This is a genomic window from Photobacterium atrarenae, from assembly GCF_024380015.1.
Taxonomy (GTDB): Bacteria; Pseudomonadota; Gammaproteobacteria; order Enterobacterales; family Vibrionaceae; genus Photobacterium; species Photobacterium atrarenae.
Genome location: NZ_CP101508.1, coordinates 1,746,959 through 1,801,958 on the forward strand (window position 1 = coordinate 1,746,959; position 55,000 = coordinate 1,801,958).

Annotated in this window: 66 protein-coding genes (1 of these 66 only partly in view); 20 read left to right on the forward strand and 46 right to left on the reverse strand. The window is 49.8% G+C overall.

The features are described from left to right. The 31 genes from NNL38_RS08270 to NNL38_RS08420 form a co-directional block, all read right to left on the reverse strand. A protein-coding gene (locus tag NNL38_RS08270) for a phage tail tape measure protein (RefSeq protein ID WP_255387588.1) crosses the window boundary here: on the reverse strand, positions 1-1,884 show its 5' portion. It extends 324 nt beyond the left edge of the window; the window shows 1,884 of its 2,208 coding nt (coding positions 1-1,884); its start codon is at positions 1,882-1,884; its stop codon lies beyond the left edge, outside the window. A gap of 106 nt (positions 1,885-1,990) precedes the next feature. Beyond that, the gene (locus NNL38_RS08275; protein ID WP_255387589.1) at positions 1,991-2,323 is read right to left on the reverse strand and encodes a phage tail assembly protein; all 333 of its coding nucleotides are present in this window, start codon (positions 2,321-2,323) and stop codon (positions 1,991-1,993) included. Between the two features lie 75 nt (positions 2,324-2,398). Further along, a complete protein-coding gene (locus tag NNL38_RS08280) occupies positions 2,399-2,914 on the reverse strand; it encodes a phage major tail tube protein (protein ID WP_255387590.1) in 516 nt (171 codons plus the stop codon). Continuing rightward, entirely contained in the window at positions 2,914-4,380 is a 1,467-nt protein-coding gene (locus tag NNL38_RS08285; protein WP_255387591.1) for a phage tail sheath C-terminal domain-containing protein, read from the reverse strand. The genes NNL38_RS08280 and NNL38_RS08285 overlap by 1 nt, the downstream gene beginning before the upstream one ends. Positions 4,381-4,449: 69 nt before the next feature. Continuing rightward, positions 4,450-7,320 (reverse strand): phage tail-collar fiber domain-containing protein, encoded by a 2,871-nt coding sequence (locus NNL38_RS08290; RefSeq protein ID WP_255387592.1) that lies wholly within the window; start codon positions 7,318-7,320, stop codon positions 4,450-4,452. A gap of 4 nt (positions 7,321-7,324) precedes the next feature. Further along, a complete protein-coding gene (locus NNL38_RS08295) occupies positions 7,325-7,957 on the reverse strand; it encodes a phage tail protein I (protein ID WP_255387593.1) in 633 nt (210 codons plus the stop codon). Next, complete coding sequence (locus NNL38_RS08300) at positions 7,954-8,847, reverse strand: baseplate assembly protein (RefSeq protein ID WP_255387594.1); 894 nt, start codon at positions 8,845-8,847, stop codon at positions 7,954-7,956. Before NNL38_RS08300 ends, NNL38_RS08295 begins: the two co-directional genes overlap by 4 nt. Continuing rightward, complete coding sequence (locus tag NNL38_RS08305; RefSeq protein ID WP_255387595.1) at positions 8,847-9,185, reverse strand: GPW/gp25 family protein; 339 nt, start codon at positions 9,183-9,185, stop codon at positions 8,847-8,849. The genes NNL38_RS08300 and NNL38_RS08305 overlap by 1 nt, the downstream gene beginning before the upstream one ends. 11 nt (positions 9,186-9,196) lie before the next feature. Next, on the reverse strand, positions 9,197-9,394 hold the full coding sequence (locus NNL38_RS08310; RefSeq protein ID WP_255387596.1) for a hypothetical protein: 198 nt from the start codon (positions 9,392-9,394) through the stop codon (positions 9,197-9,199). Further along, positions 9,395-10,036, reverse strand: coding sequence for a phage baseplate assembly protein V (locus NNL38_RS08315; RefSeq protein ID WP_255387597.1), 642 nt, complete (start codon positions 10,034-10,036; stop codon positions 9,395-9,397). After that, a complete protein-coding gene (locus NNL38_RS08320) occupies positions 10,029-10,559 on the reverse strand; it encodes a hypothetical protein (protein WP_255387598.1) in 531 nt (176 codons plus the stop codon). Before NNL38_RS08320 ends, NNL38_RS08315 begins: the two co-directional genes overlap by 8 nt. Next, positions 10,552-11,172 carry a phage tail protein gene (locus tag NNL38_RS08325; protein ID WP_255387599.1) on the reverse strand — a complete coding sequence of 207 codons (621 nt, stop codon included), beginning with the start codon at positions 11,170-11,172 and terminating at the stop codon, positions 10,552-10,554. Before NNL38_RS08325 ends, NNL38_RS08320 begins: the two co-directional genes overlap by 8 nt. Next, positions 11,132-11,488: a head-tail joining protein gene (locus tag NNL38_RS08330; RefSeq protein WP_255387600.1), complete on the reverse strand. Its 357-nt coding sequence runs from the start codon at positions 11,486-11,488 to the stop codon at positions 11,132-11,134. Before NNL38_RS08330 ends, NNL38_RS08325 begins: the two co-directional genes overlap by 41 nt. 78 nt (positions 11,489-11,566) lie before the next feature. Continuing rightward, positions 11,567-12,553 carry a major capsid protein gene (locus NNL38_RS08335; RefSeq protein ID WP_255387601.1) on the reverse strand — a complete coding sequence of 329 codons (987 nt, stop codon included), beginning with the start codon at positions 12,551-12,553 and terminating at the stop codon, positions 11,567-11,569. A gap of 8 nt (positions 12,554-12,561) precedes the next feature. Next, positions 12,562-12,894 carry a hypothetical protein gene (locus tag NNL38_RS08340; protein WP_255387602.1) on the reverse strand — a complete coding sequence of 111 codons (333 nt, stop codon included), beginning with the start codon at positions 12,892-12,894 and terminating at the stop codon, positions 12,562-12,564. Further along, a complete protein-coding gene (locus tag NNL38_RS08345; RefSeq protein WP_255387603.1) occupies positions 12,894-14,003 on the reverse strand; it encodes a S49 family peptidase in 1,110 nt (369 codons plus the stop codon). Before NNL38_RS08345 ends, NNL38_RS08340 begins: the two co-directional genes overlap by 1 nt. After that, entirely contained in the window at positions 13,951-15,306 is a 1,356-nt protein-coding gene (locus NNL38_RS08350) for a phage portal protein (protein WP_255387604.1), read from the reverse strand. Before NNL38_RS08350 ends, NNL38_RS08345 begins: the two co-directional genes overlap by 53 nt. Continuing rightward, positions 15,303-15,536, reverse strand: a complete 234-nt coding sequence (locus tag NNL38_RS08355) for a hypothetical protein (protein ID WP_255387605.1) — start codon at positions 15,534-15,536, stop codon at positions 15,303-15,305. The genes NNL38_RS08350 and NNL38_RS08355 overlap by 4 nt, the downstream gene beginning before the upstream one ends. Then, on the reverse strand, positions 15,536-17,458 hold the full coding sequence (locus NNL38_RS08360; RefSeq protein WP_369414506.1) for a terminase gpA endonuclease subunit: 1,923 nt from the start codon (positions 17,456-17,458) through the stop codon (positions 15,536-15,538). The genes NNL38_RS08355 and NNL38_RS08360 overlap by 1 nt, the downstream gene beginning before the upstream one ends. After that, entirely contained in the window at positions 17,358-17,942 is a 585-nt protein-coding gene (locus tag NNL38_RS08365; RefSeq protein WP_255387606.1) for a terminase small subunit, read from the reverse strand. The genes NNL38_RS08360 and NNL38_RS08365 overlap by 101 nt, the downstream gene beginning before the upstream one ends. Before the next feature lie 324 nt (positions 17,943-18,266). After that, positions 18,267-19,547 (reverse strand): tyrosine-type recombinase/integrase, encoded by a 1,281-nt coding sequence (locus tag NNL38_RS08370; RefSeq protein WP_255387607.1) that lies wholly within the window; start codon positions 19,545-19,547, stop codon positions 18,267-18,269. Positions 19,548-19,839: 292 nt separating this feature from the next. Then, positions 19,840-20,148 (reverse strand): Rz1-like lysis system protein LysC, encoded by a 309-nt coding sequence (gene lysC, locus NNL38_RS08375; RefSeq protein WP_255387608.1) that lies wholly within the window; start codon positions 20,146-20,148, stop codon positions 19,840-19,842. Next, positions 20,087-20,446, reverse strand: a complete 360-nt coding sequence (locus NNL38_RS08380) for a DUF2570 family protein (protein WP_255387609.1) — start codon at positions 20,444-20,446, stop codon at positions 20,087-20,089. Before NNL38_RS08380 ends, lysC begins: the two co-directional genes overlap by 62 nt. Next, complete coding sequence (locus NNL38_RS08385; protein WP_304414179.1) at positions 20,430-20,942, reverse strand: lysozyme; 513 nt, start codon at positions 20,940-20,942, stop codon at positions 20,430-20,432. The genes NNL38_RS08380 and NNL38_RS08385 overlap by 17 nt, the downstream gene beginning before the upstream one ends. Beyond that, positions 20,923-21,135, reverse strand: coding sequence for an HP1 family phage holin (locus NNL38_RS08390; protein ID WP_217393070.1), 213 nt, complete (start codon positions 21,133-21,135; stop codon positions 20,923-20,925). Before NNL38_RS08390 ends, NNL38_RS08385 begins: the two co-directional genes overlap by 20 nt. A 105-nt stretch (positions 21,136-21,240) precedes the next feature. Continuing rightward, a complete protein-coding gene (gene ltrA / locus NNL38_RS08395) occupies positions 21,241-22,533 on the reverse strand; it encodes a group II intron reverse transcriptase/maturase (protein ID WP_369414611.1) in 1,293 nt (430 codons plus the stop codon). A 710-nt stretch (positions 22,534-23,243) separates the two neighbouring features. After that, positions 23,244-24,811 (reverse strand): IS3 family transposase gene (locus NNL38_RS08400; RefSeq protein WP_255387610.1). Its coding sequence is split into 2 segments (ribosomal slippage): positions 23,244-24,358 and positions 24,358-24,811, totalling 1,569 coding nucleotides; the frame shifts between segments, so codons are not numbered across the junction. Between the two features lie 57 nt (positions 24,812-24,868). Beyond that, the gene (locus NNL38_RS08405; RefSeq protein WP_255387611.1) at positions 24,869-25,798 is read right to left on the reverse strand and encodes a DUF4435 domain-containing protein; all 930 of its coding nucleotides are present in this window, start codon (positions 25,796-25,798) and stop codon (positions 24,869-24,871) included. A gap of 3 nt (positions 25,799-25,801) precedes the next feature. Beyond that, the gene (locus tag NNL38_RS08410) at positions 25,802-26,899 is read right to left on the reverse strand and encodes an AAA family ATPase (RefSeq protein ID WP_255387612.1); all 1,098 of its coding nucleotides are present in this window, start codon (positions 26,897-26,899) and stop codon (positions 25,802-25,804) included. A 257-nt stretch (positions 26,900-27,156) separates the two neighbouring features. Beyond that, positions 27,157-28,413, reverse strand: coding sequence for a Y-family DNA polymerase (locus NNL38_RS08415; protein WP_255387613.1), 1,257 nt, complete (start codon positions 28,411-28,413; stop codon positions 27,157-27,159). 2 nt (positions 28,414-28,415) lie between these two features. After that, positions 28,416-28,823: a S24 family peptidase gene (locus NNL38_RS08420; RefSeq protein ID WP_255387614.1), complete on the reverse strand. Its 408-nt coding sequence runs from the start codon at positions 28,821-28,823 to the stop codon at positions 28,416-28,418. A gap of 453 nt (positions 28,824-29,276) precedes the next feature. On the opposite strand from NNL38_RS08420, the gene NNL38_RS08425 reads away from it, so the two are divergent. The 3 genes from NNL38_RS08425 (at position 29,277) to NNL38_RS08435 (ending at position 32,000) form a co-directional block, all read left to right on the forward strand. Then, positions 29,277-30,128, forward strand: a complete 852-nt coding sequence (locus tag NNL38_RS08425) for a DUF6602 domain-containing protein (RefSeq protein ID WP_255387615.1) — start codon at positions 29,277-29,279, stop codon at positions 30,126-30,128. 158 nt (positions 30,129-30,286) lie between these two features. Further along, complete coding sequence (locus NNL38_RS08430; protein WP_255387616.1) at positions 30,287-31,135, forward strand: TIR domain-containing protein; 849 nt, start codon at positions 30,287-30,289, stop codon at positions 31,133-31,135. A 94-nt stretch (positions 31,136-31,229) separates the two neighbouring features. Next, positions 31,230-32,000, forward strand: a complete 771-nt coding sequence (locus NNL38_RS08435) for a hypothetical protein (RefSeq protein WP_255387617.1) — start codon at positions 31,230-31,232, stop codon at positions 31,998-32,000. A gap of 90 nt (positions 32,001-32,090) precedes the next feature. Here NNL38_RS08435 and NNL38_RS08440 read toward each other — a convergent pair whose 3' ends face one another. From NNL38_RS08440 to NNL38_RS08475, 8 genes are all read right to left on the reverse strand, one after another. Then, positions 32,091-32,717, reverse strand: coding sequence for a Shedu anti-phage system protein SduA domain-containing protein (locus NNL38_RS08440; protein ID WP_255387618.1), 627 nt, complete (start codon positions 32,715-32,717; stop codon positions 32,091-32,093). Next, a complete protein-coding gene (locus NNL38_RS08445; protein WP_255387619.1) occupies positions 32,714-32,983 on the reverse strand; it encodes a hypothetical protein in 270 nt (89 codons plus the stop codon). Before NNL38_RS08445 ends, NNL38_RS08440 begins: the two co-directional genes overlap by 4 nt. 51 nt (positions 32,984-33,034) lie before the next feature. Continuing rightward, entirely contained in the window at positions 33,035-33,622 is a 588-nt protein-coding gene (locus NNL38_RS08450) for a hypothetical protein (RefSeq protein ID WP_255387620.1), read from the reverse strand. After that, a complete protein-coding gene (locus NNL38_RS08455; RefSeq protein ID WP_255387621.1) occupies positions 33,619-34,233 on the reverse strand; it encodes a DNA N-6-adenine-methyltransferase in 615 nt (204 codons plus the stop codon). Before NNL38_RS08455 ends, NNL38_RS08450 begins: the two co-directional genes overlap by 4 nt. A 42-nt stretch (positions 34,234-34,275) precedes the next feature. After that, complete coding sequence (locus NNL38_RS08460; RefSeq protein WP_255387622.1) at positions 34,276-34,995, reverse strand: ATP-binding protein; 720 nt, start codon at positions 34,993-34,995, stop codon at positions 34,276-34,278. After that, positions 34,992-35,747 (reverse strand): helix-turn-helix domain-containing protein, encoded by a 756-nt coding sequence (locus NNL38_RS08465; protein ID WP_255387623.1) that lies wholly within the window; start codon positions 35,745-35,747, stop codon positions 34,992-34,994. Before NNL38_RS08465 ends, NNL38_RS08460 begins: the two co-directional genes overlap by 4 nt. Positions 35,748-35,824: 77 nt before the next feature. Beyond that, complete coding sequence (locus tag NNL38_RS08470) at positions 35,825-36,367, reverse strand: toxin YdaT family protein (protein WP_255387624.1); 543 nt, start codon at positions 36,365-36,367, stop codon at positions 35,825-35,827. A 67-nt stretch (positions 36,368-36,434) separates the two neighbouring features. Beyond that, positions 36,435-36,659, reverse strand: coding sequence for a hypothetical protein (locus NNL38_RS08475; RefSeq protein WP_255387625.1), 225 nt, complete (start codon positions 36,657-36,659; stop codon positions 36,435-36,437). 111 nt (positions 36,660-36,770) lie between these two features. Between NNL38_RS08475 and NNL38_RS08480 the strand changes: the two genes are divergently transcribed. The 8 genes from NNL38_RS08480 (at position 36,771) to NNL38_RS08515 (ending at position 40,655) form a co-directional block, all read left to right on the forward strand. Beyond that, positions 36,771-37,439 carry a helix-turn-helix domain-containing protein gene (locus NNL38_RS08480; protein WP_255387626.1) on the forward strand — a complete coding sequence of 223 codons (669 nt, stop codon included), beginning with the start codon at positions 36,771-36,773 and terminating at the stop codon, positions 37,437-37,439. 201 nt (positions 37,440-37,640) lie between these two features. Beyond that, positions 37,641-38,330: a hypothetical protein gene (locus NNL38_RS08485; protein WP_255387627.1), complete on the forward strand. Its 690-nt coding sequence runs from the start codon at positions 37,641-37,643 to the stop codon at positions 38,328-38,330. A gap of 63 nt (positions 38,331-38,393) precedes the next feature. Continuing rightward, complete coding sequence (locus NNL38_RS08490) at positions 38,394-38,747, forward strand: hypothetical protein (protein ID WP_255387628.1); 354 nt, start codon at positions 38,394-38,396, stop codon at positions 38,745-38,747. A gap of 162 nt (positions 38,748-38,909) precedes the next feature. Next, positions 38,910-39,230, forward strand: coding sequence for a hypothetical protein (locus NNL38_RS08495; RefSeq protein WP_255387629.1), 321 nt, complete (start codon positions 38,910-38,912; stop codon positions 39,228-39,230). A 193-nt stretch (positions 39,231-39,423) separates the two neighbouring features. Beyond that, positions 39,424-39,813, forward strand: a complete 390-nt coding sequence (locus NNL38_RS08500; RefSeq protein WP_255387630.1) for a hypothetical protein — start codon at positions 39,424-39,426, stop codon at positions 39,811-39,813. 14 nt (positions 39,814-39,827) lie between these two features. Continuing rightward, positions 39,828-40,091: a hypothetical protein gene (locus NNL38_RS08505; protein WP_255387631.1), complete on the forward strand. Its 264-nt coding sequence runs from the start codon at positions 39,828-39,830 to the stop codon at positions 40,089-40,091. A 47-nt stretch (positions 40,092-40,138) separates the two neighbouring features. Continuing rightward, a complete protein-coding gene (locus NNL38_RS08510) occupies positions 40,139-40,342 on the forward strand; it encodes a hypothetical protein (protein ID WP_255387632.1) in 204 nt (67 codons plus the stop codon). Next, the gene (locus NNL38_RS08515) at positions 40,335-40,655 is read left to right on the forward strand and encodes a helix-turn-helix transcriptional regulator (RefSeq protein ID WP_255387633.1); all 321 of its coding nucleotides are present in this window, start codon (positions 40,335-40,337) and stop codon (positions 40,653-40,655) included. Before NNL38_RS08510 ends, NNL38_RS08515 begins: the two co-directional genes overlap by 8 nt. 342 nt (positions 40,656-40,997) lie before the next feature. Here the strand turns inward: NNL38_RS08515 and NNL38_RS08520 are convergent, their stop codons facing one another. The 3 genes from NNL38_RS08520 to NNL38_RS08530 form a co-directional block, all read right to left on the reverse strand. Then, entirely contained in the window at positions 40,998-41,846 is an 849-nt protein-coding gene (locus tag NNL38_RS08520) for an LPO_1073/Vpar_1526 family protein (RefSeq protein ID WP_255387634.1), read from the reverse strand. 5 nt (positions 41,847-41,851) lie between these two features. Continuing rightward, positions 41,852-42,073: a hypothetical protein gene (locus tag NNL38_RS08525; protein WP_255387635.1), complete on the reverse strand. Its 222-nt coding sequence runs from the start codon at positions 42,071-42,073 to the stop codon at positions 41,852-41,854. Between the two features lie 579 nt (positions 42,074-42,652). Further along, the gene (locus NNL38_RS08530; RefSeq protein ID WP_255387636.1) at positions 42,653-43,819 is read right to left on the reverse strand and encodes a tyrosine-type recombinase/integrase; all 1,167 of its coding nucleotides are present in this window, start codon (positions 43,817-43,819) and stop codon (positions 42,653-42,655) included. Positions 43,820-44,030: 211 nt separating this feature from the next. Between NNL38_RS08530 and sbcB the strand changes: the two genes are divergently transcribed. From sbcB to NNL38_RS08565, 7 genes are all read left to right on the forward strand, one after another. Beyond that, positions 44,031-45,452, forward strand: a complete 1,422-nt coding sequence (gene sbcB, locus NNL38_RS08535) for an exodeoxyribonuclease I (RefSeq protein ID WP_255387637.1) — start codon at positions 44,031-44,033, stop codon at positions 45,450-45,452. A 319-nt stretch (positions 45,453-45,771) separates the two neighbouring features. Continuing rightward, on the forward strand, positions 45,772-46,293 hold the full coding sequence (locus NNL38_RS08540; protein ID WP_255387638.1) for a winged helix-turn-helix domain-containing protein: 522 nt from the start codon (positions 45,772-45,774) through the stop codon (positions 46,291-46,293). An 84-nt stretch (positions 46,294-46,377) separates the two neighbouring features. Then, on the forward strand, positions 46,378-46,719 hold the full coding sequence (locus tag NNL38_RS08545) for a CidA/LrgA family protein (protein WP_255387639.1): 342 nt from the start codon (positions 46,378-46,380) through the stop codon (positions 46,717-46,719). Continuing rightward, positions 46,716-47,396, forward strand: coding sequence for a CidB/LrgB family autolysis modulator (locus tag NNL38_RS08550; protein ID WP_255387640.1), 681 nt, complete (start codon positions 46,716-46,718; stop codon positions 47,394-47,396). Before NNL38_RS08545 ends, NNL38_RS08550 begins: the two co-directional genes overlap by 4 nt. Before the next feature lie 218 nt (positions 47,397-47,614). Continuing rightward, a complete protein-coding gene (gene cdd, locus NNL38_RS08555; RefSeq protein WP_255387641.1) occupies positions 47,615-48,502 on the forward strand; it encodes a cytidine deaminase in 888 nt (295 codons plus the stop codon). Positions 48,503-48,636: 134 nt separating this feature from the next. Beyond that, a complete protein-coding gene (locus tag NNL38_RS08560) occupies positions 48,637-49,536 on the forward strand; it encodes a DMT family transporter (RefSeq protein ID WP_255387642.1) in 900 nt (299 codons plus the stop codon). 152 nt (positions 49,537-49,688) lie between these two features. After that, positions 49,689-50,654 carry a TAXI family TRAP transporter solute-binding subunit gene (locus NNL38_RS08565; RefSeq protein WP_255387643.1) on the forward strand — a complete coding sequence of 322 codons (966 nt, stop codon included), beginning with the start codon at positions 49,689-49,691 and terminating at the stop codon, positions 50,652-50,654. Positions 50,655-50,780: 126 nt separating this feature from the next. Here the strand turns inward: NNL38_RS08565 and NNL38_RS08570 are convergent, their stop codons facing one another. Further along, positions 50,781-51,203, reverse strand: a complete 423-nt coding sequence (locus NNL38_RS08570) for a hypothetical protein (RefSeq protein WP_255387644.1) — start codon at positions 51,201-51,203, stop codon at positions 50,781-50,783. A gap of 294 nt (positions 51,204-51,497) precedes the next feature. Here NNL38_RS08570 and purT point away from each other — a divergent pair, with 294 nt between their 5' ends. Continuing rightward, positions 51,498-52,676, forward strand: a complete 1,179-nt coding sequence (gene purT / locus NNL38_RS08575; protein WP_255387645.1) for a formate-dependent phosphoribosylglycinamide formyltransferase — start codon at positions 51,498-51,500, stop codon at positions 52,674-52,676. A gap of 117 nt (positions 52,677-52,793) precedes the next feature. On the opposite strand, the gene NNL38_RS08580 is transcribed toward purT, so the two are convergent. Both NNL38_RS08580 and NNL38_RS08585 read right to left on the reverse strand, forming a co-directional pair. After that, entirely contained in the window at positions 52,794-53,438 is a 645-nt protein-coding gene (locus tag NNL38_RS08580; protein ID WP_255387646.1) for a thiopurine S-methyltransferase, read from the reverse strand. Between the two features lie 215 nt (positions 53,439-53,653). Further along, on the reverse strand, positions 53,654-53,947 hold the full coding sequence (locus NNL38_RS08585) for a hypothetical protein (protein ID WP_007461536.1): 294 nt from the start codon (positions 53,945-53,947) through the stop codon (positions 53,654-53,656). Positions 53,948-54,176: 229 nt separating this feature from the next. On the opposite strand from NNL38_RS08585, the gene NNL38_RS08590 reads away from it, so the two are divergent. Then, positions 54,177-54,575 carry a nitrous oxide-stimulated promoter family protein gene (locus NNL38_RS08590; protein ID WP_255387647.1) on the forward strand — a complete coding sequence of 133 codons (399 nt, stop codon included), beginning with the start codon at positions 54,177-54,179 and terminating at the stop codon, positions 54,573-54,575. Positions 54,576-54,609: 34 nt separating this feature from the next. On the opposite strand, the gene NNL38_RS08595 is transcribed toward NNL38_RS08590, so the two are convergent. Then, positions 54,610-54,978, reverse strand: coding sequence for a spore gernimation protein (locus tag NNL38_RS08595; protein WP_255387648.1), 369 nt, complete (start codon positions 54,976-54,978; stop codon positions 54,610-54,612). Positions 54,979-55,000 lie beyond the last annotated feature (22 nt).

Below are 55,000 nucleotides of genomic sequence, written 5' to 3' on the forward strand. Positions count from 1 at the left end.
TTTGGGGGGATTCGGCTCATCGTCATCATCCCAGAATTTCAGCGCCTTGAACGTTGAGGAAAAGCCGTCCCAGACACTGGACAGCTTGGCGATCCCGGCATCGAAATCCCCCGTGATGAGATCCCACATCCCGGAGAAGAATTTGATCACCGGCTGCCAGTGGTTGACGATCATGCCAATCGGAGACCAGTCAAAGAGGGTTTGGATAACCTTGAAGGTGGTCGGAAACTCCGTCTTGAACCAGGTCAGTTTGTTGCTGAACCAATTGGTGACACTGTCCCAATTGCGATAGAGCTGGATCCCGGCATACGTCAGTCCTGCCACGGCCGCCACCGCCAGCCCGATCGGGTTGGCAGCCAGCACCGTGTTAAACGCCGCCGCGCCGAGCTTCATCGCGCCGAGCGTTTTCATCACCTTATAGCCAGTGACAACCAGCCCCCCGAGCCCAACGACCAGCTTCCCGGCCAGTAGCGAAGCCACGGCCAGCCCGACCGTCTCCCAACCGCCGAAGAACTGCACCACCCGATTCACCGTGGCACCGACATTCCACAGCGCCACGGTAAAGTCCTTGGCGCCGTACACCAGAGATTTCAGGGTGCTAACTACGGCATCTTTGTTTTGGATCACATAGCGGCTGACATTGATGCTCAGGCGCTCGATATCGCCCGCCATTTCCCCGCCGACGATCCCGGCGATTTCCTGCCAGGCTGAGGTAACGACGCTACTCAGGTTATTAAACGCCTGGCCATAAGCCACCGCCCCGGACGCGCCCTGATCGGTCAGCAGGTTGAATTGCCGCTGTTTGCCCAGCAACTCATCCAGGCTTTTGCCGGAGTTTCGGATGTAGGTGATCACCTTGTTGCCTTCACCGCCGAACAAAATGTCCGCCAGGGAGGCCGCCTGCTGCTTGTCGGTGACCCCTTCCAGCCGCTTCATGATGAACTCGAACTGATCCGCCGCGGCCATCCCGTCCATCATCGCCGCTTCTATCCCCAGGGCGCCGAACACCTCAGAGACCGATGACTGCTCACCCAGCGCCTTGAACTCACCGAACTTGTTGCTCAGCTCTTCAACCAGATCGCCGACATGCTCGCCGTCCAGGCCTGCCTGCCGGGCCACCCCGCTCCAGGCCTTGAACCGCTCAATGCTCATGTCATAGGCCTTGGCCATGCCCACCACCGTGGCGGTGTTGTCGTTGGTGACCGTCATCAAACCGGTCATCGCGGTGGTGGTCGCCCAGATGCTGCCGACGGCGACCGTGCCCGCTGCCGTGACGCCCCGCAAACGATCTTTGATGGCAGAGGCTTTGCTGAACCCATCGGCTTCATTGGCGGCTTGACGAATATTGACGGAAAGCCTGTCGTAGCTGCGTTCCAGATCATTGATATCTTCAATGTTGTCTCTGATCTGTTTGGCTTTTTTGGCGAACTGTGCCTGGGCTTTCTGGTTCTTCTTAATCTCGCCGGTGAGTTTGTCGCGCACCGCAACCTGATCATGGATCGACGCTTCAAGCCGGGCATACTTGGCATTAATTTCAGACAGGGACTGGCTTTCATCACTGGCCTGAGATTCCCGCTCAGCTGCCAGTTGCTTCAACTGCCGACGCTGCTTGGCAATCTCCCGGTTGACCCCGCGCCGGCTTTCTTCCAGCTCGGCCAGCGCCTGAATCGAGTCCTGCTGGTTCTTCTCAACCAACGACAGGTCATTGGCCGCTTTTTTACTGCGGTCGATCGCTTTCGTTAATTGAGACTGCTCGCGCTCCAGCGTTTTGACGGTTTGGGTGGCTCTTCCCATCGACGCATTAAAAACTGAGCCCAGTTTGTTAAAGCTACTGTCTACCGCCCCGCCCAGGGTGACGACGGTTTTCAGGTTCTGCATCGCCATTAGGTGTCATCCTTCTTCGGGCACAGCTTCAGAAAGTCCAGAAAGACGGTTTCCGGCAGTTCCAGCATTTCAGAGGGCGGCCAGCTGGTATGGCTGGCCAGCACCATCATGCCGTACTGGATGTCTCGCTCGCTGAGTTCTGGGATCCCTTCTTCATAAACCCCAAGTACACATCCTGCAGCTTCTTATAATCCATTTCGTCCAGCTCATGGATCACCGTCACATCGACACCGGTCAGCGATGAAAATATGTACAGCTCTTTGTCAAAATCATCCCCTTCCTGTTTGTTGGCGATCAAGCGGTCGCGAACTTTCAGGCGTCGCATCGTCAATGTCTGATACTCTTTGCCTTCGACCCGCACCGGATAGTCCAGGGTGATGGTTTCAGCCGGGTTCGGATAAGTTGCAGTGTTAGCTTGTGTCGCTGCTTGTGTTTTCATGGTTATTTTTCCCATTAAAAAAGGCCGCTTGAGCGGCCTGGAATTTCAATTCAGAGAGCAATCATGATTGCCGGCTTAAGAGAGTTGTAGCAGGGCGCGGATCCCTTCCAAAGCATCGATCCCGCCCAGCTTGCGGACCCGGTTAATCGGATCGATTTCAATCAGAACAAGGCCCGAGCGCGTAACCTTGTAATAGTCGAGCTTCATAGTGACCTTCATGGCTTTTTCGCTCTGGTCGCCTGTGTCCTGACCGTCACGCTCAATCTTGGTGATCATCCCGCGCAGCACTTCTACCAGGTCATAGGTGTTCCCCGCCAAGTCGGTGTAGGTGGATCGAACCGAGATTGCGTTTTTCTTCCCTTTCTGCAACCCGAACAGCGGCAAGACGGTGACATCCACACCAAACAGGGCAAAGCTGGTTTCCATTGGCGCCATGCCGACATCAACCGGCACCGGCATATCCATGTCTCCGGCCTTAAAATCTTTAGTCAGCACTTCAAGGACGGGCGGATTGTATTCCTTGCCGTTTCCCGCTTTGCCGATCCCGTCTACCCAGATCGCCCATTTACTTAATAAATTGTCTGCGGCCATTAGCTAAATACCTTCTTGATATAATCGTTGTTCAGGTGGCTGCGGAATACGACGTGCTCTGCCGGGTACGGCGGGCAGAAATCAAAGTCAAAGTAGACAAGTCCCTTCTGCACCGTAGCTGGTGTATTGAGTTCCGGATCCGCCCAGCACTCACCACCGAGGATCGCCCCCAGGGCTTTCAGCTCCCGCAGGTAGTCATTCACACCTTCAACCACATCGTCGACATAGGTTTTGGTGATGTTGCGATCAACCGCCCACAGGTGAGCCCGCTGCACGCTGTCATTGATGATGTCGGCAGTGCGGCGGGTCTGCTCGAAGGTCCACTTCGGATCGACGCTGCAGGTCCGGTTGCCCCAGTGACGGAAACCGCCTTCCCGGATGATGGTGCTGACCCGGTTTTCGTTGAGCATATTGGCGGTGGTATTCGGATCCCCAAGCGCCCAGTCGACAGGCTGAGACGTGCCGACAATGCCGTAAATCTGCTGGTTCGACTTCGACCACCAGAACCCTTTCTCGGCGTCAATCCGGGCACGCAGTCCTGCCTGACGGGCCGATGAGGGACGGTCAATTTCTTTGGCCTGATCGGTGTCAAACACCCGCACCCATGGCCACATCATTTCAACCCGGCCACCGAACTGGCGGGCCCGCTTGATGGCATCGGTGTAGCTGGCGGTGAGCTCACAGTCTGAATAGGTGATCGCCCGCAGCCGGGCCGCCTTGGCTTCCATTTCGGAGGTGACGGCATCCACTTCGCTGAACTCCGGCGCGATCAGGATCCGCGGTGTATATCCGGTTTCGGTCTGGCTCTCCAGCCAGCCCTGCATCGCCTTGATGACGTTGGCCTGTGTCTTCGCATCATCTTCGCCTTCGGCTGCGCGCACGACAATCACCAGGGCGCCGGTCTGATCAAAGATGTCATCGATCGCCGCCGGCAGTGTGCCGGCCGTGCCCAGGCCTTCGGCTTTCTTGCGACTACCGGCAACCGCCACAGGTTTGTACAACGGGAACGGCTCGTTTTCGCCACCGGTGAGATACGTTCGTGGCGCCGGCGCGACATCACCGCTGCCGTCACCCAGCACAGCCACGCCAACCAGTGCGACAGCTTCAGGATTGGCCTCGATGGCCGTTTTAATTCCATCGGCGGTGGATGTGATCACCTTGTTTTCATCCGTCGCCAGGATGACTTTGACCTTGTTACCGTCTACGCCCACGGTAAGCTCAGTGGACGCCTCAGCCGGGTCAACGACTTCAATGCTGATGGCATTGCCTTCGGTCCCGGCCTTTTTGGCGGTAAACACCAGGCCGTCATTGAGGATGGCGCTGCCCAGCGTGAGCGTGGCCGCCACCGCGGCAGCTGCGCCAGGCGCCGTGCCCACCAGGCCGATCACCGCCGACTTGACGGTTTGGATCGGGCGCGTGCCGCCATCAATTTCGATGACCTCCACGCCATGGAGAAATTGCGTCATTGCGAATTCCTATTTTTTGGGTAATAAATTCAGGTCATAAAAAACCCCGCCGGGACGGGGTTTGGGTTATTAATAAACTAAATGCATAGACCTTAATGGCAAGGTTGATTCAAATTGATGCGTATCACCAGTTGATATAATGCGAGTTCCTCCATTAACTCCAGGCACAAAATAAATACCATCACCATCATAAACAAATGTAAAGCTGCTCGATGTGCTATCTGAATCTAGCCCTGTAAACAATTTATATGTATTACCAACAATTAAATGTTCGGTAATCTGCTCTGATGTTCCTGATGAGAACTGATGTAATAAATAGGTTCGCACTTGATTGCCACTAATGTCAAACACATTACAACTGTTCATCACCGCATTGTTTAAGTTGGCTTGCTGTACTGCATCCTTAAATGTTACATCTACATTATTCAGCAGTAACTTAGAACCATTCACCCACACAAGTCGATTGTACGAATCCTCGCTAAATGTTCCTTTTGACTTTATCGAACCACCATTCACGACAAAAACAGAGTCGTTATAACCAGCTCCTGTTAATAAATTACCCAACTTGCTGGATGTAAACTCATAGCGGCCTTTTTGTTTGATTTCAACATTTGGTGTTTCATAACGCTCACCAGAACCAATATAATTAGCGTAACATTCAACGTTAATTTCAGAATTATTACCAGATACAATCAACCAATCAACATTCAAATTATCAAGCACAATTTTTGTGTTATATGGCCCTTGTTGAGAACTTCCTATATTTTCATCTGATGTGAATTTATCAGTAGAAAAACCAAGCACACGTATTGAAGGGTCAACATTTAGATCCCCCTTTAACGTGTTAACATCTCTAACAGTGATTAACCGAGGGAAAAGCAACGAGTGATTGCCAACCTCACCAGCGCTAATTACATTCAACCCACCCTCATACAAAGGCGTTGATATACCATTGATTTCAACGCTAGAAAAGAATCTAGGTGCGATAGGTGAGCCTATCGGCAGTGCCTGATCTTCATGTGTTTCACAATTTAATACTGGCGGAAACGATGACTTATTATGATTACCATTGATTGTTATGTTTCTACCAACAAATCGACCATCAATAAAACCGCCACAATCAAGTCGTGATGTAACAATACCGTTTAATTTAGGGCCATTTCGTTGAACAAAATCAACATTATCTAATATCAAGTCACCGATACCAACAAGAGTTAACCCCCAGTTTCCAATCGTGCTGTCAGATACTTTTAAATATTCTCTAAATGGTTGGTGTGCATCAACTCGAGAAAGTGCACAATTTTCAAACGATAGACGTTGTGCGTTACCACTGCCGTCAACTCCCCATCCGTAACCATCTGACTTAGCATTACACACTCGAACATCATAACTATCATAAAGTGAGAATGAATAGCCATATGTACCATCTTCATTATCAAGAGGATAGTCTGTATATAAATCGTTGATGCGTAAATAGCAGCAACGTTCAAACCGTAATCGAGTATTATTTACGGTCGGTTTGTTTGCTGTTGTTAAGAATGAGACATCGCACGATACACGAGTAGAGTCTTCACACTGAACTAACACACCATTAGGTACATTAGAAATATCAGTTTCAATTAATGCTAAACCATCAATATTCAATTTTGTTTGACTGATTTTTATAGCTGTAACTTTAGTGATGTTTACATTTGTTAACGGGTATTTTATCGCACTACTCAATAACCCATGATTATAAATAACGTTATATTCTACTCGTTTTTTTACAACACCTCGGTAAGTATAAAAATCTTGTTCAGTCTCAATGATGACAAAACATCCATCAAGATCAGTCATAAATGTTAAGCCATCAAACGCTGTAATACCTGCTGATAGATTACTGTTCTCGATTGCTGACACCACAGAACTACCTGGTAAGTATTCTGTGATTTTTTCTCCCCGATTAATGATGAACTTACCGCTCCAACCATTAACATCGAATTTAGAACCTTGAAAATCACAATCCAAAGACAGCCGAATATCACCTGTCCCTGATAGTAAAAACTTACCGTATGATTGGTTGATGGTTAGTCCGCTAGAAACGGCAGAAATAACGGATGTAGTAGCATCTTTCTTTCCTGTTGGATCTGCCCCCCACCCTGTCAAATCACCACTTAATCTAAGATCATATAGTCTCAATGAAATTGCTTCAAAATAACCATGCTCTGTCTGTATAACAAACGTTTCATGATCATGTTCTTGAATATTAATGACCGTATGAGTTTCACCAGAAAATGCCTTATTCCATACCCTAAAGACTTGAATGGAACCATCTGATATCTTTAACCTCACAGCATTAATGCTTAAAGGAATTTTATCTCCTACCTTTAGATAGTCATCAAACTTTTCAGGCCATATTTTTAATTGTGATATTTGTGATTCCGTTTTAGATACCGCGTTATTCACATAATCTCTTGACGCTTTGACCACGTTAGGATCCATCTCAACAATAGGATCTACCGAAGTAATAACAAAAAACATTTCCAGCGTGACCGGGGTTTTTACATTCCCGTTATTCACCGGCGGCGGGACATACACCCGGGCGCAGTTTCCGATAGCGTGAAAGTAGGTATTACCGTCGAACGTCGCCACGGCGGCGAATTCCCGGATGACCAGGTCATTCACATCATCCGGCAGGATCGCATCCACCTTCAGCATGGGGACGCTGTCTGGCGTCGCCTGGAGAACATCCACCGAGTTCACCGGAATACGGGCCAGCTCATTAACCAAAGCGGTTTGTTTTCGGTCTGGCTGCACATATTCATCATGGGCATCGCCGATCGCCATGTGGGTGATTTCTAATTGCTTGTTTAGCAACTTACCGTTCTGCTCGGCATTTTCACCAAGTATGGTAAGGATAGAGCCATATTGCTGCTGGCTCTCTGGTACAGGTAATGTCATTGATTTACTCCAACACTAAAGGCAATGGCCCAGAGCGAACCTGGATAGCCTGACGGGAGATGCAAGCCATACCGTTATTTGAAGAACTGACCATCGAGCTGATAATCCATGGCCCGGCTTTCATTGCAATGGCCTGTCGACTCATCGCGATATGCTTTTCAGGGGCCTCCACCCGACTGGTAATGGTCATACCGACCAGTGTGCTGCGAACGTTCTTCGCAGAGTTGATGGCCGGGACGAGCTTGCCCAGCTCGGCGCCGTCAATAGGGGTTCCGGTGGAAACAAAGTCCACCCGAAAATCACCGGGGGCCAGGTTCTCTTTGTCTTCGAACCATTCGGTGACCTTGGTGCCGTCGCCGCGGATCGCACTGACCACCCGCTCGACGGCATCCCGGGTCCCTTTCTTACGGTGGATGTAGATGCTGTCTTTGATGACCTGGCGCTTCCGCTCAACCGGCCAGGCTGAGTTCCAGTTTTCCACCGACAGCGCCCAGGCCAAATGCGGCAACAGGTGTTCAGGACATTTGTCCGGGTTCCAGATATCACGGTTGGGGATCGAAAGAGGCGGTGAAATCACCGCCTCGACGTCTCGTTCATGTTTGCTGGCATTAGGGGGCAGCAGGCTTTTATGCGTCATGTGGTCACCCTCGCCGTCAGGGTGATGCTGGATGCATAGCCGGCGCTGAACTGATCGTTGATGATGTCATCCGCCGGGGCAGCAAGGTGGACCTTGTAAACCCCCGGGACACGCAGCGCGGCATAAAAACCATCCAGGGTTAAATCCATCCCCTGCCGGTGAGAATCCGCCAGCCACTTATCGAGTTGCTGCCGGGCAGCGTTGAGCACTTCGGCTTCATCGGGACCAGGGAAAAGCTCGAGTTCAGCCTCAACCACAAATTCGTTGATAGTGGCACTTTGCACGATCACTTCATCACTGAGTGGCCGGGTGCCTTTCGGGGTCAGCACCGCTTCAACCAAGCTGAGCAAATCAGGGCTCGCCTCACCACAGCCTTCATGCGACAGGACTGAGACAATCACCGAGAGCGTGCCCTGCGGCGAGTCCGTGGCAATGCTTTTCACCCGGCCATCGGCTGACAGCGCCCAGAACTCATAATCATCGGCGCTACCGGCAGTATTCTTGGCCCGGTTTGAGAGCTGGATCCGATAGCGAAATGCATCGTCGGATTCCATGACCCGGGGCCGCGGCGGCATTGCATCCGGATCCCCTTCGTCAATCACCAGGCGCTGCACATCAAAATCCGCACCGCGGACATCTAAGTCAGTTCCGCTCGCATATGCCAGCATGGTGGCGTGGGCGCCATCATTGACGCGCTGACGCAGCACCATTTCCCGGAAAGCTGCGACTTCAAGAATTTTGTAGACCGGGTCAGATTCGTTGACTTCCTGGTAGTCCGGGTCGATTGCCTGGTAGCGCTGGATCCACGCCTGCAGAATTTGTTCGTAATCCAACTGCTCGATCACTGCAGGTTTAGGCAGTTGGCTCATATCGACATTGACTGTGACCATCAGCGAACCTCTATACCTTCCAGAGTAATGGGCTGGCCATTGGGCCGGTACTTCCCTTCAATCGCCAGCACAATCAGACCGGGCTGGGCGGCGGTGACAAGCACCCGGGTCACATCAATCCGCTTTTCCCACTTCCGCAGGGCCTGGGCACTTTCCGCCACAATGTCTGCCACCGTTTCGGGGTTGCCCGGGTTATCAATCAGCTCAAACAGCCGACTGCCGTAGTCGCGGCGCATCACGCGTGATCCGATGGGTGTGGTGAGAATGTCACGGACCGACTGCTTCAAGTGGTCGATGCCGCTGAGTGCCCGGCCTGTGCTTGCATCCATACCGCGCATAGTTCTATCCCCTACTTGATCGGCCAGTCGCCCTGGCTACTGCCACCACCCACCGATGCCTTGCCGTTTTCCTGAAATTCATCAACAACCGCATTGGCCAGCGCCTTTGCCAGCTTGTTCACCCAGGAGTGCTCACCTTCAGCGGTTGCCCCCAGGGCTTCCATCTCCTGAACAAAGCGCGCCTCCAGGCTTGATTTACTGAGTGCCATCTACTTTCCTGCAATTACTTTGACGGAGATGTCCCCGTGCGGTTTACCTGTGAAGTGACACACGCACTCCCCGGTCACCACGCCCTTGCCACCATTGAGTTTGACCTGCTTGCCATCGGCAATCACATCGCCTTTGGCTTCTGCTTTGATGTCTGCCTCAGACGTGACCGTTGCGGTTTTGGTGACGGCGATATCGGCCGTCCCTTCAACCGTGGCAGTCATATTCCCGGTGATGTTCAGCTTCATATGGCCTTTAATATCAGGGGTGAGCGTATGCGTTTTGCGGTTATAGGTGAACGTGGTGCCATCTTCATAACGGCTGACATGTTCATCCGGCGAGGTACTGGGGACCGGGCTGGTTGCATCGGGGAACGACGGGAACACCACGCCGAGCGCCAGATCTCCAGACTCCGAGATGATGAGCACCTGCTCACCGATCGCCAGCGGCTCCCAGTCCGTCCGGTGCTGGCTCGAAGCCCGGCCCGAAGACCACGGCAGCCAGCCGGTCACCGCCTTCTCGGCGTATTGCACCCGGACCCGCGGTGGCTCCATCGAGAAATCCACGCTGTGGATCCGGCCGCGTTTAATCATGTTGGCCATCCGACGTTGCATGTCCCGGACGATATAATCCATCTCAGACATCCGACACCACCTCTTCATACATATCTTCGTCGACGCTGCCAAGATTCGGCGAGAACCCGACCTTGACCGTTGTCGGCGTGAGTCCTTCCGGCTTGAACGCATCGGCCCCGACTTCAACATTCTGGTTAAACCGGATCGACCAGACCGCGTATTCATCCAGCTCCGGCTCAAACGCGTCCGGCTCCGCACTGACAAACACCGCCGGCTCAACCCGCAACCCGAACCGGGCGCCGTCGACCTTCAGGGCAATCGCCATGGCCGCGTTGCGCACTTCCAGCTGATACCTGGCATCTGCCATCCCGAGGACAGCCAGAATTTCACAGCTCAGCGTGACGCCTAACTGCCCGTTCATCGGCTGACGCTCCGCCCGCTCCCAGTCCCTGACCGCAAAGAACGCGCAGGGCGTGGTGAGCGCCGTGGCCGTCTCCGGGTAGTAATCCACCGATTTCAGCCAGGTCAGATTGTCTGCCAGCCACTGCTTCACCTTGTCGTGGTACTCGGTTAAATGAATGCCATCAGTCACGCCAATTCGTCCTGTTTTTGCCGATCTTCACCCGCCCCTTCAAATCCGTTTCAAAGTGCTTGAGGAATATCTCGGGCAGCTGTTCAAAAATTTCGTCTTCAATCATGGTTTCCAACGCATCGGAGACCGGCACCCGCGCTTCTTTCAACGGGAACCGCTTCTCGGATTTGCGGGTAAATATCGAGCGCCGGTTATACCGCCGAGCAATAAAGCCGTCGTCATAAGTCTGATCCGGAATTTTCCCACGCGGCTTGAAGGTCGCGCCCCTGGGGGACTTTTTCGACCCGCGCCGGCGGATGCTCCCCCTCAGATAGCCGACGGAGATATCATTCATCCCGTACCACAGCTTCAGCTCATCGAACTTTTGCTGCTTGCTGGGACTTCTGAGGCGAAAATGCTGAAAGCGCTTGCGGATCGCCTTGAGCGATTTAATCCCCATCTCGTCACGCAACATCTTGTTGGTCAGAAAGCGCAGGGTGATCGCCGTTCGGCTCATCGCCCGGTTGTAAGCCGCCTTCATCTGCGCTTCCGTGGCGTGATGAATGTTTCTCAGCGCTTCCAGCTCTTCGACATCAATAAGAAATGGCAGACGACTCGGATCTTCTTTCGACATTGTGATGCCCCAACGTTAACTTCAAACGACCCAAGCCATCATCTTCCGGTAGCACAACCAGGTAACGCTGGCTGGTTCCATTTTCAAACTGCAGCGTGACCTCATTGCGCCGTACCAGATGCGCGGCCTCGGACGATTTCACAATCAGCGTGGGCCGCTGAGCATCAACAAAACCGCCCCCCTCCAGCTTTGCCACTTTGATGGGCCCAGTGAATATCCCCCGAATGGGCTCATGCCCCTCTGCGGATACATCCACATTGCTGAACGCATCAACAATGGCTTCATTGGCCTGCAGGGCAACGGTATTGACTGACATTCAGCACCTCTTCCACCCAACAAAGCCCAGTCCTGTTGGACCGGGCCGCTTTCTCGCTGTTTAACTGCGGTTATGCCGTTAGTTCGATGAATGGATAGCGCACAGCAGACCCGGATCACGGGTGATCGGCAGGTAGATAGAGCGCGAACGAATTTCCAGACCTTCATCGTGCGGCAGCGGCTCGGTGGTAATGTGACATTCACGCTTAGATGCACTGCTGGAGCTGAGTACATCGGCCGGCGCACGGAGCATACCGAACACACCGCTCAGGCCCATCGGGTAAGAAGCACCTTCTTCCGCAACTTCATCGGCTTCATCGACGATGAACTTCAGGCCGCACACGCTGATCTCCGTCGGATCATCGGCAAACTTCACCTGCAGTTTCGAGTGTGCTTCTTCACCGTAGAAGGTCTTCACACTCGCATGACCCAAAATGCGTTCAACCATATCCTGACCAACCCGCACCGCCACGCCTTTCAGCGTCAGGTGACCATGGTCCTTGGCGATTTTCTTCGTGTCTTTCGCGATGCCTTTCAGCAGTTTCGGGACGTCGGTTGTATCGGTGCCCAGCTTCAGGTCAACTTTGCGCTCCTGCACACCCAGCACATTGAACAGGTCGACCATCACCACACCTTTGCGGTTCTTGATCCGACCTTTCAACGCGGTATACGCCGTGAAAGCCGCCGTATAGCGGTGGTTGTTCCGGTGCTTGCCCATTTTGTTTTTCACCAGCACCGCCAGTTCCTGAGCCTTGAGCTTCTTATCACGCAATGACGAGATACGCTGCAGCTCGTTCGGCAGCACCTGGCTGTCGAACGGATAACGGATCAGGCTCACCGGTACCGCAGATTCAGGATCGTGCTTGTCGATGTTCGGATGCTGGCCAATTTCCCCAGGCATTAACACCTGCAGCTCATTTCCGGCTTTAACAATCATCACCTGGCGACTTTCCACCGGCTCGACTTCAAACATATCCAGTACAGCCGACTCAATCGGTGTCGAGGTGTTATACCCCTTGGTCAGCGCAACTAAGCCAAAGGCTTCATGATCAAAAATGGTATCCATAACAGCTATTAATCCTGTTTGATGATGAGGAAAGTGTTCTCAAGGTGATCAATCACCTTGTTCTTATCGGCATCCGAAATGCCATCGGGCCAGTGAATGTAGAGGTCATTGAACACCGAGTGCGCCCAGTACACCTGTCCGGCGCCAAGGTGGACACCATAGGCTGTCGTACCGTCGAAGCCTTCAACCGTCGGGTCGATCTCTGCGCCGGCTTTATCAACGATCGAATACAACGGCGTGTTGGCGGCATCCGGAATGGTTTTATTGCTCATCTCACCACGTGGGTGAGTCCACAACAGAATGAGTGCCTGAGACACTGGTTTGGAGATTGTTGAAATCATTACGCTTCCTCAATCAGTTTCATCATGTCATAGCTGTCGTCATCCCCATCCAGGCTGCCGACAAGTGAAATTTCTTCGTCACGCTTAGCGGCTTCAGCCTTGATTTTGGCTTTGGCGCCTTCCAGATCTTCACCTTCAGCAACCAACTGAGCGGTAATGTCCCCAACGCCCGCAGACTGCGCCAGCTGATCAACCTGAACCAGCAGCTCCGTATGCTTTTCGCCATTGGCTTTCGCTTCAGCCTGAAGCTTCTCAATCTGAGCGCTCAGCGCCGCCTTCTCTCCTTCATGCTGAAGATTCAGCGCATCAACGATCCGTCGATGGGTTTTATCGGTCATCATTAATTTGATTTCCTCTTCTGTTTTAATCCCGTCAATCAACCCCAGCTCAAGCAGCTTTTCAGCCCTGAAGATATTTGCCTCCAGGGCTTGAATCTGCTCCGGCTGAAGCTGGCGATTACGGGCGACCAAGTTAAAAAAGTCTCCGGCCAGCTCATCAATCATTCCCTGATGCCTGGCGGATTCTGCGTCATTCAGTGGTTTTTCCGGCGCCCCGTCCGCTTTGGCTTCGCCCGAAGTGTAATAAGTCATCCGGCGTTTATCGTTGAACAGCTCCAGCCGGCCGCGGATTGCCCCAATCGATCCGCCCAGACTGTGCGGGCTGGCATACAACTCGGTACACGCACTCGCAATCGCGTAGTTGGCCGAAAACGAGCCGCCATTGATAAAGCCAATTACCGGCTTCACCTTTGCGACGTCCTCAATGAACTCGGCCAAATCGAAACAACCAGAGGCCTCGCCGCCCGGACCATCGAACTCACAGAAGATCCGGGGCACATCGTCGTTATCAACCAGCGCCTTGATCTCAGCGCGGAGATCGCGATAACTGGTGACCTGTTCGCAGTTGTTATCCAGTCCGCTGAACCTGTGAGTCGTGGGACCAAACACCGCCATATGGCAGAAAGTGTCGGTTCGCTCAGCATCACCGTTTTCAGCCAGGTACAGCTGAGGGTTCTTGTAAAATTCCAGCAATGCGTTGTGATAAGTCTGATGCGCATCAATCGTCATCAGCATCGGTTTGTTCGTCATCAACTGCAGCAGGTGTCTCATTGATTAATCCCCGTTCGTCTAAGGCATCCTTACTTCGCTTCACGCTATCCAGGTGCTGATCCAACGTACTGCCACGCTGGTTGGAAATTTTCTCGAGCGAGGTAATGTCTTGTTGCAGCTCCAGAACCAGCGCCTTCGCCGCTTTGAGTGGGTCAATTTCTTCCCACTCCGGCCAAACCCAGATAGGCGTGATATAGGTGTAAGGATTTTCGAAATAACCCGGCAATACAGGGTTACTGGTTAAATGGTATGCATCACAGAACCAACCAATGATGCGGTTAAAGTTCGGCTCCAGGTCGATGCTGCGGAACTGACTAACAAAGCGCCGGTGGTTGATCATCCCGGCACGAATGGACGAATAGTTCACCTGGGTTAAATCGCCGGTCAGCATCTCGTACGGGATCCCGAACAATCCGGCCACCATGCGCAGCACCTGGCTGTTATGCTCCTGGTAGTTCCCGGCAATCTCCGGCGGGGACGCGGTTTTAATATCCTTCACCCCGTTCAGAACGGTGATCCCGCCGACTTTATGCACCACCTTTTTCTCGGTTTGCTGCCCGGTCGGTCCTTTCGCAGCTGCCGCCGTTTCAACATCGCGAAGTGCGTACACCTGCTGACCCTGCCGCCGCATCCGCGATTTAATCTCAACCGTCTGGTTATCTTTGTACTGCTTGGCAAAGTCCGCCCCGGCAGAAATCCAGGGCTGAGCCCCGGACTGGCCGGGATGATGAATATCACGAATATCAATCACATCACTGGCGGGCAGCCAGTTCACTGAGTCCTCATCAAATTCAGGATGGTCACGGGGTAACTTATAAAAAGCGTACTTCTGAGGCTTGCCGTTCTTGGCGTAAAGGATCCCACCGCGAACATAGCTGCCTTTCCCGGCCTTCTCGAGGTTTGTCGCCAAACTCAGCGGGCTGACAACCTCCAACTGAAGCGGGATATAGTCCAGCGTCCGGCGCCGAACGATAAACGCCCGCCCCTCAACCACTGCCGTCATCAGCGCTAATGCCTGAACCCCGGCAAAGTTGGAATGACCGCTGAAATCACAATAGTGCTGCCAGTGCTCGAAGCTGGTGAGGAACTCCTGGCTGAACAGCTCCGGCGAAAATACGGGCTTGGCTCCTCCTCCAATGCAACTTGCCCGAAACCGAGTGGCACCGATGCGAACAATCGGGTTGTTCCGCATCAGGTGGTGACTGGCTTTCAACTCCTTATTGAGCGCCTGTTCACTCTTTTCGTTGTCATGTAGTTGAGCATCAGAGAACAGGGCCGAGCCGGCCACTGCTGAATAACTCAAAACTCAATCTCCACATCAATGCATTCCATCAGATTGACCGGTTGCAGCTGACGTTGAAGATCGGCTTCAAGCTGACGCAGCTCCCCCAGGCTGACGCTGGTATATTCGAAGCTGTTCTTGTAGCCATCCGGTGTCGAAAACTCAGCTTTAACCTGTCGCTTGCCCTGCACCAGTTCAGTGATAGCCTCCTGGACTATCCGCAGGTTTTCATGCGTTGCGTCTATCTGCATTAATAATCCTCATAATCTGACACCTCGTAACCATCGAAATAATCCGGTTCGTCATACTGGTTCGAGTCATTGGCCCGACTGTCGATCAGCCCAAGCGGAGAAGTGTTCGATACCTCTTTGATCACCACGCGCAAAAAGTCATAAAGCCACAGGACATACACCAGTAAATCCCATGGCTCATTGCGGCGCTGGCCCTTTTTCTTTTTCCAGGTCACATTCTTCCCGCTGCCGACCAGCTCTTCTGCCGTCAGCATCTGGAAGTAATTCAGATCGAAGGTATCGTTCACCGGAAAATGAATGTAATTCTTACCCGGCTTTGCCAGATTCAGTCGCTCGGCGGCCCGGTTCTTTAACTGGTGAACATTGAGGCTCCGGTATCCGCACCGGGCTTCCTGGTGAACTTTATAAGTGAGCGTGAGTTCGGGTTTAAACTTGGTTTGCACATTCGCTTCACCGCGAATCGCATAAATCCAACCCTCATACTGGGCGCAAAACTCCAGCATCGCCTTCCACGCGTGGCCGTTGCAGTCCATCACGACGGCGTAACAGGAAATCTGGCGGCCATCTTTAAGCAAAAATGGCCTGCTCAACACATCAATTAACGACTTCTGCGTCAGGTCATCTTCCGGATCCCCCTGAACGCAGCCATAGTCGACAGCCCAGATTTCACCCTTCGGGCCAATGGCCCAAAAATGATATTCAAATCGGTAAGTCTGCGTATCGACAGAACCCAGCAAACACAAGGTTTCCTCAGGCAAATAATCCAGCGGCGCGTAATGCTCCCGCCGGGTATAAATGAGCTCGAAATTCTTCAGCTTGTGAGAGCTACTGGTATCGGAATACTCAACACCGACCTTCGTATTCATGAAGGTCTGCATTTTCTGCGGCTCTTGCTTGGCCTTTTCGTATTCGTTGGCCAGTGAAGGCAGGCTGGTATTCAGGTTATCGTTATAGGCCGACCAAATGTGAAATCCGGCTTCAACCTTGCCCCGCTCATTGGTATCGCCGGGTTTGCCGCACTTACAGCAAAGCGCGGTACCGGACTCGTCCCACTGGCTGGGTTCCTGATGTGTATTGCAGCAAGTGAATTCCCGTGTGGCCCGCCATTCCCCGGCCTGCACGATGTTCCGCTTGTGATGTTCATAGATCCCTTCGCCACATCCCTCACAAACAAAGTGGGCCGTGGACAATTCTTCCGGGTCATACCGGAAGTTAGCCAGCTTCAGCCGGTGTTTATGACCACAGTGAGGACATGGGACATAAAAGTAACGCTGATCCGTCAGTCGAAATTCACGGGAAATCTTACAAGTCCCGGCTTCTTTCGGCGTCGAGCCCAGCACAATCTTACGCTTGGACTCCGTTTCAGTCCGCGTCACCGCCAACTCAACCGGATCCCCTTCTTTCTCGACGTTATCTAACCACCCGGAAACCTCATCCATAAACAGGTACTTGATGGTGAGCATTCGGAACGAGCTGGCAGACGTCGCCCACACAATACAAAGCTCGCCACCATAGAAACTTTTCTCTTTGGTGGTGTTCTTTCCCTGCATGCGTTCCATCACGGGCAAGCAGTGAGCAAACACCTTTCCGGCTTCCCGAACCGCGAACTTTTCAGCGTCCCCTTCCGTGTTCTGGACGATCATGATGTTGCCCGGGTCATTGGTGATTAACCAGGCCATCGCCGTATTCATGAAAATGGCGTACCCGACACGGGCACTTTTACAAAGAACGATCTTTTCGATGTAAGGATCATCAATGGCCTTTAGCCAGGCCTTCTGAAACGGTTTTGGTGAATAGATCTGTGCGAGAGGATTTTCGTGTTTAGTCGTCCAGGCGATTATCTCCGTCTTCCGCGGCGGCACCATAGTGTTTCGCATGGCGCTCGATAACGTTTTGGATAACAGATTGAAGTTCATCGCCATCCTTCTCGTCTAATTTATAGAGAGCATTTCTCACTACTTCATCGATGACCTTTAATTGTCCAGGCTCTAGCGGCAAGTGCTTTTGAAGCTCGTTTGGCAGGTCTAAAAGCTTGTTTTTCACATGCATCAGCGGCTCAATATAGAGCTCAATCATGGCAGCTGCCGGGACCAGCTCTCCCGTAGCCTGAGCGTTATGAAGCTGCATCTTGATCGCGGCCTGTTTATCCTTCTCTTCTTTCCAATCTTTCCCCTGAAAATCACCTTCCGTGTTTCCGGTGTTTCCGCTGTTTCCACTCGGTTTTCGACCACTCGCAGCATTAAGCTGACGGATGATTTCCGATTGATGCTTCACGTATGATTTTACTGATTCAGCAACGTCAATCTCACCGTCAGCCGTGCGTACCAAGGCATAGCCGTTGGATCGCTGGTTCCGAATGGTACGTTCAGTGACACCTAAGATTTCTGCGACAGCTTTAATACTCATATACTCAACACCTCACAATAATTGAAACGGAAATAGAACAATTCCTGAAAAAAAATCTGCCTGACCGTGCGAGTCTTGGACCCGTTAAAAACAGGCCCCGGAGGGAAGTACCTTAACCCCAAAAATGCGCCAAAATTCGATCCAATTGATCATCCCGCTCACCGAAATGATCCCCTTCAGTTTCACTCGACGATTTCGGTTACTGACATCTCACTCACAATCAAAAATGACTCAATTCAGCAAATCGTCGGCATCAATTTCAACAATTTTTTCTCATTCGGAAGCTGTGAATTTTTGTAGCACGTTTTCTTTTCCGATTTTCCTCTAGTTTAAATCGGCAAACTCACTGCCAGCCCTTGCTGTATCTGGCTTTGCGTGAAAGTTTTGTTTTTCCGATCTTCCCTCTGTCTTCCCATGAAAAATAAAAAAGCCCTGCAAATCTAACCACGCGTGATAGGTTTGCAGCGCTTCTCGTTTCAATGATTCGGTTGTCGTGTGGATGTAAGCCTGATCAAGGTCCGACAGTTTGTGATTCAGCAATCGCTCCCCCACGAACTTATCAACGCCCAGGTCAGCCAGCCGCGTTCGTGCCAGCTTTCGGCAATCATGACTGGTCCATTCACCCTGGCTCACTTTCTGATAAATATCGTTCGCAGCATCCTTGCCGATTGGCACCTTTGGATTAGCAGACGGGAACAACAATAAACGGCCTGTTGGCTGCACAGCCTGATACGCCCTGAGCAATGCCATCACCTGATCCGTCAGCGGTAAATACAGCGTCTCTTTGGTTTTGGTATGGCTGGCCGGAATACGCCAGACGCAGTTCTCCCAGTCGATATGGCACCATCGTGCCAACCGGGTTTCAGATATCCGCGTCCCGTGTGCCAATTGCATCAGCACCAACATCCGTTCAGACCAGGTCATTTGCTGCAAACGCGCAAACAGCGGCTTTACCATCGCCGGGTGTAACTTGCCCTCTTTGGGTTTCGCTTTCGCCTGGATGAAATCACCAAACTGCATCGCAGCCATCGGATTATGTGACAACAGCTCTTCACGGGCCGCCTGCCGGAACGCAGCTTTCAGAATCGCGAAATAGCCCTTCACGGTACGAAGCTCGTACTCCTCCTGCAACGGCCAGATCACCCGCTGTTTAATGTGATGCTTTCGCGCATCATCCAGCGACAGCTCATTCAGTGCCGGCAGCAGATGCCGGGTAATCACCGACTTCACCGCGCTCTGGCGGCTCGCGCTTAGCTGCTTTGACGAACTCACATGATCCAGATACCAACGCAGGCAATCACCAAACGTCTGCCAATCACTCACGGTCGAATCTGATTGAGTGGCCATTTGCGCCAGCTTCAACGGCAACAACTCGAACAAAGCGCTCGCTTTCAGTTGCGGCCAACAACCTAATCGCTCCCACTTTGCCCGGCCATTGCGACCGTTGTTCCGACGCTTATCAACCAGATACCAAGACCCACTTTCGCGGCTGGTATGAAACCTCAACTCCAGGGCATAACGCTCATCCCGCAACCGGGTTATATCGCCGTTCGACAGATGCTTCTCAATCGCACGGTCTGAAATCCGAATTCGCTTAGTACTCATGATGGCTGTCATGCTTCTATTCTGAATTTGTCCCGTCTCTCCGGGTGTCACGCCACTTCGTCGCATTCGGCTGACGTTTCCGTTAATGGGGCGGTTCCTTGCCCTGCTTGCACCTTTTTGAATGACTCATTGCGCTCACGTCAAAGGACGAGCAGCCTACAACTGCTCACGGTCTTCGCTAACAATGATCACAGCGAGGTACCCACGCTCTGGAGATCAACTTGAATGTTGAGAAAAGAAAAAGGACGGGCGACTTAAGGTAACGGTGGACGACCACCCAATATGCAATGACTTATTCGCCCGTATTCGGTAAGGCCTGAAAGCTATATTCAAAAGCAGGTTCAAAACCCGAATCAAAACCATAAAAGGCTCTCAGGCGTAAAATCTTGTTGGCGCACTCCTTCCAGGCAGCAAACCACACAGGATCGCGTTCGACTGCCTCCCCATACGTTGCGGGAGGCAAATCAAAAGGCTGCAGACACACAGTTAAGTCGGAAGCGGGAGGTTTCAATACCACCTCCCGGTATTCCGTGACCACTTCAGTCGTAGTGCATCCGTTCAGTAACAGCGCGAGGCAAAGGCCGGGAATAGCAATCTTCATGTTGAATCACCGTCCGAACCGCCTCAACACGCACCCGGGCATCCTGTCGCAGCTTCTCCACTTCCTGTTGAACCGCGTCCGCGGCCAGCTGTGCCGCATCACGCGCCTGCACCAATCCCTGCACCTGGTTATCCAGTGCATGGTTGGTTGCAGTTAATGAATCAACGGTTTGTTGAGAAGCCTTGAGCTGTGTGCTCAGGTTCTGGTTGAGATGAGATTGGGAATAATTGAACAAGAGGCTGACCGCAAGGGAAACACCCAGCCCGACACCAAGGGAAGCCCTAAGGCGTGTAAGCATTCAGGCACACCTCCCTTTCTGCACTCCTGCGCCGAACCAAGCCCTTCAGGCGTTTGCCATCGGCATACACCCAGCGGGTGAGTTCATTGCAGGCGCCGGTGTAGTCTTCGGCGTTGAGCTTCTTCAGCAAAGTCGACCGCTGAAAATTCCCTGCCCCGACGTTAAACACAAAACTGACGAAAGCATCAAACTGATGTTGCTCCAGGGGGACCGTCACCCACTGATCAACGACCGCTTCTGCCGATTGCACATCGCGAACCAGGTTCCCGACCACCTCTTGATGCGTCACTTCCGAATTCGGCGTGACACCAACCGTGTGGCCATAACCGTTCGTCCAGACATTGGCAGAACATTGATACGCGTTTAACTGGCACCCCTCGTAATCCATGATCAGCTTCATCCCGGTTTCGCTGGTTTCCAGCGAGCCGGCAGGCAGCAGCGACAACAGACCCAGAACAACAGCAGCCGAACAACGCTTAACTGTTGACGTCTTCATACAGCTCCCTCAACTGAGGGTGCTGCTGCAGCAACTTATAGCTCTTCTTTCGGTAGTACCAGTTATTGGCAAATGTGCCCGCTGCAAACAGGATACCGATGACGGTAGCCCAGTCCTGCAACGAGAACGCCCCAAAGAAAGCCAACAGCGAGGCACAGAAGTACGACAACGCTGAAGATAGCTTTTCCTGCATGCTTTCCACCCATACAAAAAAGCGCCACCGACCCGAAAGTCAGCAGCGCTGTTTGATGTTGATAGTGCTAATCGAGTAGGAGGAGGCCTCACGGCCTCCGTCCTCTCACACCACCGTACAAGCGTGGGTCGCATACGGCGGTTCCGAATATATTTTCAGTGACTCGTACCCATCTCGCAACGAGTACAGACCCATCTCCTTGAACCATTTCATTGGCATGGCCTGATTGAGCTGGGGCGATAAAGCCAAGTGCCACCACCCTTTATCTGACATCGCCAGCTTCCACGCATTGCGTTCGCTTACACCCTCTTGGCGTAACCATGTCGCTATGCTGTATCTGCGCTTGCGCTGCTTGAGGCGATAGCACCGTAAGCGCCGCCTTATCCATTCATCCAAGCGCTGCATCGCGCTTTTCCGTATGGCAAGCTTGAAATAGTGTTGCCAACCTCTTAGGTATTGAGTGAGTTCGACTAGGACTGTCTTCAACTCTCGCCCTCGATTCCGCTTCGTTATTTGACGCACTCGCTTCTTCATCTGAGTTTGTGCTGTCTTCGAGATATGGATGCTTCCATCTCGTTGAAAGCGATGGCCTAGGTAAGTCCGCTCTGTCACTCTCGTTGCCGCACTTTTCTCACGGTTAACCCTGAGTTTCAGTTTCTGCTCCAAGAACTCCGTGATTGAGGCTTTTACTCGATTGGCGGCTTCCTCACTGTGCACGTAGATTTGGCAGTCGTCTGCATATCGGCAGAACTTATGCCCTCTTCGCTCAAGCTCTTTATCCAACTCATCTAATACGATATTTGATAGCAGCGGAGATAATGGTCCACCCTGTGGCGTCCCTCGTTGCCTCTGCTCAACTAACCCGTTTCGCATTATGCCTGCCTGTAGGTATGACCTGACCAGCTTCAGGACCCGTTTATCTGTGATGTCCTCCGATAGCCTGTGCATCAGTCTATCGTGGTTCACAGTATCGAAGTATTTCGCCAGGTCTATGTCGACTACATAACCCCGCCCCTCCCTGATGTAGTGGCTTGCTGCCACCAATGCATGGTGGGCACTGCGGTTAGGCCTGAACCCATAACTGTTGCTTGAAAACTGAGGTTCGTAGATATCTGTCAGTACTGAGGTAATGGCCTGTTGGACTACCCTATCAAGTACAGTTGGGATACCTAGCTGCCTCACTCCCCCGCTAGGTTTGGGAATTTCTACACCCAGAACGGGTTGCGGTTGGTAGCTCCCGTCCAGAAGGCTCTGGCGGAGCGCTTGCCCATTAGAAGACTGCCGAAGCATCGAGATAGTCGCTGTTATGTCGAGTTTATCAACCCCAGCACATCCCTTGTTCTTCTTCACTCTTCTCAGGGCTTGGTTCAGATTTGTTGAGGAGCAGATCCGCTCCATCAACTGAGTTGAGGTCACCAAGACTCGTCCTCCTGTCTACGCCGATCATGCTTGTCATTCTTCGTGGCCATGAGCGTCACTTGCGGTGTTGCCCAGTAGTACGTAGAGATGTTGTTCATCTTGCTATGACCCCACATGATTGAGTGTCTAGTGACTGCTTCTTGATATATTCAGTTCCGGCCTTCCCTTGGGTTGTACTTCCCCAAGGTACTATGCCTTCTGCTGACTTCTTATTACCCGTCACACAACATCACTGTTGTATTAGTCTCATCCGAGACAGGTCGTAAGATCTCCCGAGGTAAGACGTTGTTCTTTCCCTTGGCTGTGCCTGATTTACCCGTACACACTTCCCGTCGAGGCATTGGGCTGTTCTATATATTGCTAGGTTACCCAAGTTGTACTGGCCTACTATCAGGTTTCTGTTCGTCACACCCAAGTTTTGCCGTTTGCTTCCTTCAGATCCCACCTCACGGTGGGCACCCTTGCATAGGCTAACGGTTCTCGCTCGACTGAGCCCGTAGAGGACTTTCACCTCCTAGAACAACGCCATGCTCGGCGCACAAACGAAAAAACCCCGCCATCAGGCGAGGTTTTCCAACGTGGTAATCATGCGCCATGTTGGGGTGAGTGTCAACAGTCAGGTTTCAAAGAATTTACGATGGATTAGCTTCCGTACGGTAGATTTCAAGGTAGTTGACCAGATTCTCTAATTAAGCGGCTCTTTTTTGACCGCCTTGTTGGTTGTTATCTGCCCTTTCAGGGTTTAGTGTTACCGCGCCGATCGGTGACCAGTCTCGAGTATCCTTAGCCCAACGCTCAGGGTGTTTGGCTTTTGCCAACTGATAAACAGTATGTCGCTTCGCCAACACCTTGGCATCCAGGTTGCGGTGCCTCTCCGCGGGCGTCACGAACTTAATCGCACTGTGGCGGTGCTCGTTGTTGTACCAGTTTACAAAGTTCAGCATCCATTCACGTGTTGCTGCCAGATCCTTGAAACCATGCGCTGGATAATCCGGGCGGTACTTAGTGGTACGGAACAATGACTCTGAGTAAGCGTTGTCATTGCTGACGCCGGGACGGTTAAACGATGTACTGATGCCCATTTCGTCTAACTTTGCGCGCAAGGTCAGTGACTTCATTGGCGCTCCGTTGTCTGAGTGCAGATAACGCGGTTTTACAAAGCAGCGTTCACTGAATGTCGCGCGCTCAATCAACTGAGAAGCTAGCGCACCACATTCACGGTCATGGACTTCCCAGCCAACGATCTTGCGACTGTAAATGTCAATGACCATATAGAGATACCAGTACAGGCCGCGGACATTCGATGGCAGGTAACTAATATCCCAAGTCCAGATCTCATTGGGCTTCGTCGCTACATGAGAGACTGGCTCCGTGGCGGGCTTGTGTGGTTTTGCCCGTCCTCGGTGGTGTAATTGATCATTGGCTTTCAGTACACGATATATGGTTGATTCACTAGCAATATAGTCTCCCTTATCAGCCAGTCGCGGCACGATTTGGCTGGGTGGTAAACTGGCATATTCAGCGTCATTGCAGACGTCCAGAATGTGCTGGCGCTCTTGCTTTGACAATTTATTCTTCGGCTCCGGTCGGATAGCCAGAGGGCGAAGATCAGCCAATACATGACCGTTTGACGTACGCCAGCGACGCAAGGTTCGTTCAGGCACTTGTATAAGTTCAGCTGTCTTGTACTGAGGCGCGCCATTAGCGACAGCTTCATCGAATAGCTGCAGTAACGTCTGGCGCTCATCGAGAGGGGTTAGTCGTCCTCGCCCTCGACTCCGTACAAGACGTTGAGCTTTTTTGACAGCACCAGCAGCGCAGCCGTTTCAGCAAGTGCTTTGTCTTTGCGGCGCAGTTCTGTTTCCAGTTTGCGGATGCGCTTTTTATCCGCTTTACGTTCAGTCTGCTCAGTTTTCTTGGACTGTTCAGCTTGAGCTGCGCCACTGATACAAGCGAGTTTCCATGCTTTAACTTGCTCGGGATACAGGCCTTTTTCACGGCAATATTGACTAAGTTCTGTTTCTGACAGACTGGCGGTTTCGATGACGGTGGCGAACTTGGCTTCTGCCGACCATTGTTCAGAGTTTTTTTCACTACCTGGCACAGGTTTACCTTCGGAACGGAGTTTACTGCGCCAATTGTACAACGTTGCTTCGCTGATGTGTTCTTCCGCGGCGACTTCCGGAATGGTCTTGTTATGCGGTGGCAGTAGCTTCTTTAAAATGGCGGCTTTTCTCTCTTCGGAATATCTTGGCATAGTATCCTTCGTTAGCCCTCCATTGCTGGATTTTTGGGCGATTTAAGATCTGGACATCTATCCTGACACCGGGGGCGTATAACGCCTCTTGAAAGAGTTGATATCACCAATTAGTTTAGAATAACAATGGCTCTCCGGAAATTTCTCACGAGTCTTTACCAAATCAATTACATCTTTTCGCTTATTAAAATACTCGGCCTTTAATTGATTTGCTTTATCCCCCTGATGCTGCATTTCAATTTTTTCTTTTGCAATATTTATTAACTTATCTACCACTTCGTTTAATAGAGAACTCAATTTTGACTCTAAATCATGCCCTCTAAAATACTCAAAAACGTTATCCGTTCTAAGTCCCTTCCCCTCAAGCATTTTAATAAAACCTTCATCTGCATCAGTACAGGAAATTTCATTAAAATCGAAATCGTCTATAGAAAGCTTTTTAAGCGCTTCAAGTATTTCACCATCATATTCATCACAATTGTCATTATCATGAAAACGATTGACAAATGAAATAAACACATGATTTGACCAGCGTTGTAGCAAGTCTACAATTAAATTTCTTTCTAATCCTTGATAGTTATTTGTGGCTTTAAAACAAAATCTCATCAGCCCTTCTGGATGAAAATAATAATTCTCAATCGAATATTTATAGGTTTGAAAGCAAAAATCACTCTCATATGGAGCATCTCCAGTTCCTAGTAGATAATCATAATCACTATCAATACATACTAGTTTAGCTTTACCTAAAATAATTCTATTTTCCTTGAGCGCAGCAAGTATCGCACCTTTTCCATTTGCCTTTTCAACACTCGATATCGGCTCAACTTGTATGGTTAGCCCTTGTTTAAGAAATTCTTCAGTCCAGAATGCAACATCATCAAAGCCTTCAACATACGCAGTAATTTCTAGCTCTACACCAAAATGTTCTTCAGCTTCTGCCAATTCCGTCGATAATCCAAAATCTGGAATAGTACTTATTACTTCCATGAATCATCCCTTCGTTAGCTCTAAGCAATTGGGTAGCCAACCTTTTTGAACCAAGCTAGGTGAATGGGTTGCTATAATAAACTGATTATTCGGTGCTAGTTCTGAGAGATCTTTAATTAGATTTCTCTGCCACTTTACGTGTAAGGATATCTCTGGTTCATCAAATAAAAAAACTCGAACCTTACTTCTATACAGGAAAACAACAAAAAATATATATAGCAAAGTTTTCTCACCACGTGAGAGTAAATGCCAAGATATAGGCTCATCGCTACCTATTTCTCGTAAAGTTATCTTATTGTCTTCATCACGAACGACCTCCTTGTGAGATTCACTCAAGTATGAATTCAACTTTAAAATAACGTTTCTTATCTCACTCGATTTACGCTTTATCTCTTCAATCTCATCCACACTAATGTCTTCCCCTTCAAGGTAGGCTCTAGCTGCTTGGTTAATATGAGACTCATAAATTTGGACACCATCTCGTAAATAAGCGAACCTATCATCAATGGAGCTTCTATATAAATTCCAATAATGTAATGAAAAGTCGATATTACTTTTCTCAACATTATGTAATGTAGATCTGTCCTCTTGAAATAAGAAAGCCATTGGTCTTTCAAAGAAACCTTTACCATACTCACTAGTTAACTCATCTCTTATCTCAACTGGAATATGAAGTTCTTTTAAAGTAATTTCGCCCTTCAAGTCATTTGAATAGTGTATATTATTAAACACATTAGACTTTGAATCCTCACAATAGATATCTTTGAACTTATTAATAACATTCAAGTCGTGAAGGCTTTCATTCTCACTTACTACCTTTTCAATCTCTTGGTGTTCTTTAGTTCCATTGTCATTAGGCAATAGTAAAGAAGTTGCATGAACATCATTATCAAAAGATGCTTTAGATGACCAAAACCGATATTTGGATGTGGAGGGCATCCCTTTTTCCGGCTTTAAATTTAACGTATCGTAAATGATATTTAGTATAGTGCTTTTTCCCGTCCCATTTATACCAGTTAGAAAAGTCACATTGTTTTTAAAACTTAATGAGATTTTATCTTTACCCCAAAGGTTTAAGATTTCTAATTCTGTAAGGTGCATTATACCTCTCTTCAACACACTAATATTACTTCAAGTTTCCAAGAGATATCTATCTCATTGAAGTGTTGATAACATTTTAGAATGGTAACATGATTCGACATTCCATCACACTTTTTCAATCATGTACATTAAGCTACAATTCACTTAAAACGATGAAACACATCAAGGTGTTTAAAAATCACTCACAACTATAGCCCACGCTAACTCATAACCTCCGGCTCTTTCCCTATTCTAGATAGTTGTTCTTAGAGCCCACCTCAGCACTTCACCCTAGGCAGGTCACGCCACTTGGTGGTGTACTGAGGGGTTAGGTACTCTCGGCGCATGGCCCACTTGGGGTCGATGCCCTGGGCGGCGAGGAACACGCTGCCGCTACCATACTTCTGGTTGAGGCCGTCGAATACCTTCATCAGGGCCGGGTTGGACGGTGACTCATCGAACAGATCGCCCTGCGCATGTTCACCGCTGACGAGATCAATCAGGCCAACGCCGATTTTGTAGTACCGCACACCGGGAACGAAGACCTGATTGGGCAACGAAGCCACGGCTTTGGTGATCACCGCGGTATCGTCGGTTGGATACGCGAACCGGTAAACCTGCTTGAAACCCTGCGGCCGCTCGTCGTAGGGAGAGTTTGAAGCGAACACCATCAACACCCGAACCAGCGACTGCTGCTGCCTCAACTTCTCAGCCGCGACCCCGGCATGCTTGCACAGCGCCTGACGCAAATACTCCGGGCAAGTGATGCGCTCCCCTACACTTCGGGTCGAAAAAATCTGCTTCTTATCGGCCCGGGCTGCATCCCATCCCTTGCAGGCCTCGCCGTTCAGCTCCCGAACCGTCCGCTCCACCTCAACATTGAACGACTTCCGCGCCAAGGCCGGCGGCATATTTGCCAGTTGCAAAGCCGTATTGATGCCCATGAACTCCAGCCGTTTGGCGATACGCTTACCAATCCCCCAGACATCGGACGTTTTCAACTGCGACAGAATCTCCTTGCGTTGCGCCTCACTACGAATCACACACACGCCCTGATAGCCCTGCACCTTCTTCGCCGCATGATTTGCCACTTTGGAGAGCGTCAGCGTCGGACCAATCCCGACACAAACCGGAAGACGGCATTCCCGCCAAACGGCACGCCGGAGCTTTTGCGCATGAAGCACCAGGTCCGGAATCGCCTGCTCGCAGCGATGGAAAGCCAGAAACGATTCATCAATCGAGTACACATGCTGCTCCGGCGCAAACCGCCCGATCACCTGCATCATCTTAGCGGAGAGATCGCCATACAGTTCATAGTTGGACGAACAGGCGATCACCCCTTTCGCTTCACACAGCCCGCGCATCTCAAAGTAGGCTTTGAACTTCTCGACACCGGCTTCTTTGGCCTGGCGGTTCGCTGCCACAATACAGCCATCGTTATTCGACAGCACAACCATGGGCTTACCGCGCCAATCCGGACGAAAAACCTGCTCTGCCGAGCAGTAAAATGAGTTCGCATCAACTAAGGCGTACATGCTCAGCCCTCAGCAAAAATACGGCTGCGGCGGTGACACCGAATCGAACGCGTCACAACACCTTCCAGCGTGAACTGATCGTGGTACGACACACAAACAGGCATGTGCCCGGGTGATGCCGACAGCAACCGGCGCTGCTTGGTATCAATGAGCTTACAGACGAACTCCCCGTTCAGGTTCGCGACCACGACATCTTTGTCTTGCACTTCAACGTGGCGATCGACAATCAGCACATCACCATCATAGATGCCGACCCCTTCCATGCTCCGCCCCTGCGCCAGGCCGATGTAGGTCGCGCTGGGGTGCTCAACCAGCAACTCATCAAGGGACAAAGGAAGCTGTAGATAGTCTGCCGCCGGGCTTTCAAAGCCAGTGATCCCGGCGCTGGCGTAAAAAGGGATAAAGTTCATAACCGCAATATACTGTTTATTTGTACAGTACATTGTTACCTCAGAGGCGGGCTTAGTCAAGCAGGAGTGTTTTCTTGATGTGAGTCACATAGCGAAGCCAGTGAGACACTATTGTCATACCACTTAGCTATGTATGATAAGCATCAAATAGATCAGTGATTGATCACATAAATTGTCAATATTGTGATGTGTTCAATACACCTTTTTTGGGACCAAGGTTAACATTGTAATATATGAAATACCTGTAGTAACCGATTGAAAAATCAGAGAATTTATCAGGTGAGCGATATTGTGTTTTGGGCGAAGTATTAAGTGAAAAGCGTGAATGTATACAGTTCAACGTGCACCACTTTCCCTTTCACATCAATTGTAATAGGTTCGTTGTCGAGATTTAAAGATAATACGACAACTTGGAGACGGACTAAACAGGCGTAAAATCGTAGGAGTATAATTATGGCAAGCAATGTATATAGAGAGTTATTAATTCAAAATATAAATAAACTAATTCAACACTATGAAAGTTCAGAAAGCATATTTCGCGATAATAACAATAAAATGTACCATTCTGGTGAGTTTGGCGAATATCGTGAATATGCAGTAGAAGAATTATTAAGTCTGTGTCTACCTCAAAATTTTGGGGTAACACGTGGTTTTATTATTACGCGAGACAACCTTATAAGTACCCAGTGTGATTTAATCATCTATGATAAGGGATCATGTCCTAGACTAGTTGATTCTTCATATAAAAAATTTATCCCTGTTGAGGCTGTAGTTGCTATTGGGGAGGTAAAGTCTCAAATTAGAACTAGCTTAGAAATGAGTGAAATACTAGATAAAATGGCGAGGAACAAAGCACTAAAAAGTCTGAGCTCTACTACGAGGATAACAAAAAAAGTATACGCGCCGGATGAGGATAACGGCCGTTCATTTGATTCTAGTTATTTTAGACATGACGCAATTTTTTCTTTCGTAATATGCAAGAGTTTTAGCCCAATGCCAGAAAACGGATTTGACTATTCAGAAGATATCGATATGTCAAATAAACACAATTTTATAGCCAGCCTCAATTCCGGTCATTGCTCATATTTTGCGAGCCCAACGTGGTCATTAGGCTATGGTACGCATAATTATCATTATCCACATACTAAACGAGAAGCACACGAACAAGAGTTTAAAGCACCCATCCAAGACGAAGTGCCGTTAGCAATAGGCTTGCTAGTTAGTGCTCTTTACAATCATTGTAAAGTGGCGACTCTCGTAGATTTTGACCCTGTAGAGTACATTGCCACAAATATCAGGAGATAACTCCAAACAAAGAGTTTATGCAAGGTTCCCAACGCTGATATTCTCAATTAAAGATTAGGTTTTGTGTTTTCAGTATAACATTCAGTTTTCGTGATAAATTTTCTCACTTTAATTCTGCGTTAGTTTTATCCACACCTCACAGTAAAAGAGGAATAATAATGAAAGTTTTTATCAGTTGGTCAGGTGATACGAGTAGAAGAGTTGCAGAAGTTATTCGAGAGTGGCTTCCTACAGTTTTACAGACGGTAAAACCGTACTTTACCCCAAATGACATTGAGAAAGGTACACGTTGGTCATCCGATATAGCAAGTGAACTTGATGATTCATTAGCTGGTATTTTTTGTGTGACTAGTGACAACCTTAGTAGCCAGTGGTTAATGTTTGAAGCTGGAGCAATTTCAAAGAAAGTCGATCAATCCCTAGTATGCCCAATTCTTATTGGTATGGACAACTCCGACATCAATGGACCACTAACTCAATTCCAGACAACATTATTTGAAAAATCAGATTTTAAACGGCTAGTTTTTGATCTCAACAAAGCAAATAGTTCAAATGTATTAGAGGAATCAGTTCTCCATACAGTTTTTGAAAAATTCTGGCCTGAGTTAGAAGAAAAAGTATCAAAGATAATTCATTCCATTGGGGCTAATGATCCAAGAGCGACTGACATCAGAAGCGATCGGGAGCTCTTAGAAGAAGTTCTTGATTTATCTAGGTCATTAGCTATTCAAAAATCAGGGGGGTTTAAGTCGCACCAGGAATTTAACAGTCTAATCAGTGAGTTTTTGATGGCATATGATGCAATATTCAGAATTGACTGGCAGCATACAAAATCATGTCTGAGAGATATTGAACTCTTTGTTTCTCCTAGTGGAAACTTTATCGAACCAAAAGTTGATGATGAAGGAAACAATTGGGGTAACAGGCCATACTTATTAGAAACTTACAGGGGTCTAATCGACTACATTCACAAGCACAATATTGATATCCACACGAGATATGAATAAGAAAATCACTAACTAGAAATGCACCTTATTTACCTTTAACAAGGTACATTTCGTTTGTACACCAACGAATCGTTGGTATTTATCGAGGGATAAAGTGAAAAACAATCAAGTTAATCCAGAGAAGGTTACAAAACCAATCCAATTGCTAGCAGCTTGGTTAGTTGGTCTGATTCTAGTAAATGGGAGCTTGTTGAGTTCTGCTGTTGCAATAGGTACAGAACATTGGACCAGTTCAATGTTAGTTGTCGCATCAGTACTTAATGTGCCTATGTTTTTAGGCGCAATATTTATGCTCCAAACTAAGTTCAGGCCTGAATTACAAGAGGATAGCTATTATGCTAGCTATCTGGATAAACGTACCAATAAGCTTGTAGAGATTAAGAAATCTGAAGGGGATGATTCTTTACTATTACAAGAAGAGGTCAACAAACTCAAATCTATAGTGCCAGTAAAAAACAGCAATTGGACAAATTCAATTTTTGGAAGCTGGAAAGTTGCAGTAAACGATTATTTGCCGGACTATAATTCAATTCGCGAATCTTTAAAGCAACATAAAATCCCTGTAAACGAAATATTCGGAAAAGGTAACACTAAAGAACCCCCTGAAAATTATATTATAGCAATCAGTGAACATGTTGATTCTGAATCCGTAATATACTTACTCAGGGCAATATCCGATTTCAACTTTGATGGCTATACATATTTTGATCCAATCAAAGAAATTGATACTGATGATATATACCTTGGCAGCTATGGTTTTGAGAAAAACAATATTTTTCCTTTCAACTCTGATTTCTATGGCATAATAAAATCGGAAATTGATGTCGCCGATTTGAAGGAATTTGAAAGAAATAATATAATCTAGATTATCTCCATTTATATCAGATTAAGAGAAAGTAATTTTTAATCATAGTACATAATAACTTTCTTTAGGCGACCTCGGTCGCCTTTCCTTTCAACTAAAAGCCTTCAACAGCTCCAAGCTCTCCGCCATTGATTCATACAGCTGATCATAGGTCATACATGATAGCGGCTTACTGTCTATCGTGGTCTTCTCCCTTCTCCACTTTAGCCGCTCTTCATTTCCACCCTGCTGAATAAACTGATCCCGGCCAATAACCAACAAGCCGATATACTTGATAGTTTCGTTACCAAAATGCTGCTTCATTTTGTTAGTCTGCTTTAAGTCATCAAGAACAGAATACCAATCAACAACTTGGCTAAATCCATGCTCAAACCGGCGGGCCCACTCGTAACGGGTACTAGTCTTATTCTTCCTTTCCTTAAAGATACTTTCCTTCTTGGCATCTTCAAATTCAATAAATAAGTAGTCATCACCTTTATCATTGGAAACAGTAAAATCAGTGCGAAACTCATTAAAGAGAGACTGCTCTGTTTGATACTTAGCAGACTTAATCCCAAACGACAGGCCCATCAACAGTATTAATTGGGGAGCTTTCTTGAAAAACTTTAACAGATCTGTTTCACCAATTTCATTTTGGTTATCAAGAAGCACTTTAAACGAGTTTAGCTGTGCCTCAGACACAGCTAAATCAAACTTAAGTGGAGCCAGGTTTATCATCCTTCCCCCAAGAACTTCTTAATTTCATCAGGCTGAACAAAATCGACAACAACAATTTCATGTTCAGATTTTTTCCTGAAGATAATACGGTTCTTTTTATCCACCCTACCAATAAATAGACCTTGGGGCTTAGATAGCCGCTGAACATGCAAACCATCTAAGTTGCTCATACGCAAGTATTCAATGGCTGTCCGTGCCTTTCGCTGTTCACCTCGATCCATTCTTTCAAATGCGATACGAGCTTTTTCACTTATCACTACATTCATTTTGAAATTCCATTCAGCTAACAAGACTATACACGAAGTTGCACATTCAATCTAAGCCACCTCAGCCTCGCGTTCTTCCCGCTCTACCCTGCTTTGCAGCGCCAGCATGGCGGCGGTGCGTTGGCCGGTGAGCCAGTCGACCAGCTTCTGCAACACTGTCTGATAGCGTTTGAACCGAGAATAGGTGATCGGCAGTGTTTGGCAGAAAACGGCGAAGCGGGTTTCGGTGGTCCAGGCGATGCGGCCTTCGTGGCAAGCTGGGCACTTGCGGGTGACGCGGTGCTTGTTGGTCACCTTGCCGCTGCCGTTGCACTCCGGGCAGATCTGGCCGTGCTGCTGGGTGGCTTCGGCCATTGCCGTCAGGCTCAGCGCATTAATGGCCTTTGGTGAATACACGCCGCGCCATTGTTCCATGGCTTGGGCGGCTTGCTGCCAGGTGATTTGATACAGAGCCTTAGCCGACTCCCGATCCGCCAGGCATTCCACGAACAGAACGTGAAACCCGGCCGGAGATTCATGCCAGCTGATCCCCACAATCGCCAGCTGCTCTTCCACACTCAGCAGGCCGCGACCGCCTTTGTTCGGCTCGTAGTTGATGCCTTTGATATTGAATTTAGCCAACAGACGTTCGATTTTCATGCCGCTTCCCCCACAGCCAGTTGTGCAGCGCCGCAGCCGCGTTTGAATGGAATTCGTTGCGTTATTTTCACTTGATGCGGCGTGAACAGCACAAACACCGAACCGAAGTTCACACCGGATTTCTTGGTTACACCATCCGGCATCAGGAAGTTGTAGCGACCATCCGGCGTGTATACCGCCGTCGCCTTGTCTTCGACCAGTTCCAGCCACCAGGTGGTTAACGGCTCGTAGGGCAACAGCATCATCCCCGACTTCCCTGCCCCGGTTTCGCGGTGCGCCTTCATCAGAAACTCACGCTTACGGTCGAACGGCGGATTGCAGTACCAGTCGTTGTCCCACTCACAGGCAAGGCCATCAAACCCGATGATCTGATTATTCGGGTTGAAACGGAACGTCTCATGACCCTCAAGACCATAGTTCGACAGCCGGTTACGGGAAAACCATTCCGGCGACACATAAAAGCGATCGCACTTGGCGGTTTCCGGCTCGGCGCACACATCCAGCATGAACGGCTTGCCGTACAGATGCAGCGCGTCCGCGAAGCACCGCCACTGCGTTCCCCAGCGGTTTTTATCGTCTTTGTGCGAGGTGGTTCTGACTAAAATCGCCATGCGCTCACCCCCTGAATTTTCTTACTCATTGCAATGTTATCCTTAGGCCGCTGACCCTTGTGATCGGTAGCTTGGCCAGTTGAATTCAACCCAGTGCGCTTGGTTCGATTTAAGCCGGTCCATGACTCGTTCTCCGAGTTGCTTAACAAGCTCGCTGTAGTTGAGGTTGGTCAGAATTCCTGTTGGTAAACCATCGGCGGAACGGTTGTCCACGATGGTATTGAGCGTCAGCGCCTCGTTGTCGTTGCCGCGCTGCACGCCGACTTCATCCAGTATCAACAGGTCTACACTGGACAGCCGCTCAATCAGTTCCCGCTCGGAAACGGGAGAGTCTGCGCGATAGGTATCCCGCAGCCGGATCATCAGCTCGTTCACCGTCATCAGCACCGAAGAACGCCCGTTATGGTTCAGGTCGTTCGCGATGGCCGACGCCAAGTGGTTCTTCCCGGTTCCGGTTGAGCCGGCGAACACGAAACAGCACATATCGTCGGCGTAGAACCGACTTAACCAGGCGCGGGCATTGGCGACGGCTTTCTCCTGGGCCGCCCCATGCACCTGATAGTTTTCAAAGCTGCACTGCTGATGAATTTTGCGAACCCCGGATCGCCCCAGCAGGTTCTGCGCCACGCTGTTGCGATAGTCTTCGCGGTTCTTGCGGTGAAACTCCGCCACCTGACGCCGACCGTAGGCGTCGATGTCCTCCCGGCTCATCGGCTTCACATGGCTGGGCATAGTTCGCTGTAATCGCTCCATCACGTTCATGATCGGAATCCCTCCGGTGCTGAGTAGTTTTGTCCGGCAAAGCTGTTCACCCTGCCCTGCGGCCGACTCTCCCGCTCCAGCGCCCACTTGTTCGCGTTGCGCATGCCGTTGCGCCAGGCGGCTGACCAGTCGACGTACTTGATTTGCTTCGACAGCATCGCGTCTTTCCAGCGGTCGGTGGCCTCGTTGATGTCGATGATGAATTCCGACTGCCGGGCGTACCAATCCGCCATGTCGTCGGTGATCGTGAAATCGCCTGGCAGCGTCCCTGCCCGTTTTTTGGGTTTGCGATCGGCCTTGCGAGTTTTCGCCTCAGCCGTTTTGGGGACTACAGGGGTATTACTATGAGAGATTGATGGATCTAATGATGGTTTGGGGCCAGATTTCGGCCTACCCGGGGCCGAGTTTTGACCGGGGTCAGATTTCGGCCGGGGTGAATTCTGACCGGGGTCAGATTCTGGCCCACCCAGCGATTCCGTGACAATCCAGTACAGGTTGGTGTCGTTGGTTATCTCACCCGATGACGTCACTTTCTTGCGCGTTTCCTTCCTGATGTGGCCAGAATCGCACAACTTATTGAGCTGGGATTTCAGCGTACTGATGGAAACACCGCACTTCTGCGCGATGCGGTTCATGCTCGGCCAGCAGCAACCTTCGTCGTTGGCGAAGTCGGCCAAGCACAGCATGATCAGCTTGGTGCTGCCGCGAAAAGTCGGATCATCCCACACCTTAGACATGATTCTCACAGACATAAGGTGCCTCCCGGTTGGACGGGTTCAGACAGGTAAAGACTCATTGCAATGTCCTTTTGGTTTCAGCCAGTGGTCAGCTAGCTGCGTTTCGCGATTTCTGCTTCGATGTAAGCCAGCATCGGGTTGTGAGACTCTTTGCTCTCAACCAGCTCTTTCATGGCGGCACGCAACTGGTCGAGGGATGCGTGTTTGCCCAACAGCAGAACGGCGGTGACGGCCTCGGAGGTTTCTTTGTTCATGGTGGCGAGCATCCGATCCCGGTCTGCCGACTCGCAATCGCCACTCTTCCCCGCCACCACGAAGCCGAGCGGATTGAGGTACTGATTGAGCATATCCAGCGCCCGTTGCTGAGGCAGCGCGAGCAGCACCGCCGGCAGCAAGTCCATCATGTTGGCTTTGGCCTCGGCGGAGATGCGTTCGTTGTAACGCCAGAAGTTTTGCGCGTTGTTGGCCTCGTCGGCGCCCGGCACTTTGAGGACCAGCTTTTTCGGGGCATCCGGTTCCTGATGCAGGTTCAGCTTGTGATAGAAATGAGCGATTTTGTTGGCGACGAAGTCTTTCGAGACTTCACAGCGCCAGCTTTCGAGTGCGTTACGCATAACGCTTTTTAAACTGAGCATGGTCGTTTCCTTACACCTAGCCTGATTGTTGGCAATCAGTAGTTAATTGAATTTATTGAATATACTTTTAAGCAGCGTGACTTTTAGGAGACAGAAATGCTGACGGACAAAGTAACTTGTAATCTATCGAAGTCAGCTCATGAGCTTGCTGCATCCGCCCGTGCTTTGCTGGAAACTCTGCTTGTTGTTCCCACTTCCTGTATCCAGCAGCAGAAACTCCAAAATGCCGAGCTGCCGCCGCATATGAGCCATCAAAATAGTCATTCCTTACTTTCTCAACGATGTTCCCCATGCAACTCCTCACACAAAAGAAAACCAATAGTTTGCATTTAACAGTAACTGATAGTTTTTTGTCAAGTCGTTAAAATAACCTTTGGTTACGATGATCACGAGATAGATCGAAATGAATGGAAAATCAGAGTCTCAGCTGTTTTCGGAAAGACTAAACAAAGCCTGTGATCAAGCTGGTTTTCCAGTTCGCGGCAGAGCAAAAGAGATTCAAGAGAAGCTTGAAGAGAAAGTGTCTGTCGTTGCGATCAGGAAGTGGCTGAATGGTGAAGCAATCCCAGATACAAAGAGGATGCGAAACCTAGCCAAGATCGTAGGTACATCCGTAGATCATCTGATTACAGGCGAATCAGACAAAACTAAAGTCGAGCTTGCCGGGTCAGTGAATAAGGTGCCAGTTTTATCCTGGGTCCAAGCGGGTGTTTGGACCGAGAGTCCTAGCGCAGAAACGCTGGGAGATATCATTAATTGGCAAGAAACGACCGCGAAAGTCACTTCAAAAGCCTTTGCCCTTCGCGTTCGCGGCGATTCAATGACAAACCCACACGGTTATCCTTCAATTCCTGACGGATCTATCGTTATCGTCGAATCTTGCCCTGATCCTGAGAATGGAAAAATTGTTGTGGCAATGCTTTCTGACAGTGAAGAAGCCACTCTGAAGAAGCTTCAAAAGGATGGTCCGTTTAAACACCTCATTCCTTTAAACCCCAAATATGAACCAATTCCAATCAATGGAAACTGCCGAATTGTTGGGTACGTAAAGCAAGTCATCATGGATTTGTAATCAAGAACTTGCTCTAAAAAATCATGAACAAACACCTCTGAATCACCCAGCCGGGTGATTTTTTTTACCACAAAAAGAAACCAATAGTTATTGACAGGACAAAAATACACAATAAGATAACCAATAGTTTCCTTTTGGTATTCATAGAAACTGCCAGTTGTTGAAAGGACGAACTCAAATCTACCGTTTAAAGGAATGACCATGAAAGAACTGAATGAAATCGTCACAACCAAACTAACCGCCATGATTGACGACGGCTCCATCGAGAAGATGATCGAAGGACAGCTGGAATCGCTGATGCAGGACACCATCAAATCCGCGATGCGCAGCTATGGTGACTTCGGTAAATCACTCACCAAGAGCATCGAAGATTCCATCGGGATCTCTTTGCACGAAGTTTCGTTCCCCGAGTACAACCACTTCGTCGCCCAGCTGGTTCAGGAAAAATACGGCCAGGCACTCAACCAACACGCCGCCCCACTCCTCGAAAAGCTATTGAACGATGAGCTCAACCCAGTTCCGGCGGAACTGAATGCTCAGAAAATGCTGGATGAAGTAAAGAGCTGTTGGGAAGACGATGCACGGAGTGAAGGCCATGATGTTATTGAAATCGAATGGTCGGAACACAATACCGCGATCTACATGACGCTCAAACACCCTGAGCATGAAGACGACAACCTTCGCATCACTTTTTACAACCACGGTGAGACCGAAGGTCAATATCACATCGGTTACATCAACGAAGGTGAACAACGAATCAGCGGCAGCATCACCGGTGCCACACATGCCATGGGCTTAGCCGGCTACTTCTACAAGCTCTACTGCCGCCGCACCAAAATCTCCGGCCTGAAGGATGTTTTCGGAGACAACATCGATGTTATGGAATATTAAACAGAAAAACCCCGGCTCCATCACGCATAAGTTTCAAACCGTAACTGCAATCAGGAGAAAACCATGAGTTTAGAACAGTGGGAAATCAATGCTGGCCTTACACCAGAAGTAAAGAAAGATGTGTTTGAAAAAGTAAAAGCTATTTTCGCTGAAGTTCTCGGGCATACCGCTTCATATTTTGACATCAATTGCGAAATGGCTGACCTAGGCCTTGATGATGGTGTTTTCAATTTATCAGTAGAGATAAGAAACAAGCCTGAATACCTTGAACCAAACAATATCTTCTTCGACGTGCAGTGGTCTGAAGCAGAAGGATCCAAATTGATGTTAGGTGAAGATGGCGACATTGAATGGGAACTAACACCGGAAAACCTATGGTCACTGATGTATTGCCAAGCATATTGCAAACCCGAATGAACAGAAAAACCCCAGCTCGGGGACCAGACCGAACCGGGGTTTAACATTGCAATGAGCCTTCATTACAAAGGCTTAGCTGAGTATAGCTGACCACTATTCCACTCACAAGCCCATAGGGTGATTGCCAGCAGTCACCCCCCATCAACGAAACAGGAGATTCACATGAACCAGCAAATCAAAACGGCACAAGAGATCGAACAGTTTTGGCAGTCAGTTGAAACGAAAGCTAAGGCAATTCGTCTCCGGCTAAAAGCTGCTTATAGTCCGGACTCTTATATCCAAAACGAGCATCACTCGGCAGTTTATAGTTTGCAATCTCTACTTCAAGAGCAAGGCGAAGATCGTCGTAATTCATTGAACGACAATGAGAAATTGTCCAGCCATGCTTATTCACCAGATACAAGTAAACGGCCTCAAGACCATCAACCGGATAACCATGTTCCTTTGCAAGAACATCACCCAGGCATTCAGCCTGGTAATTAAGATGAGCCTGAACTAAATGCAAACTCAGGCGTACAGCATAGTGCTCTCGGGTATCACTCATAATAAGTCCTCTTGGATTGTGTGAAACCAATAGCTTATCAGGAAGTAACACGCTTGGGTTTTCTGCCTTCAGAACTGAGAGTCGTCAGACAATTTCAATGACTAAGCGTCATACCAATTACCAGAGAACAAGATGAACACCGATAAGAAAAAGGAGCAGAGCCGGAAACGGCAACAGGCGTTGCGGGATCGCCGAAAAGCACTGGGGCAAAAGACAATCACGTCTGTTCTGAGCAGCAAAGAATACGAAATGCTGACGGAGATTTGTGAGTTTTTCGCCCCACCCGACCAGCCGCTGACTGAAGACGAAGCCGTATCTTCGATGATCAACCGGTTCCACAGTTTTATCCCAGCGTTACGCATAACGCTCGGCAACTGCGAAAAGTGTAGTCGTGAACTACCCACCGGCTGCGATGGTTTCTTCAAAGGCGATACCCAATGCTGGCACACACTGAACCGGATGCAACTGCACCAACTCACCCGGCCTAAAAATTTTGTGAGGACGATAAAAGTAGAAACCTAACAGGGAGAAACGGAATGAATCCCACTGACTTTTTGAAGAAGAACATCATCGATCACCTGATGAAGCAAGGGATCAACCAAGCGAACGCGGAGTACTGCGCGCTTCAAGGCGTCAACTTCTATCAGAAGAAATCGGCGAACACCAAAGATGCATTCAAAGATGCTTGCAACCACGCAGGACTGATCGCCGAACAGCGTTGCTTTGGATTTAAGTACAAACCACCAGTATCCAAGTCGACGCGACGAAACAAACGACCACAAGAAGCTTTCGACTTTTAACCGAATTTACCTGACCAGTAAATTCCAGAATTCAGGAAAACATTGCAATGAGTAAGACACTACACCCAACATGGCTGACTTGCGAAAAGTGCGACAGCAGCCGAATTGAAGTGACCACCGAACGAGGCAACGACGAATGGCTGTACTCCGGTGATCCGGCCAAGTGCCTGGACTGTTCAGCCACCGGCATCATCGAAGCCGACGGTGATGCCGCCTGGTTCGAAGTTGATGAGGAGAACGACGATGTTTAACTACGCCTGCTACCCTACTGTCGAAATCTCGTATAAGGTAAATACCCCAAAATCAGTGACACCGTCACAGTTTAAATCTGAGGAAGAACAGGACCAGAGTCCTCAATCTTTAACAGCTGCAACTGAGCAGTCAACGCCTTTACTGATCAGCCATAAGGAAGTGTTGGAGATGTTCCACATCACCAGCAAGGCCACCATCTACAAGTGGCGCCAGAACCGCGGCTTCCCGGACCCGGTTACACTCATGCCCCTCCGCTGGCTGCGATCAGCAGTTGAAGAATGGAAGGAAAACGTTGGCGGGTTTGGGCGGTGATGGAAGGAAGCGGCCGGAAGGCCGCTTTCATCTGAGCTTTACCCAAAAAATGTTTTAGAACCTAACGTAAGTTGGATCAGTCTGAATGCAATCTGTCAGTTTCGTGCCCTCATGTGACTAGATCCGACAGGTTGCCCTAAATTGGTTCTGTCCAACACCGAGCTAGCTGTCATGGCTAGCTCGGTGTTTAGCGAAACACAGCAAAAGGTCAGCCGCTAACTGACCTTTTGTGTTTGTTGTTTATCCCAATTTAAAATGTCCTGCAGTGCATAGAACGGGTGTTATGGTAAATCGGGTCAAAACCGCCGAGTGTAACGCATCACCTTGATTGCTTTATGTTCGTTAGTTAATCCAATGTTTTAGGTCGATGCCAGGAAATGTTTTTCCTAAATTCGTCAACGCAATCACTTGACCAAAACTATTGAGATTAATTGAATCAAAACGTTGTTTTGTGTATATATCTAAAAGCGCACTCAGGCTAGGAGCTTGGGCTTTAACTGCTGCTTTGAAATCACCTGATGATTTTGCGAGATTTGGGTAATCATTCAAATACCGATCAAGCGGGTCATGGCCAAACATTGGATTATAATCCAACACTCCAACACCAGCTAAATACTGAATATTCGGTATTGATATGTTGCACTCTGTTCCAAAATTTTGGAGTACAGGACGCGAAAATTGTTCTAAATGTGAAAATGTTACATTAGGTATTTTTAAAGTCATTGATGAAATGAAGTGTTTAACACTCAAAAAGTGCAAATGACTTCTTGTCAGCTTAGGAGTTATTTCTATGGCGGCTTCAATAGTGATATCAAGTAAATCTGAATTTCCTTTATCTATTCGCGCAGCCACTAGGCTTGCTAACAAATTAAGATCTGACTTCCGCCCTTTCTTCGCCGCGCCTTGTACCGCTTCGTTTACCGATGCCTGTACATCAGGATGAGCAAGCTTCTCAGCATCAATTAGTTGCTTTTTCTTTTCTATTTCAAACTTTAGCTCTTCAGCTAGAGCCATAACGTTGCTAGTAACTTGCTCCATAGCTTTTTCTTGAAGCTTGGGGAAGTTTTCATGGATCAAGTCGAGACATAGCTGCTTAACATTCATATAGTCCATGCCATGAATATTTATATCACGCTTAGCTTGATATGAATTTGAATTGTCGCCTGTGCTCTGTTCCATATTACCAATCATATGTTTTAATCCTTGATATTTATATCACGCCCAGATTGATACCCTTTTGAATTATCCCCGAGCGTCTGACTCATTTTGTTTGAAACTCCCAAAAAGAACGTTGAACCAAATGCAATCAAAAATGATAAAAAGGCCACAACACCCTCAAAACTAAAATCATTCTTATATGAGTACCACCCTGATACAACTAAACCGACTAAAGTAACTATTTGAATAAACTTTTTCATAACTTCACTTGTTTACTTGTTGTAGAAAATAACATTATATTCAACGGTCTCAGATCGTATATCCTCCCCCCTATGCTACCAGACATTTACAGGTGAAGATTACAATTCGGTGCGTTAATTGCCCATTACGTTAAATGCATCAGATCATGCGCATTTTGCCCCTTCTAGCCCCTCAGCAGCCCGCAATGGCGATTTCGGATATCTGACCAAGGCGATACGTTACTAAAGCGGCCTGAAAGTCTGTGACGTTTTCTGAGCGATTTATGAGTCACCAAATGTGATCTTAACTTTTGTTTGAAATTGTGATCAAACCATGATTTATCGTAGTTTCAGTGAATTTGAAAGTGTAGTGGAAAGATGGATTTTGGTCAGCAAACTAGAGGGTTGCCATACTTGAGCTAATTCATGTTTTTCTAAATTAGTAAAGTCACTGACACGTTTATGTCCAATTGAGAGTTACGTTACCTGCATCTCCACAACAATCTCTCTTTTGATGACTAGACAAGGGGTAAACCACATCCCTTGTCTAATTTCTCAACAGAGATTGGAATACTCTTGTCCTTAGGCTGTAGATAACCATCAGCGATAGACCTCGTTAAACAACCTCTTAGAATACAACTCATACCCCTCCAACTGCTTTTCCAGCCAATCGTGCTTGTTGTACACAGCCAGAACGCCACCCAGCTCGTGCCCTAACATCTTCTCGACCACATGAGGCATTACACCAAGCTCTGAAGCGCCGGTTGAGAGTGATCGGCGGAAGTCATGGGTACGCCATGCTTCTAGCGGCAGGCTGGCGCGTACGCGGCGGATATAGCGGTTAGCGGCTGAAATGCTGATCGGGGTGTTAAGGTCTTGCCCTGGGAACAGCACGTCGTCGTAGGTTTCCATGACGCGCTCAAGGATGGATCGGACTTTGGTGGGGATAGGTCGGCGGATCGGCTTGTTGGTTTTGCTGAGCTCTTTGGGGACGGTCCAGATGCCGGCTTTCATATCGAAGTGGGAACGGCGGGCCAAGCGAAGCTCTGAGAGGCGGTTGCCCCACAGCATGGTGAGTTGATGAAGGGTCTTGTTGGCGGTGCTGGCGCGGCTGCGTTCAATGGCCTGCCAGATGAGAGCGAGTTCAGACCAGGTCGGCACCCGGTTACCGTTCTCCGGCCGGGCACCAACATTCTGCTTTTTGATGCGATCGACGTCGGTGCGTTCAATGATGAATTTGCTCTTACAGAAGTTCAGGCATGAGCGGAGCTGGGTGAAAATAGAGTTGGCGGTTTTGGGTTTCTCGGCGCTGATGGCGTCCAGCCACTGCATCCATTCACGGGCGGGGATGGTTTCGACGTTTCTGTCGGGGAAGGTACCAAGGAAGTAGTTTTTGGCGAAGGAATGATAGAGCGCCTGGGTGCCCTTCTTTAAGGTGGGGACATAGTGTTTCAGCCAGTAATTCACGCAGTCGTCGAAGGTGACGAAATCTTGTTCACCGGTTAAGGCAATTTCGGGATTTCGGCCGGATTCCCTCAATTCCATCATGATTTTATGCTTCCGCCTTGCCTCCTTCAGGGTAGTTGCGGGATACTTACCGATCTTGATTCTCAGGCTTTTGCCATTGAACCGGCAGCGATACTGGAAGGTGATATTTGCGGTGGGTGAAATGCGGGCAACCAGGCCTTCTCCGTCACTGATTTCAGACGGACCCTCGTAGGTGTCTTGCTTGGCAATGAGTTTTAGTTGCCGGTCTAAAATAGTCATATAAATCCTTGAAAAGTCCACGTATGGACGCCGTTGTCGGAAGACGATTTGGACACACAGCGCAAATTTTTGGACGCAGATTTGGACACAAATGCAAATCCCAAACGTTATTGCGCAGGAATTAACCACTGTGTAGGTGTACAGTATAGCATTTGAAAGTCATTGTTAGAACAAGCACTTAATATGAATACGATGACTTCTGGAAAACACTATGAATGATACAAATGAGCCAACCCTGTTTTGGCTGGACTACGAAACCTTCGGTGCCAGCCCTTCTCTTGATCGTCCGTGTCAGTTCGCCGGAGTGCGGACGGATATGGATCTCAACATCATCGGTGAGCCGCTGGTCATCTACTGTAAGCCGCCGGTCGATTACCTGCCGTCGCCTGAGGCGTGCTTAATTACCGGGATCACGCCGCAGGAAGCCCATGAAAAAGGCTTGCCGGAGCCGGAGTTTATTGCCCGCATACACGAAGAACTGTCGAAACCCAATACCTGTGTGATCGGCTACAACAACATTCGCTTCGATGATGAGGTAACGCGCTACACCCTGTACCGCAACTTCTTCGACCCGTATGCCTGGAGCTGGCAGAACGGCAACTCGCGCTGGGATCTACTGGACATTATGCGTACCTGCTATGCGCTGCGTCCGGAAGGGATCAACTGGCCGGAGAACGACGACGGCCTGCCGAGCTTCAAGCTGGAAGATCTGTCGGTCGCCAACGGGATTGAACACGCCAATGCGCACGATGCGATGGCCGATGTCCACGCCACCATTGAGCTGGCGAAGCTGCTGAAACAGAACCAACCCAAGCTGTTCAACTATCTGTTCAGTCTGCGCCATAAACGCAAGCTACAAGAGCTGATTGATATTGCCGAAATGACCCCGCTGGTGCATGTCTCGGGTATGTTCGGGGTAGAGTGCGGCAATACCAGCTGGATCGTACCGATGGCCTGGCACCCAGATAACAAGAATGCGGTGATCACGGTGAACCTGGCCAAAGATCCGACCCCGCTGATCGAGCTTGATGCCGATACCCTACGCGAGCGTCTCTATACCAAGCACAGCGATCTTGGACCGGATGAGCTCCCGGTGCCAATCAAGCTGGTTCACCTGAACAAGTGTCCTGTGCTGGCGCCGGCGAAAACCCTGAAAGCGGAAGATGCAGAGCGGATCGGCATTGATCGTGAGCAGTGCCTGAAGCACCTCCAACTGTTGAAATCGCACCCGGAAGTACGGGAAAAACTGCTGGCGATTTTCAGTGCCGATCGTGAATTTGAACCGTCGGAGAATGTCGACACCCACCTGTATAACGGCTTCTTCTCCACCGCCGATCGCTCTGCGATGAACATCATCCGTGAGACCTCACCTGAGGAGCTGACCAAGCTTGATCTGAAGGTGGATGACAAACGGATCAAGCCGCTCTTGTTCCGTTACCGGGCGAGAAATTTCCCGATGTCGCTGGACTACAAAGAGCAGCAACAGTGGAAGTTCCACTGCCAGGATTATTTCGAATCCAACCTGCCGGGCTATATGCAGAATCTGGAAGCAATCGCGCTGGAACATCAATCTGATGAGAAAAAGATGGCCATTCTCAAGGCTGTGTATGAATATGCGGAAAGCCTGGTCTAGATTTCCGGCACGCCGACACAAGGATTCAGATGCACTGAATCCTTCCTAACACCCGGTCATACAAGCAAAAATAGCCCAAGCCCTCCGGGAATATCAGCCGGGGGGCTTTTTATTCCGTCATTATCTCAATTCCGCAGATTGAACTTCAGGATGTTGCAGACAAAACTTAATACGTAGGTATTTGTTCAGCGAGCTCATTCCGCCTGGCCGTCTGAGTCTCAATCGATTGACTTTCTCACGCTCTCATAGACTCGCCCACCTGAATTACATGAGAACGGCTGAAGTCTAAGCTGTATCTATTGGAGTATAAGTGGCTGATATGACGACGAAAGCATTAACACGTTGCTACCGTTTTGAGCACGTAGATTTTGAGCCCGACTTACGGTTACTGGTTTGGAAAGATAGTACCGAAACCAAACTCACCCTGCATGAATCCCGCTTGCTTGAAACCTTGTGTTATTTTGCCGGCGAAGTGATCAGCGCTCAGTCGTTGTTTGATAAAACCTTTATCCAGCTCGATCCGTATGAAGATGAAAGTCACGGTCATTTTGACCTCAATACCTTGTTGCTGGCCCTATCGAAAAAACTGGAGCATAACGGCACCGTGGCGATTCCAATCGAAGTACTGCCCCATTTCGGATTTCGAGTGCCGATGCCGAACAAAACCTGCCGCCATATCCACACCTTTGATAAACAGCCCAGGCTGACTGATGAGGCCAAACCGGCTCCCAAACTGGAATCAGCTACCGAGCATATTGTGAAGTACAGTTTGATGCACAAAATCTCTGTCTTCTTGCTGGCTGCCGCTGGGGTTGCGATTGTGTTTTTCTCGAACTACTAAGTTGCCAATACGCGCTTTAAGTGTGGCCTGAGTCACAGAATTTTTGTATGATAATTGAGTCTTCCCACTCCGGTATTAAGGCTCATGGCTTATCTTCGTTCCTTTGCAATCATCCTGGTTTGCTTATTCGCCGGCAAAGCAATCCAGCACCTCACGCACCTGGCAATCCCCGGCAGCATCATTGGCATGCTCATCCTGTTTTTCATCCTCTCGACTGGCATCATTCCGTCCCACTGGGCCAAAGAAAGCTGCCACTTGATGATCCGCCACATGGCGCTGCTGTTTGTACCCGTTGCGGTTGGCCTGGTGAATTACCTTGATTTAATCGCTGAGAATACGCTTCCTATTCTGCTCAGTACCCTCGGCAGCAGCCTGATTGTCTTCCTTATTCTGGGCATTGCTGTTGATAAGAAGGAAAAACAATGATCTGGCTGGCGACAACCTTAATCGTTTTTTATTGTGCACGATTCCTTTCCAAGAAAATCCAACACCCGGTGATCAATCCGGTTCTAATCTGCCTGCTGGTCATCATTCCCTTACTGATATGGTTCCAGGTGCCTTACACCACGTATTTTGAACAGAACAAATGGCTCAATGCCCTGCTTGAACCTGCGGTTGTGGCGCTGGCCTTCCCGCTCTATGAACAATTAGGTCAAATTAAGCAGAAATGGAAAACCATCCTGTCGGCTTGTCTGGCAGGCAGTGTCCTATCGATGATTTTCGGCACATCAATTGCCCTGGCACTCGGGATGGACGGACAACTGGCTGCCAGTATCTTGCCGAAATCCGTCACCATACCGATCGCCATGGCCGTGTCTGATCAGCTCGGCGGCATGCCGTCGATTGCAGCAGTGATGGTGATTATCGCGGGGCTGTTTGGCGCAATCCTCGGCTATCCGCTGTTTAAGCTGCTGCGGATAGAATCCACCATGGCGCGAGGGCTGACCATCGGCACCGTTTCCCATGCGCTGGGGACCGCCAAGGCGGCGGAAGAAAATCATCAGGAAGGCGCGTTCGGCTCGCTCGCCCTGGTGATTTGCGGCGTGATGACCTCGCTGCTGGCACCGCTCGTTTACCCGCTGATCCTGAGCCTGTTCCATTAACGGGTGATAAATGAGACAACAGGGTGGCGTTGTGCAGGCAATCGAATACATGTTTAACTTATTGAAAAATATGAGTATAAAAATTCAAACCTGTGTGACACCACTCTCAATTATGTAATAAGTGAAACGAGCATAATCTATATGTGACATAGATCACTCTTATTTCATAAAGCCAGGTCTACAATGTTTCTCCATACACAAGACGGAGTGACAAACTCATGCATAGGAAAGTAATGGATGCTTTAAGCACATTACCGGCAGAACTGGCAACTGCGCTACAACCTGTTTTGGAACAACCAGACTTTGATGCAACCTTGAGTCCAGCAACGTTCCAACAACTGCTTGAACAAACCCAATTGTCAGACAGCGAACTTCGCGTCGCACTCCTCCCTATTGCCGCTGCTTATTCTGTTGCTCCTATTTCTAATTTCTTCGTCGGAGCAATTGTCCGGGGTCAATCCGGTCGTCTCTACTTCGGCGCCAACATGGAATTCCTTGGCACAGGCTTATCCCAAACGGTTCATGCCGAGCAATCTGCGATCAGCCACGCTTGGGTCAAAGGTGAAACCGGCATTACCGATATCACGATCAACTACAGCCCTTGTGGCCACTGCCGCCAGTTCATGAATGAACTGACGACCGCGCAGGAACTGATTATTCAACTCCCTGAGCGTGAAGCAAAAACATTACAAGAATATTTACCGGAGTCGTTCGGCCCGGCCGATCTGAACATTACTGAAGCGCTCATGACCCAGGTCAACCACGGGATGACAACCGAGGCAACCGAAGCCCTGATTAATGACGCCTGCCAGGCAGCCAACCGCTCTCACGCGCCTTACTCCCGAAGCTTCGGCGGCGTTGCGTTGAAAGCCAAAGACGGCCGCATTTTCACCGGTATGTATGCAGAAAATGCTGCATTCAACCCGAGCCTGCCGCCGCTGCAAGTCGCACTGATCAATATGAATATGGCCGGTTACCCGTTTGTAGAGATTGTTGAAGCCGCACTGGTCGAAAAATCGGACAGTGCCATCAGTTATCTGGCAGACACGCAAAATACTCTAGAAGCGTTGAATCCGGATATTCCGCTGAGCTACGTCGCTGCATAATCGCTGCCGGATAGTCACTATTCACATCAAAAAAACCGCCAACTGGCGGTTTTTCTTTACAAATTAGTTTCAACATCCCGCCACCGGGGTTATGATGCCGATAGATTTATTTACTATCGACTCATCATAATTTCATGTCACATCAACACAACCCGCTTCAGGGCGCCAGTTGGATGCTCGGCGCAGGGCTTGCCTTTGCAATGGTCAACAGCATGGCGCAGTATTTGAGTGTCATGCTGCAGTTGCCGTCCACGACTGTTGCGCTGATCCAGTATTTCATTGCCCTGGTGGCGATTTTTCCCTGGCTGCATAGCCTCGGGTTGCGCCGTGCATTACAGACCAAGCATTTTGGCATGCATTGCCTGCGCGTATTCCTGTCGGTCATCGGGATCCAGCTCTGGCTGTGGGCACTGGCTTATCCGGTGCCGATCTGGCAGGGGATCGCGCTGCTGATGACCTCACCGCTGTTTGCAACCGTCGGCTCCGGCTTGTTCCTGAAAGAAAACGTCGGCCCGGCACGCTGGGCTGCAACCCTGACCGGATTCTGCGGCGCCATGATTATCTTAGAGCCGTGGTCCGATGCATTTAACTGGGCTTCTTTACTGCCGGTCGGCGCGGCTTTTTTCTGGGCCTGTTACTCCCTGATGGTGAAACGGATGTCATCGCACGACTCCCCGACCACCATCGTGGTCTACCTGCTGCTGCTGATCACGCCGTTTAACCTGTTCCTGGCCGTCCCGGACTTCACCCTGCCCAGCGGCGGGCTGACCTGGCTCCTGTTGCTGGGCGCAGGCTTGCTGACGGCCCTGGCCCAATGGGCGATCGCGAAAGCCTATGCAGTCGCCGATGCCTCCTTTGTTCAGCCCTTTGACCACGCCAAACTGCCACTCAACGTCCTGGCCGGCTGGGTGGTCTTTGGCTGGGTACCGCCGGGTCGGCTGTGGCTAGGCGCAGCGATTATCATTCTGTCGGTGGCCTTTATCACCCAATGGGAAAACAAGCGCGCCGCCACAATCAAGCGCCAGCCGGCATAACGCAAGCCTTCCCTTCAATCCCCGCCCTGCGGGGATTTTTGTATCCGCGCTCCGAACAGCCGTTCGCCACACCAATCCCAGCTGCTGAAATCAAGTTCGGTATATACTTTTGATTCAACCCCGGCTTCCTTGTGCTGCTTACAGAGGACGATATGAAATTGCCCGGCTTCTTTTCCTGGTTGTTGGCGGCGTTGATCACCGCCTTGCTATCCCCGGCGCACGCCGAGACATTCATCACTATCGGGACCGGTGGCGTCACCGGTGTCTACTACCCTGCCGGCGGCGCGATTTGCCGCTTGATCAATATTCAACGCGAACAACATGGCATTCGCTGCGCCGTCGAAAGCACAGACGGTTCTATCTATAACCTCAACGCCATTCGGGAAAATGATTTAGAACTGGGGATCGCCCAATCCGACTGGCAGTACCATGCTTATCTCGGCACCAGTGCGTTTACTGACCAAGGCCCGTTCAAGTCCCTGCGGACTGTATTTTCTATCTATGCAGAGCCGTTTACCGTGGTGGCTCGCGCCGATGCCGGGATCAAGACGTTTGCCGACCTGAAAGGAAAGCGGGTGAATATCGGTAACCCGGGCTCCGGGCAGCGCGCTACAATGGAAGTACTGATGAAAGCCATGGGCTGGTCGAAGAAGAATTTTGCCAAGCTGACTGAGCTCAATGCCGCAGAGCAGTCCCGAGCGCTGTGTGAAAATAAAATCGATGCCATGGTGTTTACCGCCGGTCATCCAAACAATACCATCAAAGAAGCAACCACGGCATGTAATAGCGTGATCATTCCGGTAACCGGTCCGGTGGTAAACAAGCTGATCGAGGAAAATGAGTTTTACCAACCAGCCAGTATTCCGGGCGGGATGTACCGGGGAACCCCCGAAACAGTCAACACCTTCGGGATCCATGCCACCCTGGTCACCTCTGCCCGCATGAAGGACGAGGTGATTTACCAGGTCGTCAAATCCGTGTTTGAGCACTTCGACACATTCCGCAAGCTGCACCCGGCACTGACGAATCTGGATCCAAAGATGATGATGCACAACGGGCTGGCAGCCCCGTTGCACGACGGTGCCAAAAAATATTTCCAGGAAATTGAAAGCAACTAAATTGCCGCGACCTGGAGCCACAGCCTATGCCTTGACTGACGTGATTTCCTCCACTGACAGAACGGAGAAACCCCAGGCCGGAGCAATCCGACCTGGGGCTGATGACAAGCAGAACGGAGGTCGATTTTAGAAGCGGTAACGCAGACCTAATGCACCTTCCAGCTCCATATCGACATCTTCAACCACGTACAGGGTCGGGCCGATTTCACCGTAAAACTCGAATTTTTCCACCGGCACTTCAAAGCCGGCACCAGCGCGGACGCCGAGTTCGTTATCATGGTCATGCTTGTGGTCATGATCATCAACATATTGCGCACCGGCAAAGGTATAGAAACTATTCAGCTCCGGGTTATGAGTCAGGGTGCCGAGGTTGAACGTTTTATCGACCGCAACCCCGAAATCATCCACACCCACGGAGAAACGCAAGTCATTATGTTTCAGCTGTACCCCGCTCATCGGGCTACCGAAAAAGACACCGGCACTCTGAGCCGCATGTGCTGACATTGGCACGGACAGCGCCAGTGCCAGACCTAAAACTATTTTTTTCATGGAACAACTCTGCCATTGCTAATCCTGATAACAAGTTAACCTCAAACGAGCGCCCAACTCGAGCCCTCGCTGCCAAACATGACACAACTTTGACAATCTTTTTTCGCCTAAAGCCGACTTAACATCAACGAAATTCACCTTTAAATCATAATTTTAACAACCAATCCAAACCAAATCAGAACCGCAGCCAAACCAAAGAGTCAACTGCGTAGAAAACGAAAAGCAAACGTTTGCGCAATTCAGTGAATCCTGTATGATCCCCAGCAATATCAACACTTAGTGTAAGGAAACGTCATGTTAGGTTCAGCTACCCGTCCCGATGCCACCCGTGTCCTGTTACTTGGTTCCGGCGAGCTGGGGAAAGAAGTCGCCATTGAATGTCAGCGCTTAGGGCTGGAAGTGATTGCCGTGGATCGCTATGCCGATGCGCCGGCAATGCAAGTCGCACACCGCCACCATGTGATTGACATGCTGGACGGCGATGCGCTGAAGGCTGTCATTGCCAAGGAACAACCGCATTACGTGGTGCCGGAAATCGAGGCGATTGCAACCGATACTCTGGTTGCACTGGAAACCGAGGGCGTCAATGTCGTCCCGACTGCCAAGGCCACTCAACTGACAATGAACCGCGAAGGGATCCGTCGCCTGGCCGCTGAAACCCTGAATATCCCGACTTCCCCTTACGCATTTGCGGAAACCTACCCCGACTTTGTCCGGGCCATTGAGCACATCGGCACCCCGTGCGTGGTCAAGCCGATTATGAGCTCCTCAGGTAAGGGGCAAAGTGTGGTCAAAACCCAGGCCGATATCGAATCTGCCTGGCAGTATGCCCAGGAAGGCGGACGCGCCGGTGCCGGGCGGGTCATCGTTGAAGGCTTTGTCGACTTTGACTATGAGATCACCCTGCTGACCGTCAGCGCCGTAGATGGAATCCACTTCTGCGCTCCAATTGGCCATCGTCAGGAAGACGGGGACTATCGTGAGTCCTGGCAGCCGCAGCAGATGTCGGAAGCCGCACTGCAAGCCGCGCAGCAGGTCGCTGAAAAAGTCGTCACCGCCCTCGGCGGTTACGGCTTGTTTGGGGTCGAGCTCTTCGTGAAAGGGGACAAGGTCCTGTTTAGCGAAGTTTCCCCTCGCCCGCACGATACCGGCCTGGTCACGCTGATCTCACAGGATCTGTCCGAGTTTGCCCTCCACGTCCGTGCTTTCCTCGGGCTGCCCGTGCATAGCATCCAGCAATTTGGCCCGGCGGCATCGGCGGTGATCCTGCCTCAGGGCGTTTCTGATAATGTCCGCTTTGATAACCTGACCGCGGCCCTGGCGCGACCGCAAACTCAGCTGCGCCTGTTTGCCAAGCCGGAAATCAACGGCCGCCGTCGCCTGGGCGTCGCGCTCTGTCGACGTGATAGTATCGACAGCGCCATTTCTGCCGCCAAAGACACTGCGGCAGATGTCAAAGTCATTTTCGACTAAACCCTTCACAGGCGCCTGCATGGTGCCCTGAGACAACAAAAGGAGCCCTGGGGCTCCTTTTGTCATCGGAGGCACGCTCAGCAATGGATAGCATGCATCTCAATTAAACAGAATGTTTTACGGCAGTTCAATCAGCCAGACTTCTTCGGCAAAGCGAGACAGACCTCGTTGACGACGCGGATGGCTTTCGTCGGCCTCATCACGCTCAAGATGGGTGATCTGACAGCCACTGAACAGCTGCGCCACTTCTTCCCCGGTGACACAAAACGGCGGTCCGTCCATCTCAGCTTGCGGATAATCCAGCGTCACCAGCAGGATACGCCCGCCGGCTTTGACCATCGACAGCAGTTGCTCGACGTACATTTTGCGCATTGAAGGCGGCATCGCAATCAGCGCAGCCCGATCGTAAACCACATCCACCGGATCGATCTTGGTTGCGAAGAAATCCCCGCAATAGATGCTCACCTCATCAAACTCATACAAGGTCTGACCGTTACCCAGCGGGATCACCGTCGGCGTGTACAGATGCTCAGAGAAATACGCCCGCACCGCAATTTCACTCAACTCAACCCCAATCACCTGGGCATGTTTTTCCGCCAGCCAGGTCATATCCAGCGATTTACCGCACATCGGCACCAACACGGTGTCTGAGTACGAGGCGTTGAGGCGCGGCCAGTATTTGGTCAATACCGGGTTGGTATCGTTCAGGTGAAAGCCGATACGATTTTCCGCCCATCGGCTATGCCAAAATTCTGCATCCATTGTCTGTGACTCTCTTCTCTGACTTGACTTGCCGCCTATCTGACCATAGATCGCGCTGTATATCCAGTCTCTCAGACAAGCCGATGTTCTGAAAGCAAAAAAGGATGCCGAGGCATCCTTTTTTGCAGACCCGGCTCTGCAAACCAGAGCAAGGTAAAAATGTTCTTCAATTTTTCTTTATGAGAGTCATTGAACTCACGATATCAACCGGACCGTTATGAAATTCGGAACAGTTTAATCGAATCACGACGTACGGTGACACCGCGGAAAGTGACCGGCTCCAGCAACGTCATCAGTTGCTTCGACACGAAGAACTTGCCACCGTAGCTGCGATCACCGCCACGATTGACCCAGTCCGCAAATTCGTCTGCCAAGCTGAACATAGAGTTTCCAACAAGCAGAACTAGGACTTTGGCGACTTCACTGTCATTCTGTTTATTAAACTCAGCGTCACGAACTTTCTTACGGTATTCGTCGACAATTCTTTCTAGGCACTCAAATCTGCTCATATACACCACCACAAAAAAAGAGGAGCGGATACTACTGCTCAAACTCAGTGAAATCAACCCATGCAGGGTGATTTCTTGCGATAAAAGCCATTATTTTTTCATGCTTATAACAAGTTCGAGCATTCTTATCATATAAATCACGATTTAGATCATATTTCCCATCACAGTTAATAGCTATATTTTGAATATACCTTTGATGGCAGACAACAGATATCACGGTGGTGGCATCATGACTAAATCAAAACAAGCCGTTATCTTGTACGGCAGCCTAAATACCGAATTTAAAACTATTGAGGCGATGGTGAAGATCTACTGTCGTGATCACCATCACAGTCAAACGCCATGCACCCAATGTCAGGACTTTCTTCAGTATGCCTTCACCCGGCTGGATCGCTGCCCGTATGGTGAAGACAAACCCACCTGTCGCGTGTGCCCGATCCACTGCTACAAAGCTGATTACAAATTACGCTCGCAGCAAATCATGCGCTATGCCGGACCGAGAATGCTCCTCAGGCATCCGATTCTGGCAATTCGCCATCTGTTGGCCGAAAGACGCCCGATCCCGGAAAAGCCGGGAGCCGGCGTCTCCAATCGCCACAAGCGGAAACAGTTGAATTCGTCCAGGTAAATTCCCCGCCCCAATAGCTGAAAAACGTCAACGATTAATGGCGATAATAATCGACCACCTGCACTTTGGCTGGCTCATCTTTTCCGGCCAGGGTGAGGCTGAAGGTATTTTCATCCACCAGGGTGACCGTCGCCCCCTGCTTACCGGTCACACTCACCCCCTCGATTTTTTCGAAGCGGCGAGCATCGGTATAATGCATTTTCACGGTAATCGTTGCCTCTTGGCTCGCTGCGAGTTCAAACTTGCAGATCCCGGTCGGACAATACATCTCGATCTGCGTCTGCTCAATCACCTGAAAATGGTCCACATCCCGGGTTGGGGTCACGGCGACCTGCAGCGGCTCACTACAGCCGAATAATAAAATTCCTGTTAGCGCAAACACTGCCATTGCCTTAAATCTCATATTTTCTCCGAGCTAAATCATA

What these genes read in the sequence shown, in the direction of transcription:
- NNL38_RS08275 (WP_255387589.1), bottom strand. Translation starts at nt 2,323, where the DNA reads ATGAAAACACAAGCAGCGACACAAGCTAACACTGCAACTTATCCGAAC.
- NNL38_RS08280 (WP_255387590.1), bottom strand. Translation starts at nt 2,914, where the DNA reads ATGGCCGCAGACAATTTATTAAGTAAATGGGCGATCTGGGTAGACGGG.
- NNL38_RS08285 (WP_255387591.1), bottom strand. Translation starts at nt 4,380, where the DNA reads ATGACGCAATTTCTCCATGGCGTGGAGGTCATCGAAATTGATGGCGGC.
- NNL38_RS08290 (WP_255387592.1), bottom strand. Translation starts at nt 7,320, where the DNA reads ATGACATTACCTGTACCAGAGAGCCAGCAGCAATATGGCTCTATCCTT.
- NNL38_RS08295 (WP_255387593.1), bottom strand. Translation starts at nt 7,957, where the DNA reads ATGACGCATAAAAGCCTGCTGCCCCCTAATGCCAGCAAACATGAACGA.
- NNL38_RS08300 (WP_255387594.1), bottom strand. Translation starts at nt 8,847, where the DNA reads ATGGTCACAGTCAATGTCGATATGAGCCAACTGCCTAAACCTGCAGTG.
- NNL38_RS08305 (WP_255387595.1), bottom strand. Translation starts at nt 9,185, where the DNA reads ATGCGCGGTATGGATGCAAGCACAGGCCGGGCACTCAGCGGCATCGAC.
- NNL38_RS08310 (WP_255387596.1), bottom strand. Translation starts at nt 9,394, where the DNA reads ATGGCACTCAGTAAATCAAGCCTGGAGGCGCGCTTTGTTCAGGAGATG.
- NNL38_RS08315 (WP_255387597.1), bottom strand. Translation starts at nt 10,036, where the DNA reads ATGTCTGAGATGGATTATATCGTCCGGGACATGCAACGTCGGATGGCC.
- NNL38_RS08325 (WP_255387599.1), bottom strand. Translation starts at nt 11,172, where the DNA reads ATGTCGAAAGAAGATCCGAGTCGTCTGCCATTTCTTATTGATGTCGAA.
- NNL38_RS08330 (WP_255387600.1), bottom strand. Translation starts at nt 11,488, where the DNA reads ATGTCAGTCAATACCGTTGCCCTGCAGGCCAATGAAGCCATTGTTGAT.
- NNL38_RS08335 (WP_255387601.1), bottom strand. Translation starts at nt 12,553, where the DNA reads ATGGATACCATTTTTGATCATGAAGCCTTTGGCTTAGTTGCGCTGACC.
- NNL38_RS08340 (WP_255387602.1), bottom strand. Translation starts at nt 12,894, where the DNA reads ATGATTTCAACAATCTCCAAACCAGTGTCTCAGGCACTCATTCTGTTG.
- NNL38_RS08345 (WP_255387603.1), bottom strand. Translation starts at nt 14,003, where the DNA reads ATGAGACACCTGCTGCAGTTGATGACGAACAAACCGATGCTGATGACG.
- NNL38_RS08355 (WP_255387605.1), bottom strand. Translation starts at nt 15,536, where the DNA reads ATGCAGATAGACGCAACGCATGAAAACCTGCGGATAGTCCAGGAGGCT.
- NNL38_RS08360 (WP_369414506.1), bottom strand. Translation starts at nt 17,458, where the DNA reads ATGGCGATGAACTTCAATCTGTTATCCAAAACGTTATCGAGCGCCATG.
- NNL38_RS08365 (WP_255387606.1), bottom strand. Translation starts at nt 17,942, where the DNA reads ATGAGTATTAAAGCTGTCGCAGAAATCTTAGGTGTCACTGAACGTACC.
- NNL38_RS08370 (WP_255387607.1), bottom strand. Translation starts at nt 19,547, where the DNA reads ATGAGTACTAAGCGAATTCGGATTTCAGACCGTGCGATTGAGAAGCAT.
- lysC (WP_255387608.1), bottom strand. Translation starts at nt 20,148, where the DNA reads ATGAAGATTGCTATTCCCGGCCTTTGCCTCGCGCTGTTACTGAACGGA.
- NNL38_RS08380 (WP_255387609.1), bottom strand. Translation starts at nt 20,446, where the DNA reads ATGCTTACACGCCTTAGGGCTTCCCTTGGTGTCGGGCTGGGTGTTTCC.
- NNL38_RS08385 (WP_304414179.1), bottom strand. Translation starts at nt 20,942, where the DNA reads ATGAAGACGTCAACAGTTAAGCGTTGTTCGGCTGCTGTTGTTCTGGGT.
- NNL38_RS08390 (WP_217393070.1), bottom strand. Translation starts at nt 21,135, where the DNA reads ATGCAGGAAAAGCTATCTTCAGCGTTGTCGTACTTCTGTGCCTCGCTG.
- ltrA (WP_369414611.1), bottom strand. Translation starts at nt 22,533, where the DNA reads ATGGAGCGGATCTGCTCCTCAACAAATCTGAACCAAGCCCTGAGAAGA.
- NNL38_RS08405 (WP_255387611.1), bottom strand. Translation starts at nt 25,798, where the DNA reads ATGGAAGTAATAAGTACTATTCCAGATTTTGGATTATCGACGGAATTG.
- NNL38_RS08410 (WP_255387612.1), bottom strand. Translation starts at nt 26,899, where the DNA reads ATGCACCTTACAGAATTAGAAATCTTAAACCTTTGGGGTAAAGATAAA.
- NNL38_RS08415 (WP_255387613.1), bottom strand. Translation starts at nt 28,413, where the DNA reads ATGTACGCCTTAGTTGATGCGAACTCATTTTACTGCTCGGCAGAGCAG.
- NNL38_RS08420 (WP_255387614.1), bottom strand. Translation starts at nt 28,823, where the DNA reads ATGAACTTTATCCCTTTTTACGCCAGCGCCGGGATCACTGGCTTTGAA.
- NNL38_RS08425 (WP_255387615.1), top strand. Translation starts at nt 29,277, where the DNA reads ATGGCAAGCAATGTATATAGAGAGTTATTAATTCAAAATATAAATAAA.
- NNL38_RS08430 (WP_255387616.1), top strand. Translation starts at nt 30,287, where the DNA reads ATGAAAGTTTTTATCAGTTGGTCAGGTGATACGAGTAGAAGAGTTGCA.
- NNL38_RS08440 (WP_255387618.1), bottom strand. Translation starts at nt 32,717, where the DNA reads ATGATAAACCTGGCTCCACTTAAGTTTGATTTAGCTGTGTCTGAGGCA.
- NNL38_RS08445 (WP_255387619.1), bottom strand. Translation starts at nt 32,983, where the DNA reads ATGAATGTAGTGATAAGTGAAAAAGCTCGTATCGCATTTGAAAGAATG.
- NNL38_RS08450 (WP_255387620.1), bottom strand. Translation starts at nt 33,622, where the DNA reads ATGAAAATCGAACGTCTGTTGGCTAAATTCAATATCAAAGGCATCAAC.
- NNL38_RS08455 (WP_255387621.1), bottom strand. Translation starts at nt 34,233, where the DNA reads ATGGCGATTTTAGTCAGAACCACCTCGCACAAAGACGATAAAAACCGC.
- NNL38_RS08460 (WP_255387622.1), bottom strand. Translation starts at nt 34,995, where the DNA reads ATGAACGTGATGGAGCGATTACAGCGAACTATGCCCAGCCATGTGAAG.
- NNL38_RS08465 (WP_255387623.1), bottom strand. Translation starts at nt 35,747, where the DNA reads ATGTCTGTGAGAATCATGTCTAAGGTGTGGGATGATCCGACTTTTCGC.
- NNL38_RS08470 (WP_255387624.1), bottom strand. Translation starts at nt 36,367, where the DNA reads ATGCTCAGTTTAAAAAGCGTTATGCGTAACGCACTCGAAAGCTGGCGC.
- NNL38_RS08475 (WP_255387625.1), bottom strand. Translation starts at nt 36,659, where the DNA reads ATGGGGAACATCGTTGAGAAAGTAAGGAATGACTATTTTGATGGCTCA.
- NNL38_RS08480 (WP_255387626.1), top strand. Translation starts at nt 36,771, where the DNA reads ATGAATGGAAAATCAGAGTCTCAGCTGTTTTCGGAAAGACTAAACAAA.
- NNL38_RS08485 (WP_255387627.1), top strand. Translation starts at nt 37,641, where the DNA reads ATGAAAGAACTGAATGAAATCGTCACAACCAAACTAACCGCCATGATT.
- NNL38_RS08490 (WP_255387628.1), top strand. Translation starts at nt 38,394, where the DNA reads ATGAGTTTAGAACAGTGGGAAATCAATGCTGGCCTTACACCAGAAGTA.
- NNL38_RS08495 (WP_255387629.1), top strand. Translation starts at nt 38,910, where the DNA reads ATGAACCAGCAAATCAAAACGGCACAAGAGATCGAACAGTTTTGGCAG.
- NNL38_RS08500 (WP_255387630.1), top strand. Translation starts at nt 39,424, where the DNA reads ATGAACACCGATAAGAAAAAGGAGCAGAGCCGGAAACGGCAACAGGCG.
- NNL38_RS08505 (WP_255387631.1), top strand. Translation starts at nt 39,828, where the DNA reads ATGAATCCCACTGACTTTTTGAAGAAGAACATCATCGATCACCTGATG.
- NNL38_RS08510 (WP_255387632.1), top strand. Translation starts at nt 40,139, where the DNA reads ATGAGTAAGACACTACACCCAACATGGCTGACTTGCGAAAAGTGCGAC.
- NNL38_RS08515 (WP_255387633.1), top strand. Translation starts at nt 40,335, where the DNA reads ATGTTTAACTACGCCTGCTACCCTACTGTCGAAATCTCGTATAAGGTA.
- NNL38_RS08520 (WP_255387634.1), bottom strand. Translation starts at nt 41,846, where the DNA reads ATGATTGGTAATATGGAACAGAGCACAGGCGACAATTCAAATTCATAT.
- NNL38_RS08525 (WP_255387635.1), bottom strand. Translation starts at nt 42,073, where the DNA reads ATGAAAAAGTTTATTCAAATAGTTACTTTAGTCGGTTTAGTTGTATCA.
- NNL38_RS08530 (WP_255387636.1), bottom strand. Translation starts at nt 43,819, where the DNA reads ATGACTATTTTAGACCGGCAACTAAAACTCATTGCCAAGCAAGACACC.
- sbcB (WP_255387637.1), top strand. Translation starts at nt 44,031, where the DNA reads ATGAATGATACAAATGAGCCAACCCTGTTTTGGCTGGACTACGAAACC.
- NNL38_RS08540 (WP_255387638.1), top strand. Translation starts at nt 45,772, where the DNA reads ATGACGACGAAAGCATTAACACGTTGCTACCGTTTTGAGCACGTAGAT.
- NNL38_RS08545 (WP_255387639.1), top strand. Translation starts at nt 46,378, where the DNA reads ATGGCTTATCTTCGTTCCTTTGCAATCATCCTGGTTTGCTTATTCGCC.
- NNL38_RS08550 (WP_255387640.1), top strand. Translation starts at nt 46,716, where the DNA reads ATGATCTGGCTGGCGACAACCTTAATCGTTTTTTATTGTGCACGATTC.
- cdd (WP_255387641.1), top strand. Translation starts at nt 47,615, where the DNA reads ATGCATAGGAAAGTAATGGATGCTTTAAGCACATTACCGGCAGAACTG.
- NNL38_RS08560 (WP_255387642.1), top strand. Translation starts at nt 48,637, where the DNA reads ATGTCACATCAACACAACCCGCTTCAGGGCGCCAGTTGGATGCTCGGC.
- NNL38_RS08565 (WP_255387643.1), top strand. Translation starts at nt 49,689, where the DNA reads ATGAAATTGCCCGGCTTCTTTTCCTGGTTGTTGGCGGCGTTGATCACC.
- NNL38_RS08570 (WP_255387644.1), bottom strand. Translation starts at nt 51,203, where the DNA reads ATGAAAAAAATAGTTTTAGGTCTGGCACTGGCGCTGTCCGTGCCAATG.
- purT (WP_255387645.1), top strand. Translation starts at nt 51,498, where the DNA reads ATGTTAGGTTCAGCTACCCGTCCCGATGCCACCCGTGTCCTGTTACTT.
- NNL38_RS08580 (WP_255387646.1), bottom strand. Translation starts at nt 53,438, where the DNA reads ATGGATGCAGAATTTTGGCATAGCCGATGGGCGGAAAATCGTATCGGC.
- NNL38_RS08585 (WP_007461536.1), bottom strand. Translation starts at nt 53,947, where the DNA reads ATGAGCAGATTTGAGTGCCTAGAAAGAATTGTCGACGAATACCGTAAG.
- NNL38_RS08590 (WP_255387647.1), top strand. Translation starts at nt 54,177, where the DNA reads ATGACTAAATCAAAACAAGCCGTTATCTTGTACGGCAGCCTAAATACC.
- NNL38_RS08595 (WP_255387648.1), bottom strand. Translation starts at nt 54,978, where the DNA reads ATGAGATTTAAGGCAATGGCAGTGTTTGCGCTAACAGGAATTTTATTA.